Raw genomic sequence first — 54,472 nt, forward strand, 5'->3', positions numbered from 1 at the left:
TAGTGATTTGGTGTTGCCGAATATCACGACGGCGCCGGTGTCGATTCCTGGGTTTACGATCGATCCGATCGGGCTTAGTGATTTGGTCTTGCCGAATATCACGACGGCGCCGGTGTCGATTCCTGGGTTTACGATCGATCCGATCGGGCTCAGTGATCTGGTGTTGCCGAACCTCACCACAGTGGGTTTCACCACCCCAGCGCTCGACATCCCACCGTTCGGTCTGGCGGAATTCACCCTGCCGCCGCTGGTCATCCCGAGCATCCACCTACCCGCACAGGTCCTGGCCACTTTCCCCGTCCCCGGCGGCCCCGGTTACCTCAACACAACGATCAACCCGTCATCCGGCTTCTTCAACACCGGGATCGGTGGCAACTCAGGATTCGGCAACAACGGTGCGGGACTGTCGGGTTGGTACAACTCAAACGGTCCCGGGCTGCTGGGCGGCTCCGGCTACCAGAACTTCGGCGGCCTGATTTCGGGCTTCAACAACGTCGGCAGCGGCGTTTCCGGTCTTGCCAACGCCGGCGTTCTGGACCTGGCTCTGACCAGTCTCGTCTCCGGCATCGGCAACCTCGGCAACAACCTGTCGGGCCTGTTCTTCAGGGGCACCACATAACCAGGCCCGACCCCCGAATTAGTCAGTTCTCTTTAAGAATCAACTTTTTCAACGCCGCGCGGTCGGTGGTCAACAGCTCCTCGATGCGGGGCTTGTTGACCTCGGCGACGATGATCTCACCGACTTCCTGATAGACCTCGCTGAAGATGCCGTGCGACTTCATCTTCTCGGTCTGGTACTGGTTGTCCTCGGTCGGCGTCACGTAGTACACCGCGTCGGCCTTGAACCGATGCACCAGCCACAGATGGATCAGAGTCATCAGCCGCTTCTGACGCAGCTTTTCAGCGAAGGTGTTCTGGTCACGCACCTGCAGGATGCTGCGGCCGTGGCGGTCTTTGATGGGGTCGACCACGACGTTGGCCAGCTGCTCGTCACCGTCGCCGTAGATGCCCAGTTCCAGCACATCCGAGCCGGCGCGACGGGGCCGCAACGTGACCCGAAGCTTCTCGCCCAGCTGATAGTGCTCGCTCCAGATCGCCAGCCATTCCTCCAGCAGCTTCTTGGGCACCTCGGTCTGCACCAGATGCTGGTGTTGAGTGGACCCTTTGCCCATCGCCTTCGTGGTCGCCGTACGGCCGGAGACCGCCGCCAGGCCTGCGTCGCTGCGCGGCCCGCCAACCAGGGTTTGCGGTGTGCGATAAGGCGATTCGACCAGCCGCATCTTGCGCTGCAGGCGGGCCAGCGCCAGCATCCCGTCCTGGGTGAGGTTGGTAGCGAACTCTTCGGCAGCGACACCGTCGATCTGGTGTCCGCCGTAGGTGATGAAGTTGAAGACAAAGCCCATCTTGCCCAGTTCCGCTGGGAACTCCCGCATTTCCTCGTCGGTCATGCCGGTGGTGTCCCAGTTGAACGAGGGCGAGAGGTTGTAGGCCAGCATCTGGTCAGGGAACTTGGCGTGAATCGCTTCGGCGAACTGCCGCGCATCGGCCAGATCGGCAGTCTTGGTCTCCATCCACAGAATGTCGGCGAACGGCGCGGCGGCCAGGGACTTGGCGATCGCATACGGAATCCCGCCGCGGATCTGGTAGTAGCCCTCAGGGGTTTTCGCGAGCTCGCAGTCCCACCCCGGGTCGACACCCAACTCGGCGGCTTTCTGCCGGGCCTCGTAGAGCGACGCGGTCGCAGCGAACTCCCGCCATTCCTGGGAGCTCATGCCGCGCGGCTCGTCGTCGCTCTCACCGAATTCCAGGACCTCGGCCACGGCTTCGCCGTAGGTCAGCACCCCGGCGTCGTCCTCCCAGGCAGCCACGAAGCGGGATTCGACTTCGTCGTAGACGTCGTCGATCGAAGTCTCGCCGTTCTCCCGCCACGTCTTGACCGCCTCGGAGATCAGGTCGGCGATCCCCTGGCGCTCCAGCCATGCGTTGGCTCCCGCGTACTCGCCGTCGCTCAAGGCGTACAACAGATGGCCGTTGAGCTCCTCGACGCCCGAATCGTAGAAGCGTTTCATCATCGCCAGGAAGCAGGCCTTATAGGACGGAACCTTCAGGTTGGTGGCCCCGAGCAGGAAAGGCTGGTCGCGTTCGTCGCCGCGGCTGTCGAGCAGGTTGGCTGCCTCGGCGTCCGTACGGGCGACGATGATGCCCGGCACCCGCATGATGTCGAGTTGAAAGCGAGCGGCGTTGAGTCGCTTGATCTGCTCGTCGGACGGCACCAGAACCTTACCGCCCTGATGGCCGCACTTCTTGGTGCCCGGACGCTGGTCCTCGATGTGATAGCCCGGGACGCCGACCTCCACAAAACGCCGAATAAGGTTGCGCACGTGCGGATCTCCGCCGTGGCCGGTGTCGGCATCGGCGATGATGAATGGCCGGTAATCGTAGAACGTGGCGGTCGCCCGCTGCCGTTCGGTCATGTTCAGGCGCAGGTACTCCTGATTGCGGTCTGCGGTGAGCAGGGCGCGCACCAGGACCGCGGCGTCGTCAGGCACCTGGCTGAGCGGGTAGCTGGCCAGGTCTGGGCCCGGATCCTCGGTCGTGGACCCTTTGGCCGAGGTGGCCCAGCCGCCCAGGTAGATCCCTTCGATGCCCATCCGCTTCATGCTCACGGCCTGGCCGGGCGAGTACGGGCCAAATGTGGTGATGCTCTTCTTCTGCTCGAAGAGCTCACGCAGGCGCGGGTAGAAGGCGGCGGCCGCCTCGCGCGCCACGGTGTAGTCGACGGGAATCGTGCCGCGTTGCTCTACGACCTGGCGGGCCGTGTACAGGCGCGTGATGCCCGCGAACCGCGGACTGTCGAGGTAGCGCTGCGTGTCGGCGACCTCCTGCTCGAACTTCGATTGGACTGCATTGTCCGTTTCGGCGATGGCCATGGCCTTCCGCTCCTTCTCAGCGCCAATTCCCCTTGTCGCTGAAAGTCTATGCCCCTGGATAGTGAGCTGGGTCACCGGTCGACCCAGCCGCACGAGCCCGCAGCCAACCCTGTTGGCGCCGGATGAACGCCGCGTCGACGACACGGCCGTGCCCCGGGACGTAGCGGGCATCGGGGCCGCCCAGCGCCAGTAGCCGATCGAGGGTCGCGGGCCAGGCGGCCACGTCGGAGTCGCCGTCGATCGCGGGCGTTCCGGCCTCTTCGACGAGGTCGCCGGTGAAAACCACTGGCGGACCACCATCGCGGTCAGCCGCAACCAGCACGACCAAGTCCGAATGAGTATGGCCTGGACCGAGATAGGCGATGGTGACCGCGCGATCCCCGAGGTCCACCACGGCGTCGTGGATCCCGCGCGCAGGTGGTCGCAGCGCGGTGATGGCACGGTCGATCTCGGCGGCATCGGCTCCGTGGCGCAGCGCATCACTGCGCAACTGGTCGGTACCTGCCAGCAGGTATTCGACAACTCCCGGCGCGCAGTGGATTTCGGCCCCGGCGAACAGCGAGGATCCCAACACATGGTCGAAGTGCTTGTGCGTCAACACAATATCGGTCACGTCGCAGTCGGCGATCTCCCGGATGTCCGCCGCGATGGCGGCGGCCTCTGGCAACGTCGTCCCGGTGTCGACCAACAAGGCCCCGCGCGCGCCGTACACCAGGCCGACCGTGACATCGCAGAACGGCAGCCGACAGCGATGCACCCTGGCGCTCAACTGCTCCCAGTCGTGGTTCATCAGTCCCGGGAGTGTATTACGGAGAGGTGTTCGAGCAGGCCATCTCGGCGTGATCCCGATGCGAGCTGAACCGCCATTCGTCCCGAGCAAGGAGAAACACGATGCGCGCAGTCGTAATCACCAGACACGGTGGTCCCTCGGTGCTGCAGGTCCAGCAACGCCCTGACCCGCCGCGCCCGGGCCCGGGTCAGCTGCGCATCGAGGTCCGGGCGGCCGGCGTCAACTTCGCCGATCATCTCGCCCGCGTCGGCTTGTATCCCGACGCGCCCAAGCTCCCCGCCGTCGTCGGCTACGAGGTCGCCGGCACGGTGGTGGCTGTCGGCGACGGCGTCGACGGCGGCCGTGTCGGTGAAAGGGTCTTGGCCGGAACGCGATTCGGTGGGTACGCCGAAATCGTCAATGTCGCCGAGTCCGACTCGGTGCCGCTGCCTGAGTCGGTGAGCTTCGAGCAGGGCGCCGCGGTCCCGGTCAATTACGCCACTGCGTGGGCGGGGTTGCACGGCTACGGGTCGTTGCAGGCCGGCGAGCGGGTGCTCATTCATGCCGCGGCCGGCGGCGTGGGCATCGCGGCCGTTCAGTTCGCCAAGGCGGCAGGCGCCGAGATACACGGCACCGCATCGCCCGGCAAGCACCAGAAGCTGACCGAATTGGGCGTCGATCGCGCGATCGACTACCGCCGCGACGGCTGGTGGAAGGATCTGCCGCCCTACGACCTCGTGCTCGATGCGCTGGGCGGCACGTCGCTGCGGCGGTCCTACGGGCTGCTGCGTCCGGGTGGACGGTTGGTCGGCTATGGGATTTCGAACCTGCAGGAGGGCGAGAAGCGCGCACTGCGCAAGGCGGCCCCGCACGCGCTGGCGATGCTGCGCGGGTTCAATCTGATGGATCAGCTGTCGGAGTCCAAGACTGTCATCGGCCTGAACATGCTGCGGTTGTGGGACGATCGCGGCACCCTCGAACCCTGGATCACGCCGCTGCGCCGGGCACTCGGCGACGGCGTCGTCGCGCCCATCGTGCACGCCGCGGTGCCGTTCTCCCAAGCACCCGAAGCGCATCGGATCCTGGCTGCCCGAGAGAACATCGGCAAGGTCGTGCTGGTGCCCTGAGCTGGTTTAGCCGCCGCGGCGGTGGCAATGTATCTGCGCATGGCTGTCACCGAGTCCCGCGAAGTTGTCATCGACGCGACACCCGACGAGATCATGGAGGTGTTGTTCGATCTGGAATCGCTGCCCGAATGGTCGTCGGCTCATCGCGAAGCTGAGGTTCTGGAGCGCGACGAGGACGGCCATCCGACCAAATCCCGGCAAGTCGTCAAAGTCGTTGGCGTGAGCGACGAACAGGTGCTGGACTACACCGTGCACGACGACGGCGTCAGTTGGAAGCTGGTGAGCGCCAAAGCGCAGAAGGGGCAGCACGCGCGATACACGCTGACGCCCGAAGGGAATTCGACGAGGGTGCATTTCGAGCTCACCGTGGATCTCGGCGTGCCGGTGCCGGGCTTCCTGGTCAAGAAGGGCGCCAAGGGGCTGATGGAAACGGCGACGGACGGCCTGCGTAAGCGGGTACTGCAAGTCAAAAAAGGCTGATGCGCCATTTTTGTTGTGACCGTGCAGATTTCAGTCAGCGGCGCCGATCAGCGCCGCGAGCTGGGCGCGGTTCACCTTGCCGGTGGCGTTGTAGGGGATATCGTCGACGATGGTCAGCCGCTCGGGCAGCTTGAAGTAGGCGAGCACCGGCGCGCAGTGCGCACGTAATTCGGCGAGGGTCACCGGCCCGCGGGGCACCACGGCGACACCCACGCGCTGGCCCAACTCTTCGTCGTCGACACCGGCCACTGCGACGTCGTGCACCGCCGGGTGCGAACGCAGGGCCTCCTCCACCTCGATCGGACCGAATTTCTCTCCGCCCCGGTTGATGGTGTCGCGCAGTCGCCCGCTCGGATAGAGGTAGCCGTCGGCATCCTGGTGGCCCAGGTCCCCGGTGCGCAGCCACCCGCCCGCGGTGTTGAGCGGACTGCGCACCCACAGCTCGCCGACCGCGCCGGGTTCGACGTCGGCACCGGTGTCGGGGTCGACCACCCGCACCTCGACCCCGGGCAGGGGTCGTCCCACCGAGCCCGCCCGGGCCGGATCGTGGTGGTCCCCGGGCAGCAGGTTGGCGTACGTGCCCAAGGTCTCGGTCTGGCCGAACACGTTGGTGAAAGCGACGTGCGGGAGGGCCGCAATCACTCTGCGCATCAACGAGATCGGGGCAGCCGCCGCGCCGTAGGTGATCGCAGTGAGCGAGGACAGATCGGTGTCGGCGAAGTCGGGGTGTTCCAGGATCCGGTGCATCATCGTGGGCACCAGGAACATCCCGGTCACGCGGTGCTCTGACACCAGCCGCAGCCATTCGCCGGCGTTGAAACGGCGCTGCACCACCAGCGTGTTGCCCGAGTAGAGACTGGCGATCAAACCCAGTGACCCGCCGACATGAAAGTAAGGTACGCACATCATCACCGCGACGGGCGGGACGTCCGGCGCGAACGGCGCGGACGTCCTGTCCAGCCGCGCGGTCAACTGCCGGCTGCCGATCGGGACAGTCTTGGGCAGGCCGGTGGTGCCGCTGGTGAACAAGACCATCGCGGTCTGCTCGTCGACAACTGATTCGACTGGCGGGCAACGTCTTTCGCCGGTGAAGTCCACATCGGTCAACACCGTCGGCACCGCGGCGTCACGCAGCCGTCCAGCGTAGGACTCCCCGGCCACCGCCACCTCGGCGCAGCCCGCGTTGTCGAGCAGCGCCCGCAGCTCCGGCGGCGTCAGCGCCGGGTTCATCAGCGCTGCCGCAGCTCCGATGCGCGCCGCGCCGAGCAGCGCCGCGATCGACAGCAGACTGGCGGTGTCGACGACGGCGACCCGGTCACCGGCCGTCACACCGCGGGCGGCCAGCCCGTCGGCGCACGCGTGCACGGCCCTGTCGAGCTCGGCGTAACTGAAGGAGCGACCGTCAATGATCAGTGCGGTCCGCTGCGGATCGTGCGCCGCGGCGGCATCGATGATGGTCCCGAGATTCATCAGCTCAGTACAGCGGCGACCAGGTGGAGGTCCGCAACAACCTGCTGGTCCACTGGTCGCGCAGGTCCAACGCGTCGTGCAACCAGGTGCCGGGAGTCCGGTACTCGGCCGGGATGTGTGTGCGAAGCAGGTCGAGCAACGCTTCGGGACGGCTGATCCGTTGCATCAGAATCACTTCCCGACGCAAATGGCTGCCCAGAGCGGGCTGAAACGACGCGTGCATCTGCAACATCGACGACGGTTGTTCGAGACTTCGGGCGTACACCTCGCCGCAGCGCAGAATGTACTCCTCGAACTTGTCCTCGTAGGGCCACATGGTGTCTTCCATGTAGAGGCTCATCTCGTGTTCGCGACCGTCAGCCGGCACATCGTCGAATGACACATGCTGCATCGGCGACCACGGCAACGCCACCAACAGCTTGGCGTCGACCCCGTGGCGCAATTCGTCGGTGTGGTGCATCCAATCCCGCAGGTCCCCCTGCTGCACCCGCTTCGTCAGGCGCTCCCAGGCGGCGCCGTCGCGAACCGCGGTCACGGTGATGACGGTGTAAGCCGGCCCGCTGCCCTGCGCCTGGTTGGTGTACCACAGCAGTCGGGCCTCGTCCCCGGCGGCGAGCGTAGGCAACCAGCCGTCCCGGAAAGCGGCCTCGAACTCGTCCTCGGCGCGGCCACGCACCGTATGAACCTCATGCATGAACAGCAACGCCAAAGACCTCCATCCCGGCGCAGGTTATTGAACGCCTGCCCACTACTCGTTGGCACGGACGTTATCCGGCACGATTCCCGCTGTCCAAACCGGGTCGACGCGCGCGTCAATATGGGCGGTCGATTCTTTTCGGGCCCGTCGCGGTAATTTCTGAGCACGCGGAAGGGAGCTGAATGGACATCGCTTCGGTCGACGAATTGCTCAGCACCACCCGTGCGGTCCGGAAGCGTCTCGATCTGGACCGGCCGGTGGGTCGTGAGGTGATCCTGGACTGCATACGCCTGGCGATGCAGGCGCCCACCGCCAGTAACGCCCAGGACTGGCGCTGGATCGTCATCACCGACCCCGAGAAACGCGCGGCGATCGCCGACATCTACCGCAGCATCGGTGCGGAGTACCTGGCCAACGCCGCGGCCACCGCGTCCGATCCACAGACGCAGCGTGTCTACCGCAGCGCGGCGGGCCTGACCGAGACGTTGGCCAGGGTCCCGGTGCACGTCATCCCCTGCCTGCTGCAGCCCATCGAGGAGAGCAACCGGCTGGTGGCCGCCTCGGCCTGGGCGTCGATCATCCCGGCCGGCTGGAGTTTCCTGTTGGCTTTGCGGTCCCGCGGACTGGGGTCGGTGTGGACGACGATGCACCTGGCGAAGGAACGCGAAGTCGCCGAGCTGCTCGGGATACCGCCCTCGGTCACCCAGGCCGCCCTGTTCCCGGTGGCCTACACCATCGGCAGCGACTTCCGCCCCGCGGCAAGACCATCGGCAGAATCGATCACCTGCTGGGACACCTGGGACGAAAGCTGATGCAGTCCTACACCGTGCGTTTCCACGTCGAGGCGCCCCGGCGAAGGTATGGCGGGTGCTGCACCCACCGGTGCCGCCCGACGCGCCGCGGCCACGGGTGCTGACGTGGCCGACCGGCAGCATGGAAATCCTGAACGAGGGCGACGCGGCGGGTGAGGGGCTGGTCCGCACCTGTATCTTCCCGGTGCCCGATATCTGCTCTCCGGCGGCGTGGGGCGGTCCTGGGAGACCGTGACCGAAGCCAGGATCAACCAGGTGTCGCGGTATGTGGCGGTCGGCAAGCCGTTGTGGTCGCGGGCCGAGGGCTACCACCAACTCGACGAACAGCCCGACGGCAGCACGGTGCTCACGTTCCACGAGACCTATCACGCATACAACCCGGTGCTGCGCTTTCTGCTGGAGCGCCCGGTGCACGCGCGGATTTCGCGCGACAACCTCGCGACCTACGTGCACGCGCTGGGTTACGCCGGAAAGGTGCGCCGCCTGGACTGAGCGCGGCAGCGTGTGGCTGAGCTAACGGGATCGGCTCGGCGCCGAGACTCGAAATGCGCAGTTCAGCCAGGTAGGGTGCTTTGTTATGGGTTCTAAGCAAACGGCGCGGGTTGCCGCAGCGGCGCTGGTCGTCGCGGGCTGGGCCGGCTCGCTGGGGGTCGCCGCAGCTGATCCGGATCCGGCGCCATCTCCGGTCCCATCCCCGTCCCCGTCGGGAGCGCCGGCGGCAGCGGGCGCACCACGGACGACCATCGACCACGACGGTGTCTACACCGTCGGCAAGGACATCGCACCCGGGGTGTACAGCTCTGCGGGACCTGTCGGCAACGGCACCTGCTACTGGAAGCGGATGGGCAATCCCGACGGTGCGTTGATCGACAACGCGATCACCAAGCGCCCGCAGGTGGTCCAGATCGAAGCGACTGACAAGGCGTTCAAGACCAGCGGCTGCCAGCCGTGGCAGCCGACGAGCGAGGCGCCGCCCCCGACACTGTCAGGGCCTCAACTGCAAGGCACCCTGGGCATCCTCAACGGGCTGCTCGCTCCCCACGCGCCGCCACCACCGCCGGCACCGTAAACCGAGCGCGCTCAGACCGCCGGGGCCAACGCGGCTTCGACCGTGGCGTACATCGGCAGCAGGCGGCGCAGGCCACAGGCGGCGATGGTGCGGGCCACGATCGGCTGATTGCTGACCACTCGCAGACTCACCCCGCGCCGGCGGCACCGCACCGACTCCTGAGCCAGTACGGCATAGGCGCACGAACCCAGGAAATCGAGCTCGCGGACGTCGATCACGAACGGGCCCGGCGCGATCGCGATGGCGGCGCTTCGGTTCACCAGACGCTGCCAGATGGTCTCGTTGCTGGCGTCGATATCGCCGCCGACGTGAACGACCACGGCTGATCCCGAACATTCGGTGACAGCGCGCAGACCGTGCTGCGGATCGCTGACTGGCGAACTCAGCCGCGTGCGGGAAGGAGCCGGCGATGATTTGATCGCGACAGTCTTCATCGTTCGCAATGTCCCGTCGTATTGGTCGTTGGGAATGCCCTCGTCTCGGAAGGCGGCACGGTCGAAAGACAGCGTAAGTGCTGGCCGGTTTCGGGGAGTGGTCTTCGGGATTACGGGCTTAATAAGCATATGTGCAACAGCGGCGACGAGCTAGGGGTGCACAGCAGACTCGCGGGATCGCGGCCGGTACTGCACGATGCACACGTGACCCGACAGCGGCTGACCAGCGACCAGCGCAACTCGTTCATCGCGGCATTCCTGGGCTGGACGATGGACGCGTTCGACTACTTCATCGTCGTGCTGGTGTACGCCGACATCGCGGAGACGTTCCACCGCAGCAAGACCGAGGTCGCCTTCGTCACCACCGCGACCTTGGCGATGCGTCCGTTGGGCGCCTTGCTGTTCGGGCTGTGGGCCGACCGAGTCGGACGGCGACTGCCGCTGATGGTCGACGTGATCTTCTATTCCCTGGTGGGATTCCTGTGCGCGTTCGCGCCCAATTTCACCGTGCTGGTGATCCTGCGTCTGCTGTACGGCATCGGCATGGGCGGCGAGTGGGGTCTGGGTGCGGCGCTGGCCATGGAGAAGGTTCCGGCCGAGCGGCGCGGCTTCTTTTCCGGTTTGCTGCAGGAGGGTTACTCGTTCGGCTACCTGCTGGCCACGGTGGCCTCGCTGGTGGTGATGAACTGGCTGGACTTGTCGTGGCGCTGGCTGTTCGCGCTGAGCATCATCCCGGCCCTGGTCAGCCTGATCATCCGGTACCGCGTCGAGGAATCCGAGGTATGGGAGGCCGCACAGGATCGGATGCGGTTGACCAAGACCAGAGTCCGCGACGTGCTGCGCGAGGCGAAGGTCATCCGCCGGTTCTGCTATCTGGTGTTGTTGATGACGGCCTTCAACTGGATGAGTCACGGCACCCAGGACGTCTACCCCACGTTCCTGAAGGCGACCGCAGATGAGGGCGCGGGACTGTCCAGCGCAACGACCCGCTGGATTGTGGTGGCCTACAACGTCGGTGCCATCATCGGCGGCCTGGTCTTCGGCACCTTGTCGCAGCGATTCGGCCGGCGCTACACCATCGTGTTCTGCGCCGTGCTGGCCCTGCCGATCGTGCCGCTGTTCGCCTACTCGCGCACCGCAGCCATGTTGTGCCTGGGTTCGTTCCTGATGCAGCTGTGCGTGCAGGGCGCCTGGGGCGTGATCCCGGCGCACCTGACCGAGATGTCGCCGGACGCCATTCGCGGGCTGTACCCGGGGGTGACCTATCAGCTCGGCAACCTGCTGGCCGCGTTCAACCTGCCCATCCAGGAACACCTGGCCGAAACGCATGGCTACCCGTTCGCGCTGGCGGTGACCATCGTGCCGGTGCTGACGATGGTGGTGTTGCTGACGTTGATCGGCAAAGACGCCACCGGAATTCGCTTCGGCACCGCCGAAAGCGCCTTCCTGCCCGGGGAGGGCTAACCGCCCAGGGTGCGTAGCAGCATGTGCATCGCGACCGTGGTCGAGCGCTCCCGGACGTCGGAGCGGTTGCCGGGCAGCCGCAGGGTACGGGTGACCTGCCGGCCGTCTGCCAGCGCCAGGGTGAAACAGACTGTGCCCACCGGTTTTTCCTCGGTTCCGCCACCGGGACCGGCAATCCCGGTGATGGCGACGGCGGTGTCGGCTTCGAAACGTTTCAGGGCGCCGGCCGCCATCGCCTGCGCGACCGGTTCAGAGACCGCGCCGTGCGTCTCGATCAGCTCGGGGTCCACGCCGAGCAGCTGCGCCTTGGCTTCGTTGGAGTAGGACACCACGCCGCCGGCCACGTAGTCCGAGGATCCGGGGCGTTCGGTCAGCCGGGCCGCCAGCAGGCCCGCGGTGCAGGATTCCGCGGTGGCGATCCGCCGGCCGGCGAGCAGCCCCGCGACCAGATCGTCGACCTGCGAGCCGTCCTCGGAGAACACCTGCTCGCCGTGGCGGTCGCGCAGCAACCGGGTCAGCTGTGTGTACACCTGCGCTGCGTCCGGTTCGTAGCGCGTCACGATCTCCAGCTCGCCGCGCCGCAGGCAGGTGGTGATCTCGAGGGCTTCGAAGCCGGGCACGGCGGTCTCGGCCTCGCGTAGCGTCTCGGCCAGCCCCGACTCAGGGAGTCCGAACATCCGTACCATTTCCTGCCGGTAGACGGTGCGGCCGGCGATCGCCGCCTGCACCCCCGGTGTCTGGACAGCCTTGTGCCACATGGGTTGTAGCTCGCGCGGCGGTCCGGGAAGGACCAGCACCGCGGGCTTGCCGGGCACCACGACCCCCGGAGCCGTGCCGACCGGGTCGAGCACCTGTGCTCCGACCGGGATCATCGCTTGCTTGCGGTTGGCCGTTCGCACCGACTCGAACTTGCCCGGCTCCAGCAGCGCCGCGAAGGCGGGATTGCGCGCCATCAACGATTTGAGGATCTCGGCGATCCTGTTCTCCAGCGCCTCGTCGAGGACCAGATCACGGCCGCAGAATCGAGCCACCACCTCGACGGTCATATCGTCAGCGGTCGGGCCCAGGCCACCGCTGGTGATGATGAGGTCCACGCCCTGCTCTGCCATGAAACGCAGCTGCGCCTCGATGTCGGACGGACGGTCGCCGCAGATGGTGATGTGCGCGAGCTCGACGCCCAGTTCCAGCAGCCGGTCGGCGATCCAGGGACCGTTGCGGTCCTGGACGCGTCCGGTCAGAACCTCGGTTCCGGTGACGACGATGCCCGCGCGTGAACTCACCGTGATGACCCTACGCATCCACCGGCGGCGCGTTCCTAGGTGCTGGGGCTGCCCGGTTGGCCGGGGATGCCCGGGTCGGACAAGCCGCGCTCGCCGGAACTGCCGGGTTGACCGGGCTGGCCGGGCTGGCCGGGCTGGCCCGGTTCTCCGTCGCGGCCCGGCGCCCCGCCGTCGCCGCCGCGCCCGCCTGCGCCGCCCGCACCGCCGCGACCGCCGTCACCGCCGCGACCGCCGTCACCGCCGCGGCCGCCTGCGCCCCCGCGACCCCCGTCGCCACCCCGGCCCCCTCTGCCGCCTTGGCCCCCGGTGCCGCCTGGGCCGCCGTCAGGTGCGTCTTCGGTCATGGGCTGCGCCTCCTCGGGGACACGGGAAATCGGTCCGCCCCACGCTACGCCGGACCGGCCCGACCCTCGGCGAGGTACCGTTCGACCGATTCGACTTTGTGTGTCATCGCGTCGGCGACGCCGGTCCGCCAGTCCGCTTTGATCACCGTGCTCACCCGGGGTGCGCGGGCGGCGACGGCCTCCACCGCGCGCTGTACCACGGCCATCACCTCCGCCCAGCTGTCCCCTTCGATCACGGTGAACATCGCATCGGTCTTATTGGGCAGACCCGAATCACGCACCACACGAACAGCTTCGGCGACGATCTCGCCGACACCCTCCCCCACACCCAGTGGAGTGACGGAAAACGCCACCAGCACAGACATGCCACGAGGGTACCCACGCGCGGGGACCGCACATGGCAGCATCGACGCCCATGCGGGTTCTGGTGCAACGGGTCTCGTCAGCTTCGGTGACAGTGGATGGTCGCGTGGTCGGCGCCATCGAACCTCCCGGGCAGGGCCTGCTGGCGCTGGTCGGCGTCACCCACACCGACGGGCCCGGTCACGTTCAGCGGCTCGCCGAAAAGCTGTGGACGTTGCGCATCCTGTCCGGAGAGAAGTCCGCGTCCGATGTCAACGCACCGATCCTGGTGGTCAGCCAGTTCACCCTCTACGCCGACACCGCCAAGGGCCGACGCCCATCGTGGCACGCCGCCGCGCCTGGTGCGGTCGCTGAGCCGCTGGTCACGAGTTTCGTGACGGCATTACGCCGACTGGGTGCTGAGGTCGAAACCGGCATATTCGGCGCCCACATGCAGGTCGAGTCGGTCAATGACGGACCGGTGACCGTCCTGTTGGAGCTGTGACGAGTACGTTCGACAGCTATGACGCCTGAATTCGGATCGCTGCGTTCCGACGACGACGAATGGGACATCGTCAGCGGTGTCGGCTACACGGCGTTGATTGTGACCACCTGGCGTGCGCTGCATGCGATGAGTGAGCAACCGTTAGCGCGTGACGATTACGCCAGATTCTTCATCGAGGCCTCAGAGGATCCCTACCTGACCGGACTGCTGACCGAACCGGGAAGCTCCGAACATGAGAGCGCGTTCCCGCGCCTCTACGGCGTGCAGACGCGGTTCTTCGACGACTTCTTCACCTCCGCCGGTGATTCCGGTCTGCGGCAGGCGGTGATTGTGGCCGCCGGGCTCGACTCGCGCGCGTACCGTCTCGAATGGCCATCTGGCACTACAGTTTTCGAAATAGACCTGCCCAAGGTGCTGGAGTTCAAGGCGCAGGTGCTCGAGGCGCACCACAAGCAGCCCGCGGCGCAACGGCGTGAGGTGGCAGCCGACCTGCGTGCCGACTGGCCCGCTGCGCTGGCAGCGGCCGGGTTCGACCCGCACAGCCCCAGCGCCTGGTCGGTGGAGGGGATCCTGCCGTACCTGACCAGCTCAGCCCACGGGACGCTGTTTGCCGGTATCACTGAGTTCAGTGCCCCGGGCAGTCGGCTGGCCATCGGCGCCCTGGGGTCCCGCCTCGACCACGACCAACTGGCCGCGCTCGAGGAGGAGCACCCGGGGGTCAACATGGCGGGCGATATCGACTTCTCGTCGCTGACCTACGAGAACCCGATGGACCCGGTGACGTGGCTGGGATCCCACGGGTGGCGTGTCGAGCCGGTCCGCAGCAATCCGGAGTTGCAGGTCGGCTACGGGCTGACGCCACCGGAAGTGGACGTCAAGATCGACAGCTTCATGCATTCGCAGTACATCATCGCGGTCAAGGACTAAGGCCGCAGCAGGATCTTCACGACCTCGCCGGACCGCGATCCGGCCGTCGCATACGCTGCGGCGGCCTCGTCCAGCGGCAACGAGGTGGTGAAAATCCCGTCGACATCCAGCCGACCTGACTGCAGCAGCGGAATCAGCTCGGGCCAGGTGCGCTGCACCGGCGCGGTGGTCCATCGCACCGTGATGCTGCGGATCAGGCTCATCAGCGCCGGGAACGGGAACGGCTGCAGATCGTGCACACCCACCACCGACACGGTGCCGCCCGGCCGCACAGCGGCAAGCGCATCGGTCAGTGAGGCATCGGTGGCCACCGCGTCGATCACCGCGTCGGCGCCGCGGCCACCCGTGGCGGCGAGGATGGCTTCCACCGCCGGTGCCGTGATGGCTGTCGCGCCCCAGTCTGCCGCGCGTTGCAGCCGGCCCGGTACCCGGTCGATCGCGAAAACCGTTGCCGCGCCGCGGGCGAACGCGCTGCGCAGTGCACACAGGCCGACCGCGCCCAGCCCGATCACCGCGACCGTGCCGCCGTACGGGATGTCGGCGCGTTGCGCTGCGGCCCAGCCGGTGGCCAGGTTGTCGGTGAGCAGCAGTGCCTGTTCGGTGGAAATCCCGTCGGGAATCTTGCGGACCTGAAAGTCGGCGGCGTGCACTGCGAGCAGATCGGTCTGCGCCCCCGGCAGCACACCCCCGCCGAAGATGTTCAGACCCGAGTGGCACATGACCGGATCGTTCGTGGCGCACCCCGGACAGGCTCCGCAACCGGCCACCGATGACACCAGCACCTGATCGCCCACCTTGACGCTGCGCACCTCGCGGCCCGCGTCGACCACGGTGCCGACGGCTTCGTGCCCCAGCGCGATGGGTTCCACCAGCGGGTAGTCGCCTTCGTAGAAGTGCAGGTCGGAGCCGCAGATCCCGGCGGCACTCACCTCGACGATCACCCCATCCGGCCCGGTCAGGGCGGGATCGGGCCGGGTGTCGACCCGGATGCTCGCGGGTCCGTCGACGACCACCGTACGCATCGCGCTCACTTTCCTTGCCGGAGAATAAATTTGGACCAATCAGGTTGCCGGACCGCGGCCCAGTATGCATTGAGACGCCACGGGCTGACGGTGTGGATCTCCCCGTCGGCGTTCTTGAAGTAGGAATGTTTGACGGCCGGGTGCGACCAGACCATCTTCTTGATCTCGACCTGCGTGCGTCGGTGCCAGTCGGCGGCCGCCTCGGCGGTGGGCTCCATGGCGACGATGCGCTCCTCGGCCATGCGTTGCAGGCACAGGTTGACGTAGCGCATCTGCAGTTCGGACTGGAAGATCAAGCTGCCGCCGTGCGCCAGATGCGTGCCCGGCCCGTAGATCAGGAACAGGTTCGGAAAGCCCGGGACCGTGACGCCCAGATAGGCGTAGGGTCGGCTCCCCCACAGTTCATGCAGGTCGATTCCGTTGCGGCCGTTGAACTTCACCGGCCACAACACATCGGTGTGCCGGAAGCCGGTGGCGTAGACGATGACGTCGACGTCGTGACTGACACCGTCCTCGGTCTCGATGCCGTGCGGCGTGATGCGCCGGATCGGGGTGCGCACGAGGTCGACGTTGACGCGCTGCAAGGTCTGCAGCCAGCTGCCGTTGTCCTGCAGTGTCCGCTTCCCGGTGGCCGGGTAATCGGGCAGCACCTTGGCCAGCAGATCGTCCCCCTCGGGAATCTGACTGGTGATCCACTGGCTGAACATCATCCGGGCCGCGGCGTTCATCTCGCTGACAGCGTGCTCCTGATCGGGGTAGGTCGGGTCGCCCTTGGCCGCATCGAGACCCTTGTCGGCACCGGGCCACATCAGCAGGAAGCGGTACCACCGCCCGTAACACGGCAGGTGTTGCATCGCCCAGCGAACGCCGTCCCCGACCTCGTCGTGATACATCGGATTCGGGAACATCCATTGCGCGGTGCGCTGAAACACAGTCAGGTGCTCGACGTCGCCGGCGATGGCGGGCGCGATCTGAAATCCGCTGGCGCCGGCGCCCACCAGCGCGACCCGCTTTCCGGTGAGGTCGACGGAGTGGTCCCAGGCTGCGGAATGAAAGGACGGTCCCTCAAACGTGTCTGCGCCGGCGAACTCGGGAATGAGCGGCCGATTCAATTGGCCGACAGCCGTGATGATGGCCCGGGCCCGCGTGGTGCCGGTCTCGCCGTCGGCCGAGCGCAGCGAAACGGTCCACAGGGCCTCGGCGTCGTCCCATTCGGCGGCGAGCACTTCGGTGTTCCACTGCACCTGCTGCATCAGGTCGTGCTTGTGCATCACGTCGACGAAATAGTCGCGCAACTCCGGCTGTTCGGCGAAATAGTGGGTCCAGTCGTTGTTGGGTTCGAAGCTGTAGCAATAGAAGTGGTTTGCCACGTCCACTCGTGCGCCGGGATAGCTGTTCTCCCACCATGTTCCGCCCGGCCCGGCGTTCTTTTCGACGATCGTGAACGGAATGTTGGCCTGCTTCAGTCGAATTCCGGCCAGGATGCCTGATTCGCCGCACCCGATCACCAGGACCGGGAAGTCGGCCATGCCGGCCGCAGGCAGCGCGACCGGCCGGCGCGGGTCCACGCCCTCGAGATCCATCTCTTCGAGCGCCAGCGGTAGGTAGTCGTCGGGGACCGGCTCGCAGGCCGCCCAGTCCATCATTTCCCGGATGAGCTCATAGCTCAGTGGCGCGGGCTCGGGACATCCGCGATCGCGGTACTCGGTGAGCACCGGTAGCGCCTCGGCGCGGGCCCGGGCCTTGTCCTCCTCGGACATGAACCCCTGGACCTCGTTGAGGAACAGTCCCAGCTGTTTGAAATCACGGATGAACCGGGGATCGCCGGTGATGTGCACCAGGGAGAGGAGCAACGTGGGGATGCTGACGTCCTCGAGCGCAGCCGCGATCTCGGCGGTGGGCGTGGTGAAAGGTAACCCGGCGTACCTGCTGCGCATCGAAGCGGATTCCTTCCGGTGGCGGTGGCAATTACGCTACTCTACGTGTCGTAATTGCGGCATTACGCTACCCCGGGGCGTCGCACCGGATCAAGGTGCTCGCGGGACTACGACTTGTGCGACACGTCCTCGATCAATCCGCCGTCGACCACAAACTCCGCAGCGGTCGCATACGACGATTCGTCGCTGGCCAGGAACAGCACGAACGACGACACGTCCTGGGCTTCCCCCGCCCGGCCCAACGGGATGTTGAGCGCGTCCTGGGGAAGCTTTGCGGTCATCTCGGTGCGGATGAAGCCGGGATGTATCGAGTTGACACGAATGTTGTTGGGCGCCAATTCCAATGCCGCAGATTTGGTCAGTCCGCGCACCGCCCATTTCGACGTCACGTACCCGTGCACCCAGGCCGCGCCGCGCAGGCCCTCGATTGAGGAGATGTTGATGATGGAGCCGCCGCCGGCGGCCACCATCGGGTCGACGACGGCCTGGATGCCCAGCAGCGTGCCGGTGACATTGACGTCGAGCACCCGCTGCCATTTGGCCAGGTCGAAGTCTTTCAGCGCGCCGTAGTTGATGATCCCGGCGTTGTTGACCAGGACATCGAGCTTGCCGAACCCGTCCACCGCCGCCGCGACCGCGGCCGACCAGTCCGCAGGCCGGGTGACATCGAGGTGCACGTAGCGCGCGGCGGCGCCCAGGTCGTCGGCCAGTGCGCGTCCCTCGTCGTCGAGGATGTCGCCGAGCACCACGTGGGCGCCTTCGGCCACCAGCAACCGCGCATGCGAGGCGCCCATGCCGCGGGCGGCGCCGCTGATCAGTGCAACCTTGCTGTCGACGCGTCCCATGCCGGCTCACGCTACCGTTTCACGCTGACGGGCATTAGTCGGTACGCGCCAGACCTGGCTGGCCAAGCGGCAGACCCGCGTACTAAACTAGAACACGTTGCAGTTTTTCCGCTCGGTCAAGCTTCCTAGGAGCAGGCATGCACACCCCCTTGTGCGATCAACTCGGTATCGAGTTCCCGATCTTCGCTTTCACCCACTGCCGCGATGTCGTCGTCGCCGTCAGCAAAGCCGGCGGTTTTGGTGTGCTGGGTGCCGTCGGCTTCACCCCCGAGCAGCTGGAGATCGAGCTGAACTGGATCGACGAGAACATCGGCGACCATCCCTACGGCGTCGACATCGTCATCCCCAACAAGTACGAGGGCATGGACTCGCACCTGTCGGCCGAGGAACTCACCAACTCGCTGCGGTCGATGGTGCCGCAGGAGCACCTGGACTTCGGCAAGAAGATCCTGGCCGACCATGGAGTCCCGGTCGAGGACAGCGACGGTGACAGCCTGCAGCTGCTGGGCTGGACCGAGGCGACCGCCACCCCGCAGGTAGAGGTGGCGCTCAAGCACCCCAAAGTGACGATGATCGCCAATGCGCTGGGCACTCCCCCCGCCGACATGATCAAGCACATCCACGACGCGGGTCGCCAGGTGGCCGCGCTCTGCGGCTCGCCGTCGCAGGCCCGCAAGCACGCCGACGCCGGCGTCGACATCATCATCGCCCAGGGCGGTGAGGCCGGCGGTCACTGCGGCGAAGTCGGCTCAATTGTGTTGTGGCCGCAGGTCGTCAAAGAAGTGGCTCCGGTGCCCGTGCTCGGTGCCGGCGGCATCGGCAGCGGCCAGCAGATCGCCGCCGCGCTGGCGTTGGGCTGCCAGGGCGCGTGGACCGGATCGCAGTGGCTGATGGTCGAGGAGTCGTCCAACACCCCGGTGCAGCAGGCCGCATACATCAAGGCGGGCAGCCGGGACACCGTCCGCAGCCGGTCCTTCACCGGCAAGCCGGCCCGGATGCTGCGCAACGACTGGACTGAGGCCTGGGAACAGCCGGACAACCCGAAGCCGCTGGGCATGCCGCTGCAGTACATGGTGTCCGGCATGGCGGTAAGGGCCACCAATCGCTACCCGAACGAGTCCGTCGACGTGGCGTTCAACCCGGTCGGGCAGGTCGTCGGGCAGTTCCAGAAGGTGGAGAAGACCTCGACGGTGATCGAGCGCTGGGTGCAGGAGTACCTCGAGGCGACCTCGCGGCTCGACGAGCTCAACGAGGCCGCCGCGGTCTGATCGCCGCTAGTCGAGGATTTCGTCGTCCTTGCCGGTGAAGACCTCTTTGACCCGGTCAACGGCGTCGGTGGCGATGTCGACGCTGCTCTGAACGATGCCGCTGGCGCCGCCGGCGATGTCGCCGCGGATGATGGCAGTGACGTTCTCGACGATGTCCGAAGACTTCTCGACGGCATTGATCGCGATGTCCCTGACTGCGTCGACGGCGTCTCTGGGATCGAAGGCCATGTGCGTCTCCTGTTCGTTGGCGGCGTTATCTGACTGTAGAGCCTGGCGCAGGCGGCCGACGACCGAGGAAAGTTCAGTAGTCGACGAGGGTGCGCCAGTATTCTTCCGGTATTTCCCTGCCGGACCGCAACACTCGCGCGAGCCCGGCGGCCATCGCGATGCCGAGCAGACCGAGCCATAAGCCGGCCAGCCCGATCAGCCACCACAGCACCGTGGTCAGCAACGGCCACGGCGACAATACGGCGAGTGCCGGTGCGAAGAAGAACCCGGCCCCGATGTACCACGCCGAACCGGCGCGGTCAGAGGCCAGGACGAACCGCAGCCACCGTGGGATCGGGGACTCGAGGGCGGTGCTGCCCGGCATGGACGTGCCTCACTCGCTGAGGTCCGGCGGGAAGAAGCCGGCTCCGGTGAACCACCCCTCTTGCCAGCCCTGGGCGCCCAGACACAACATCGGCAGACCGGCCGGCGATTGCGCCGCGACCTTGGGGTTCGGGCACGGGGAGCCGATCTGCTGGACGCCGCGCAACGGGTAGGAGATGACCCAGTACCCGGTAGTGGCGGCGGGGAATTGGTTGGGCGGCGGGAAGTGGCACGCCTCGGCCTGGCCGCTGGGGCCACGTCCGAAGATGAAGCGCTCGTAGTTGTCGCACGGGGCGCCCAGCGAGGCGTCGTAGTTCATCCCCGGGACGTCGCCCTCCCAGCGGCCGTTGTCGGCACCGGCTACTGGGGCCAGCGCTATCGCCGCACCCGTGACCGCAGTGGCGGTGAGCATTTCGCGAATCATGGTGTTCCCTTCTTGGCGCCGGCGCGGCGCTGCAGCGGCATTCATCAAGAGCATAACGATTGCCACAGCAGCCACAAGGCCGAATCCGATACCGGTGTGCGCGTGCATGACCAGCGGATTTCCCACCGCCGCGCCACGGCGGCGCCGGCATTTTCTTTTCGGTTTCCGCCGATGCTTCCCAATGGGGGTGTAGCAATGAAGTATTGGCACGAGACGACCACCAGGACTCTCAAGGAGTGGGCCTTGTCAACTACGCACCCAGCCGCCGAACCGCAGGCCCAGCCGAACCTGCCGCCGGGATTCGATTTCACCGACCCCGACATCCACGCCGAGCGGCTGCCCGTCGAGGAGCTGGCCGAGCTGCGTCGAACCGCGCCGATCTGGTGGAACGAGCAGCCTTACGGGGCGGGTGGATTCGATGACGGCGGCTTCTGGGTGGTCACCAAACACAAAGACGTCAAGGAGATTTCGCGACGCAGCGATATCTTCTCCAGCCTCGCCAAGACCGCCTTGCCGCGTTACAAGGACGGCACCGTCGGCGAGCAGATCGAGCGCGGCAAGTTCGTCCTGCTCAATCAGGACGCCCCGCACCACACCCGGCTACGCAAGATCATCTCCCGCGGGTTCACCCCCCGGGCCGTCGAGCGGTTGCGCGACGATCTCAACCAGCGCGCCCGCCGGATCGTCGAGGTCGCCGCTGCCGAGGGCTCCGGCGACTTCGTCGAGCAGGTGTCGTGCGAGCTGCCGCTGCAGGCGATCGCCGGCCTGCTCGGCGTGCCCCAGGAAGATCGGATGAAACTGTTCCACTGGTCCAACCAGATGGTCGGAGACCAGGATCCCGAATTCGAGAGCAACGACGCCCTCTCGGCGTCGGTGGAACTGATCATGTACGCCATGCAGATGGCGGCGGACCGGGCCGAGAACCCCGGTGAAGACATCGTCACCAAACTGATCGAAGCCGACGTCGACGGCCACAAGCTCTCCGACGACGAATTCGGTTTCTTCGTCATCCTGCTCGCGGTCGCCGGCAACGAGACCACCCGCAACTCGATCACGCAGGGCATGATGGCCTTCACCGACTTCCCGGATCAGTGGGAGCTCTACAAGCGGGACCGCCCGGCCACCACGGCCGACGAGATCGTCCGGTGGGCCACACCGGTCACCTCGTTCCAGCGGACGGCGCTCCAGGATTACGAATTGTCCGGCGTGCAGATCAAACAGGGACAGCGGGTGGTGATGGTCTACCGGTCCGCCAACTTCGACGAAGACGTGTTCGACGATCCGTTCACCTTCAACATCCTGCGCGATCCCAACCCGCACGTCGGATTCGGCGGCACCGGTGCGCATTACTGCATCGGGGCGAATCTGGCGCGGATGACCATCGACCTGATGTTCAACGCGATCGCCGACGCGATGCCCGACCTGGAGCCGATCGGCGCCCCGGAGCGGCTCCGTTCAGGCTGGCTCAACGGCATCAAACACTGGCAAGTGAACTATCACGGTGAGGCGGCCGCCAAATGCCCAGTCTCGCACTGAGATCCGGTAGCTGAGCGGGTGGCGACACACAGAGCGGTCCAGGTACGGTCCGAGGGCGCGCCGTTGGAGTTCGCCGACGTCGAAACCGTCGCACCCGAGCGCGGCGAGGTGCGGATCGCCGTGACTGCATGCGGCATCTGCGGCACCGACGCCCACTTCGTCAACGGCCAATTCCCCGACATGTCCTGGCCGTTCACCCCCGGACACGAGATAGCCGGGACCATCGCCGAACTCGGCGCGGGTGTCGAAGGATTCGCGGCCGGGGACCGCGTCGCGGTGGGCTGGTTCGGCGGCAACTGCAACCACTGCGATCAGTGCCGCAAAGGCGCTCTGATGCACTGCGCGAACGCGAAGGTGCCCAGCTGGCAGTACCCCGGTGGCTACGCCGAATCCGTGACCGTACCCGCCACCGCGTTGGCCCGGATCCCGGACGGGCTCACCGACGTGGAAGCCGCACCGATGGGGTGCGCGGGCGTCACCACCTACAACGCCCTGCGTCACACCAAGGCCATGCCCGGTGACCGGGTGGCGATTCTCGGTGTCGGCGGGCTCGGTCATCTCGGAGTGCAGTGGGCGCGGGCAATGGGTTTCGAGACCATCGCCATTGCCCGAGGTACTGCGAAGAAAGAGGACGCCCGGAGTCTGGGCGCCCACCACTACATCGACTCCACCAGCAGCAACGTCTCCGAAGCGCTGCGGGCCCTGGGTGGTGCCGCGGTTGTCCTTGCCACAGCGGGCAATTCGCAGGCCATGGCCGACACCGTCGGCGGGCTGCTCCCCCGGGGCGAACTGGTCACCATCGGGGTGACCCCCGAACCACTGCCGATCAGCCCGGTGCAGTTGATCATTCCCGGTCTGAGCGTGATCGGCCATCCGGCCGGAACCGCGAAAGATGTCGAGGAAACCATGCATTTCGCGGTGGTGTCCGGTGTGCGGGCGTGGATTGAGCAGCTGCCGCTGGCGCAGGCGGCCGACGGCTACGCGGCATTGGAGGAAGGCCGGGCGCACTATCGCACCGTGTTGACCGTGTGAGTCCAAGTAGAGTTCGGCCGTGGCTTCGCAGGAACATACGGCGTGGACGCTGGGTCCCGACAACGGCGAACTGACCGTGCACACCGGGGTGGCCGGGCGCGCGGCGCGGATGGGCCATCGGCTCACCATCGCGGTCACCCGGTGGCGGGCTGGGGTGAATTGGGTTGGTGGCCAACCGGATACCGCTGAACTGGTGGTCGAGGTGGATTCGCTCGAGGTGACCGGCGGCGTCGGGGGCCTCAAGGGCCTGTCCGGGCCGGAGCAGGTGATAGCGCGCACCAATGCGCTGAAATCGTTGTCCGCCAACCGGTTTCCAGAAATACGCTTCGCCGCCGACACGATCGAGCAGACCGACGGTGGGTACCGTCTCGCCGGAACACTGTTCGTCCGCGGCAAGTCCCGCGAGCACGTGGTCGAGCTACGCGTGGAAGATCTCGGCGATACGTACCGACTCGGTGCCGAATCCAGGGTGCGTCAGACCGACTACGGCATCAAGCCCTACGCGATGTTCCTGGGGTCGCTGCAGGTCGCCGACGAGGTGACGGTGTCATTCCATGCGGTTCGGCAAAAACCCGAGTGATCTACTCCGGCGGGCTTCCGGGCTCGGCGAACGTGCCGGGAAGGCTCTCGATGGCCCTGCTCAACCGGAATGGCCCGCCGTCGGGGCCCGGTGCCGCCGGGGCGGCGCTCGGCGGGGCGCCTGGCGCGGATTCGTCGGGCTGCTCGTCGGCCGCGAGACGCACCGGCTCCTGCTGCGGCGGCGGAGGCTGCACCGCGGGCGGGGACGGCGGCGCCACGGCTTCGGCGACAGGGGGTTTGGTCACGACGTGCTGTCCGGCGTCCTTGCCGGGCGCCAGCTGCAGACCGATAGCCAAGGACGCCGACGCGACGAACGTGACGGCGGCCGCGGCCAACGCGCCGGCCGCCCCGGCATATCGCCGTGACTGTCCGGCAGCGACCCTGTCCGGTTCGACGGCGTCATCCACCAGGGCGACCAACTCCGCGTCGGTGAACTCGGTGCTCTGAGCCGCCGCCAGCGCTGCGCCGCGCGCGACCGTCACCTGGGCCATGGTCTGCGCGAACACCGGCACCGGCAGGACCTGCTCCAACCGCCAGGAGAAATCGCTCACGTCGCCCTCGGAGCCGACGACCACCACTCCGGCCGGCCGCCACGTGCTGCGATCGAACATCCCGGTCAGCCAGGACGTCAAGCCGTCGAAGCCGCCGCGGACGTGCTTGACGGCTGTCTGGGTCTGGCCGTCGTGCGTGTCGACCATGACCACGGTCGCCCATTCCCGCTCGAGGAGGCACACCGCGGTCTTCTCGTATCCGATGACGGGCGCGATGGCCTGCGCCAGGGTCTCGACGGCATCGAGCAGCCGGACCGGCACCACGTTGTCGAAGCCGGCGTCGGCGAGCGCCTCCTGCAGCAGCGCGGCCTGCGCTGCGGCGTCGTCGCTCCACGTCACGCCGACCACCCGCAGTCGGTGATCGCCGGCGGTGGCCGTGTCGCGCGCCCGCATGACCTCGTCGGCCACTTGTTCGGCGGTGTTCACCGCACGCACCGTGCGGCCGTCCTGAACGCTGTCCTGCAAACGCAATTCGTGGTGACCCAGGATCGCGCCGTCGGCGCCGTGCCCTTCGGCCAGCACCCACCCGACGGTGGTCGGTGTAACTGACAGCCCAAGTACCGTATCCAAGTTTTCGCACCTCAATCGTGTCCGGGCTCGTCGCACCTCAGCAGTGCCACCCGCTTCAGGGGCAGGTGCGTGGCGCGTGAATGCCGTCAACGCCCGGAATAGCGTCGTAAGTCGGCTTGCTCCGAGCGAGCCTACGCGGTCTGCGGTGCGCCGGCTGACCCGGTATGGAAACCGCCCGCCGGCCGGTGAAAGACCCGGCTAGCTCGGCAAATCCGGCGACTGACGGTGCAGTAAATAGATAAAACGTTGCTCCCCGATAGAGAAATCCGCGTTCTGGCTCCGGCCATTTGGGTCGGTGTGGCGCTGGGCATGGCGTCCGTCCCTGCCCGACTCAGCCCTATTCCAAGTGCATAACGCCTGCGTAACGGCGCGGCGTGGGTCAGCGTCGCGCGTGTCGGGCGCGGGCTATAACGAATGCGGTCGATCGGCGCGGTGCACTGTAAACACAGTTGCTGTAACCCGCGCCGGTAACCGATATGGAACTGAAATGTGTTTGCGTCCGAATCGACATTCGGCCTATTCACGCGGTAAGTTCTGCCGGGAGCAAGAGATATAAGGACAAAAAGGGGCACAGGTATGACAGACGTGACCGGGAAGATACGGGCCTGGGGTCGTCGACTCTTGGTCGGTGCGGCTGCGGCCGCGACCCTGCCGGGCCTGATCGGACTCGCCGGTGGCGCGCCGAGCGCGGGAGCGTTCTCCCGGCCCGGACTGCCCGTCGAGTACCTACAGGTGCCGTCGGCGGCGATGGGTCGCAACATCAAGGTGCAGTTCCAGAGCGGGGGCGACAACTCGCCTGCGGTGTACCTGCTCGACGGCCTGCGCGCCCAGGACGACTACAACGGCTGGGACATCAACACCCCGGCGTTCGAGTGGTACTACCAGTCGGGCCTGTCGGTGGTCATGCCGGTCGGCGGCCAGTCGAGCTTCTACAGCGACTGGTACAACCCCGCGTGCGGCAAGGCCGGTTGCAGCACCTACAAGTGGGAAACCTTCCTCACCAGCGAACTGCCCGCGTACCTGGCGAGCACCAAGTCGGTCAAGCCGACCGGCAGTGCCGCCGTCGGTATCTCGATGGCCGGCTCCTCGGCGATGATTCTCGCGGTCAACCACCCCGGGCAGTTCATCTATGCCGGTTCGCTGTCGGCCCTGTTGGACCCGTCCCAGGGCATGGGCCCCTCGCTGATCGGACTGGCCATGGGTGACGCCGGCGGTTACAAGGCTTCGGACATGTGGGGCCCGTCCAGTGACCCCGCGTGGGCGCGCAACGACCCGTCGTTGCACATCCCGGAGCTGGTCGCCAACAACACCCGGCTGTGGGTGTACTGCGGTAACGGCAAGCCGTCGGAACTGGGTGGTGCCAACATGCCGGCCGAGTTCCTGGAGAACTTCGTCCGCAGCAGCAACCTCAAGTTCCAGGACGCCTACACCGCCGCCGGCGGGCACAACGCGGTGTTCAACTTCCAGGCTGACGGCACACACAGCTGGGAGTACTGGGGCGCCCAACTGAACGCAATGAAGGGTGACCTGCAGGGCGCGCTCGGCGCTCGGCAAGGCTAGACCCACCGCACTACCGCTACTGCGCTTGACGGCCCCGGTCGTCAAGCGCAGTAGTGCGTTGTGGGTCTTTCAACCGGCCGGGCCGAACTCGCCGGTGACGTCGACCCAGCCGGTGGGATCGGCATGATGATCGGTCACGTTGCGGCATTCGCCGTACACGCGCAGGATGCCCAGATCCGGATTGTCGTCATGGCGGTAGATGCTCGCGGTGAGCTCGTCCTTGGTGAGCGTGCTGGCCAGCGCGTGGTTGCCGGGCGGTAGCCCCGGGGACCAGCCGCCGGCCAGCAGTTTGGCTACGACTTCCGGCAGGTAGGTGTCGGCGGCGGCGTCAGCCGGGATCGCGAAGGTCAGGTACACCGCTCCCCGATAGGGCGGGTTCTCGCGGTCCTTGCAGGACATCAACAGGTAGCCGGCCGTCGTCGTGCGCAGACCGGCGACCGTGACCACGTTCTGCGCGGCCCGGACGGCCTGAGCCCGGCTCTGCTGGTCGGTAGCCGCAGGTCCGGGGTGGTGCAAGGCGTCGGCGGGTACGGAGTGCAGTTGGTCCAGCGCCACGAAGGCGCCGCCCAGCACCAGCGAGGCGGACAGCGTCGCGGCGAGCACGAGCCTGGCCAGTCGCGTGCGCAACCAGTTGTCACTCATCTCGCCATTGTCGACGACGCCGGGTCGCTCGTGTTTGGCTGGATGGCATGCGCGGTAGGTGCGGCCCGGCAGTCCTGGCTTTGATCGCGGTGCTGGCCGCGCCGCCGGCGCAGGCCGATCACGCCGACTCGCTGGGCGCGCTGCTGGACGCCGCCGCCGAACGGCTGCAGGTTGCCGATCCGGTGGCTGCCTACAAGTGGGCCACGCACGGCGCAATCGAGGATCCCGACCGGGTCGAGCGCGAAATCGCCACGCTGCGCGAGGAAGCCGCCGCACAGAACGTCGACCCCGATTTTGTCGCGCGCATCTTCGGCGACCAGATCAGCGCCACCGAGGCCGTCGAGTACACCCGGTTCGCCGAATGGAAACTCGACCCCACCGGTGTGCCGCCGGCCCCGCCGGACCTGGCGGCGTCCAGGGCCGCGATCGACGCGCTGAACACTAAGATTTTGTCTCACATATCGCTTAACTGGAGTTTGCTGAACACTGCGGATTGCGGGCGCCTGGTGCAGCGTGCGCGGGCCGAGACGAGCCGCCGACGAAGTTTCGACGACCTGTACCAACGTGCGCTTACCACCGCAACCAGGTCGTACTGTCCGGCTTCCCGCGGGGCTTGAAGCATCCGCAGAATCGCCGTTTGCGCCAATCTCGAAGGGATGGATAAACGGTCTCATAATTTTCTCTAGTGGGTAACGCTACGGCTACGGTCCGCGAAATCCCGCACATGACGACCATCACAAAGCCCCTCATCAAGTCGGCCGTGGCCGGCGGTTTCCTGGCAGCTTCGATGTCGCTCTCCTCCGGTGTCGCCAACGCCGAGACCATGAACTGGGAAGCCGTCGCAGAATGCGAATCCGGCGGCAACTGGGCCGCCAACACCGGCAACGGCGCCTACGGCGGCTTGCAGTTCAAGCAAGCCACTTGGGAGGAGTACGGCGGTGTCGGGAACCCGGCAAAGGCCTCCAAACAGCAACAAATCGCCGTTGCGAACAAGGTTCTGGCCGGTCAGGGGCCAGGTGCGTGGCCAAAGTGCTCCCGTGCCGGGGGGCTGACGCCGACGTCTGGCGGTGCGACTCAACCGGGCCCACAGTGGCAGCAGACCATCAGCGCGATCATCGGGATGTTCACCCCCAAACAATGATTATCGGCGGTTCATCTCGTTTCGTTACACGGGACGTGCTTGGATCATGTTATGGAGGGTTCAGCAACGGTTCATATGGCCGCCCCGGCGGATAAAATCTGGGAATTAATCGCCGATATTCGCAATACCGGGCGGTTCTCTCCGGAGACTTTTGAAGCGGAATGGCTCGGCGATGCGACCGGTCCCGAGCTTGGTGCGCGGTTTCGCGGCCACGTGCGCCGCAACGAGATCGGGCCGGTCTACTGGACCACGTGCCAGGTGACGGCGTGCCGGCCCGGCCGTGAGTTCGGGTTTGCTGTGCTGGCCGGTGACCGGGCGATCAACAACTGGCACTACCGGTTGGAGCCGGCCGGGGACGGCACCGACGTGACTGAGTCGTTCCGGATGGCGCAGTCGCCGTTGACGAAGCTCTACCTGGTGTTCGGCGGGTTTCTGCGCAGACGTCGCAACATCCGGGACATGACGAAGACGCTGCACCGGATCAAAGAGGTGGCCGAGGCGGCATGAAGACCATTTTCATCACCGGTGCAGGCAGCGGCATGGGCCGCGAAGGCGTACGACTCTTCCATGGCAAAGGTTGGCGCGTAGGTGCGGTGGACCGCAACGACGACGGACTGGCCGCGCTGAACCTGGAGTTGGGTTCGCGCCTGTGGACCCGGACCGTCGACGTGACGGACAAGGCGGCACTGGATGCGGCACTGGCCGACTTCTGCGCCGGAAACCCCGGCGGCGGTCTCGACATGATGTGGAACAACGCCGGCATCGGCGAGGGCGGTTGGTTCGAAGACGTGCCCTACGAAGCCGCCATGCGCGTCGTAGACGTGAATTTCAAAGCGGTGCTGACCGGCGCGTACGGATCGCTGCCCTACCTGAAGAAGGCGCCGAACAGCTTGATGTTCTCCACCTCGTCGTCGTCGGGCACCTACGGCATGCCGCGCATCGCCGTGTACTCGGCGACCAAGCACGCGGTCAAGGGGCTCACCGAGGCGCTGAGCGTGGAGTGGCACCGCCACGGGGTGCGGGTGGCCGACGTGCTGCCGGGGCTGATCGACACCGCGATCCTTACCACGACACCGCAGCACGCCGGCGCCGACGAAGGCTCTGGCGACGCCCCGGCCAGGGTGACGCAGGAGGAGTTGCGCGCGGCCGCGCCGAAGCGGGGCATGTTCCGGCTGATGCCCGCCGCCAGCGTGGCCGAGGCGGCGTGGCAGGCCTACCACAACCCCAGGCGGCTGCACTGGTATGTGCCGGCCAGCATCGGCTGGATCGACCGGCTCAAGGGGGTCAGTCCCGAGCTGGTCCGAACTCTGGTCAGAAAAGCACTGCCCCGGCTGGACCTGAAACGGCAATAATGACTCCGGCGCAACGCGCAGGTCTGATACGGAGGTGGCTGGTGCAGAACCGGATGGTTGCGGTTGCCGGAATCGCAGTGGCCGTCGCCGGCGCCGTCGCCGGCTGCGGTGAGGCCATGACCGTGCCCCGCAAAGCCGCGCACCTGACGCTCGACGGCCACTCGATCACCACCCGGCCGCCGTCCTGCAGCCAGATCGAGGGCTACCGCACCATCGACATCCGCGAACACGACGGATCGGTGCAGGCGGTGGTGTTGATGAGCGGGGATCGGGTGTTGCCGCAGTTCGTCAAGATCCGCGACATCGGCGGCTTCACCGGCAGCTATTACGAAGGGGGCGTCGGCGACGCCCACGTCGACCTGGTCAAGAACACCTACACGATCACCGGCAGTGCCTCCGGCATCAACACCACCAACCCCAACAAAGTCGTGACCACCGATTTCAAGCTGACCGCTGAATGCTGACCGGCGCCTACGCTCGCGGGCGATGGTGAAAGACAGACTGCACTGGTTGGCCATGCACGGCGTCGTCCGCGGACTCGCGAGCTTCGCCGTCCGGCGGGGTGATCTCGGAGCGCGATTGATCGCCGACCCAGCGGTGGCCGCCGACCCGGCGCCCTACTACGACGAGATCCGCCAACACGGCCCACTGGTGCGCAACCGCGCGAACCACCTGACCGTGGACCACCGGCTGGCGCACGACATTCTGCGGTCGGACGACTTCCACGTCGTCTCCTTCGGGGACAGCCTGCCGGGGCCGTTGGGTCGGCTGGAACGGCGAACCCGCGACAATCTGCTGCACCCGATCCGTCCCCCGTCGCTGCTGGCCGTCGAGCCGCCGGATCACACCCGGTACCGCAAGACCGTCTCGGCGGTGTTCACCGCGCGCGCCGTTACCGGTCTGCTGGACCGGGTCGAGCAGGCTGCGACGAGCCTGCTGGACCAGCTCGGCGACCAGCCCGTGGTCGACGTCGTCGCACGGTATTGCTCGCAGCTTCCGATCACCGTGATCAGCGACATCCTGGGGGTGCCGGAGTACGACCGGCGCCGGATCCTCGAATTCGGCGAGTTGGTCGCCCCCAGTCTGGATGTCGGCGTGACCTGGCAGCAGTACCGGCGGATTCAGCGAGGGTTGGCCGGATTCCAAGCGTGGCTGGTCCAGCATCTACGGCAGCTGCGCAGTGCCCCGGGCGACGACCTGATGAGCCAACTGATCCGCATCACCGAAAGTGGCGACGCCGAGCGCCACCTTGACGAGACCGAACTGCAGGCGGTCGCCGGACTGGTCCTGGTCGCCGGTTTCGAGACCACGGTGAACCTGCTGGGCAACGGGATCCGCTTGCTGCTGGACCATCCGGACCAATTGCGCACGCTGCAGCAGCAGCCCCAGTTGTGGCCGAACGCCGTCGAGGAGATTTTGCGGCTGGACTCTCCGGTGCAGCTCACCGCGCGAGTGGCCCGCACCGACGTCGAGCTGGCCGGCCGGCGCATCGAGCGGGGCGAGGTGGTGGTGGTCTACCTCGCCGCCGCAAACCGCGACCCGTCAGTGTTCGCCGATCCGCACGCCTTCGACGTCCAACGCCCCAATGCGGGAAAGCATCTCGCGTTTTCCACCGGACGGCACTTCTGTCTGGGCGCCGCGCTGGCACGGGCCGAAGGCGAGGTCGGGTTGCGCACATTCTTCGAACGCTTCCCCGATGCGACGGCCGCGGGCGCTGGGGTCCGGCGTGATACCCGGGTGCTGCACGGCTGGTCGACGCTGCCGGTCAGACCTCGATGCGCGCACCCATGACCACGGTGCGGTTCAGGGGCAGACCGAAGTATTGCGCGGCATCGGCGGTGGTGTAGGAGGTCGCGATGAACAGTCGTTTGCGCCACGACGCCATCGTCGGTGCCGATCCTTTGACCAGTTCGAGTTTGGACAAGAAGTACGAGGCGGCCTCGATGTCGATCGCACCCTCGGTCTGCTCGGGGTCCAGCAGACGCAGCACGGCAGGGACATTCGGCGTCTCCATGTAGCCGAAGTTGGCGGTCAGGTGGACGATGCCGTCACCGGTATGCACCAGGTGGTCGACTTCGGTCCGCTCGGCGTCGGGAATCCGCGGTACCGGCAGCGTCTGAATCGCCATGATCACCACGTGCTCGTGCAGCACCCGGTTGTGTTCGACGTTGGCCCGCATCGCCAGCGGCGCGGTCTCTTTGCCGCGATCGAGGAAGATGGCCGTGCCGGGAACGCGCGCGCACGGCGGTTGGCGCTCGGCCAGCTCATCGATGAATTCCTGCAGCGGTCCCTCCGCTTCCTGCCTTGCGCGCGTGACGATGTCGCGTCCGCGCTGCCAGGTGGTCATCACCGTGAAGGCGACCAGCGCGATCAGCAGCGGCAGCCAGGCGCCGTGCACCAGTTTGGTCAGGTTGGCCGCCAGGAACATCAGGTCGACCAGGAGCAGCACGCCGCCGCCGGTCAGCACCAGCCACAGCGGGGTGCGCCACGTGGTGCGCGCGTAATAGAGGAACAGGGTGGTGGTGATGGTGATCGTGCCGGTGACGGCCATGCCGAAGGCGAACGCGAGCGCCGCCGAACTGCGGAAAGCGAACACCAGGGTGAGCACCGATACCAGCAACAGACCGTTGATCCACGGCACGTAGATCTGACCGATGGTCGACTCCGAGGTGTGCGCGATCCGCAGTCGCGGTAAATAGCCGAGCTGCGCGGCCTGGGACGCTACCGAAAACGCGCCCGTGATCACGGCCTGCGACGCGATCACCGTCGCGGCGGTGGCCAGCAGCACCAGCGGCAGCCGCGCCCAGCCGGGGGTGAGCAGGAAGAACGGCGCACTGACGGCACCGGTGTCCGCCAGGATCAGCGCCCCCTGACCGAAATAGCTGAGCACGCAGCCGGGCAGCACCAGCAGCAGCCACCCCGAGGCGATCGCCCGTCGTCCGAAGTGACCCATGTCGGCGTACAGCGCCTCCGCGCCGGTGATGGACAGCACCACTGCGGCGAGCGAAAAGAACGCGAAGTGGAAGTGCCCGACCATGAACTTCGCTGCGTAGAACGGCGAGAGCGCCTTGAGGATCTCCGGGTGATCGGCGATGGCGACCACGCCGAAGCCGCCGATCGTGGTGAACCACGCGATCATCACCGGACCGAACAGCCGCCCGACGGCTGCCGTGCCGTGCCGTTGCACCGCGAACAGCACCACGATGATCACCGCGGTGATCGGCACGACCCAGGTGTCGAAGTGCGGCTGGATCACCTTGACACCCTCGACGGCCGACAGCACCGAGATCGCCGGGGTGATCATGCTGTCGCCGAAGAACAACGCGGCCCCGAAGATCCCCAGCGCGCCCAGCGCGACGACCGTGCGCCTTCTCGCCCCGCTGCTGCCCTGGTGCCGCTTCCCGACCAGGGTGATGAGCGCCATGATGCCGCCCTCGCCGTGGTTGTCGGCCCGCATCACCAGGCTGACGTAGGTGAACGTCACGACGGTCATCACCGACCAGAAGATCAGCGAGACCACGCCGTACACATTGTCGGTGCTGATCGGCACCGGGTGCGGATCGCCGGGGTTGAAGACGGTTTGAATGGTGTAGATCGGGCTGGTGCCGATGTCACCGAAAACCACACCGAGCGCGCCGACGACGGCGGCTGGGCGTAGGCGGGCGCCGTGGGTAGGTGCCTGGGATACGGATTCGGTCTGCACGGCAGATGGGCCCCCGGGGTGGGTGGTAGCGATGCGGCGGATCGATCCTACGGCGCGGACCGTGCAGCGAGGTTGACACTCCGCGGCAGCCCGAGTTAATTGACCTGCATGACAGATGTTGCACCGAACTCCCCGGCCGATGTCGTGACCGGGATGTGGCAGGCGCTTTCGCGGCGGGACTGGGATGCGGTCAAGACCTTCCTGGCCGAGGACTGTCTCTATGTCGACATGCCGGTACCCGCGGTGTCGGCCCGCGGCCCGGCCGACATCGTGACTCGGCTCAAGATCGGGCTGGCGGACCTGGCGGCGTACGAGAACCACGACGGCGTGCTGGTGTCCAACGGTTCCGATGTGATCTACGAGCACTCCGAGACCTGGACGTTCCAGAGCGGTGAGCAGGGCACCCTGAGATTCGCCACCGTGCACAAGGTGCAGGACGGCAAAATCACTGTCTGGAAAGACTATTGGGACATGAACAGTCTGGTCGCGTTCGCGCCGCCCAATCACTTCGAGAAGCTCGCCGGCGGCGACACATCCTGGATTTTCGACGCCAGCGCCCTGGTCTAGCCCGCCGAAAAGCCGCTGGCGAGCCGGTAGATGCGCGCGGCGTTGAGGTGACTGATCAGGTCGACCACCCGGATGGCCTCCGCCTCGCCCCAGTCCCCGGCCTGCACGAATTCATCCAGCACTCGGTGAATGCCGTTGCGCCACAACGCAGCACCGAGGAAATGCAGTTCGGCGGGACCGAACCCGTCCGATGAGTACAGGATCTTGCGGAACGGCGCCAGCTCCAGCAGTCGGGCGATGAACGCGGGCGCCCGGGCGCCCAGCTGGTTGATGCTCAAGCCGCCGTCGACGTAGACGTTGTTGAACGCCTGGGCCAGGTAGCCGGCTTCGCGTTCGTAGGGATAGCAGTGCAGCAACACGATCGGCGTCGTCGTCCCCGAATCCCGCAGGAAGTCCAACAGGTACAGCGGATTGGACTTGTGCAGGTCGCAGTCTCGGTCACCGAGCCCGACGTGCAACTGCAGCGGCTTGCCCAGCCGCAGCGCTTGGTGCAGGCCGAAACGCAGCAGCACCGGATCGCTCACCCGGGTGCCGCCGACGTCGCGCCAGCGCCGAGCCGCCTCGGCTACCTGCGCGGCCGGTGGATCGCTCAGGTCGCGGTCGAATCCGCCCCGGTAGGCCAGGATGGACTTGGTGCCCACCGCGCCGGCAACACGCTGGTGCAGGATCTCCTCGAACGCCGCCGCATAGTCGCCGGCGGCCTGCGCTGCCTGTTCGGCGACCTGCTCCAGGCGCACCACCTCGTAGGCGCGCCGCCCCGACCATTGGCTCAGTTGGGAGACGTCCGTCACGTCGCTGCCGCCGAAACCGGTGTCCACCAGCCAGCTGCGCACGCCCGCCGCGGGCAGGAACAGCCGGGCCAGTTCGTCTTCGCGGAGTTGGCTGCGGCTGCGCCAGTATTGCTCGGCGTCAACGTGTCTGGGCAGGCCGAGGATGGGGGCGCAATGGTTACGCACGGCGAAGCCCAGCTGGGTGTCGAAGCCGGAGTCGAAGTCGGCCAACGGTTCGGTGTTGGCTTCGTTGAGGGCGTTCTCGAACCGCCGCCGGTCCCCGGTGGTCAGCCAGCAGCCGTGCACATGCTGATCGATCAGTGCGACCTCGCTGATGTGGTGCGCCAGTGCGGAATCCGACGGTGTGGTCACAGGCTCCACGCCATCCGGAACCTGTCGGCCAGCGTCGCCGGGTCCAGGCCGCCGTATCGGTGGTGCTCCATTCGGCGGACCGCGACCACCGCATCGATCACCGGATCGCCCAGAATTCGCCGCAGCAGGGCCGAATCATCAAGGGCGGTAATTGCTTCGGGCTGCGTGTCCGGCAGCAGCAGGATGCCGGCCGCCGTCCGGTCGGATTCGGACAACGCCGCCGGGTCCACCGTGGTTTCCGGCGGCAACGGCGCACCGGTGTCCAGGCCGTCGAGCGCGAGCCCGAGGATCGCGGCACAGGCCAGATACGGGTTGGCCGACGGGTCGACGATCTTCACTTCCACGTTGCCGCCATCGGGGTCGGCGGGGCTGGATTGGATGAATCGCACTGCAGCTTCCCGGTTCTCGATGCCCCAACAGACATAGGCACCGGCCCAGTTGCCGCGGCGCAGGCGCTGCCCGGACACGATCGATCCGCACAGAATGCCCTGCGCCTGCGGCAGCCCACGCAACACCCCGGCCACCGCGGCCTGCCCGGGCGCCGTCATGCCGCCGGTGCCGTCGGAGAACAGCGGACCTTCCGAGGTGCGCAACGAGAAGTGTTGGTGGGCGCCCGATCCCACACTGCCCGCGAACGGTACCGGCGAAAGGCTGACCCGCAGCCCGTGCCGGCGCGCGGCACGGCTGACGACGATGCGCAACAACACCAGTTGGTCGGCGGCGGTCACCGGCGACTGCGGCGCCAATGAGATCTCGAACTGGTTGGCGCCGTATTCCGGGTGGAATTGCTCGATGACGACGCCGGCCAGGTTGGCCGCAGCGGTGACGTCGCGCACGAAAGCCTCGTGCTCGAGGACCCCGGCCAGGCCGTACTGGGCCCACAGCGTGGCCGGCAGCCGACCGCCGTCGCTGTCGACCAGCAGGAACTCGAGTTCATGACCCACCGTCGCCTCGACGCCGGCTGCGCTGAGTGCGGCCTCGATGCGTTGCAGCGTGCCGCGCGCGCACTGCGCTACGGGGGTGCCGTCCTGTTCGAAGAAGCCGGCCGGGGCCCACGCCAAACCGTCGCCGAGGATGCGCAGAGCGGACAGGTCGATGCGCAGTCGCTGGTCCCCGACCACGCCGACGGCGTCGGTGAACGCAATGCCGGTCTGGTCGATGGCGAAGGCGTGCCAGGACGGCCCGGCGCCCAGGCCCGGATCGGCGAATGTGTTGGTACGCCTGATCGGAACGGTCTTGGCATGGGTGAGCCCGGCGGGGTTGACCACCGTGCCGATGACCGTGTCCACGCCCTCTGCCTCGAGTTGGGCGATCGCCGCGGCGGCCAGCGGGGTGGCCTCGGAAGGTGGCGGAGACGTGATCAGGCCCTGCTGGGCAGGGTCAGCCGGCACGCCTGACCGATGTCCAGGGTCCGCAGCACCCGTCCCATGCCTACCCACAGCGCGCACGAGATGGCCAGATCGGCCAGCAACTCCGCACTGAAGTGGTCCTCGGCCCGGTTCCAGAAATCTTCGTCGTCGCGCAGCGCGGTGTGATCGGTGGAGAAGCGGTGCGCGAACTCGGCCGCCAACCGCTCCTGCGCGCTGTAGCCGGGCCAGGTGCGCCACTCGGCGGCATGGTCGTAGAGCGCTTCGTCCACACCCGCTGCGGGGCCGTCGGCGTCGCGGGTGTTGGCGCACACCGTGCACTCGTTGTTGGCGGCGATCACCGCGCGCGCGATTTCGCGGGTGCGCAGCGGCAGCCTGTTGGCGGTGTAGACCGCGTGGCTGAAGTTGGCCATTGCGCCGCCGAGTTCCGGGGATTTCTGAATCCAGCCGGCCACGTCGTCGTCAGCGAAAGTTCCGATTCGGCTCATGGCGAGATGGTACGCCGGGCGGACCGGCTGCTCACGTTGCGGCCCGCGGCATCGCCACCGTGGGTGCGTCGGCATGCCAATCACGCTGTGCGATAACGCGATAGGCGATGCGACTCAACGCGGCTTCCACCTCGCGGCGGTCGGGGCGGCCGGCGAATCCGGCCGATCGGGACAGTTTGTCGACGATCCAGGCCAGCAGCAGTGAGTAGACGTAATCGACCTGCTGTACGCCGGCCGGAGTCAGGCTGAGCCGGTCGCCGTCGCGCACCACGTAACCGCCGGCGGCCAGCCGCGCGAAGGTGGGTTCGAGGACTTCGAACGGAATGTTCAGCGTCTCGCCCATGTCGGTGAGCCGGGCCGCGCCGAAGAACTGTTGGTAACGGTTGATGCGCAACACCGCCCACAACCCGGCGACGTCGAGGCGGCAGTCGGGCCGCATCGCGATACTGCGCAGCCGCATGCCCGATTCGCCGCGCAGCACGCGGGCCACTGCGTTCTCCAACAGCTGTTCGGGTGTCTCGGAGGTGGGCATGGCGAAGCCGTCGCCGAGATCGGCCGCGCTGGTGTGGATGTCACGCAACGGGACTTCGCGCAGGAACAGCGCCAGCACGAAACCCGCCGCGGCCACCGGCGCCGCGCAGAGGAACACCTGAGACAGCGACTCCGCGTAGGCATGCACGATCGGCGCCATCACCGCAGCAGACTGGCGATGCAGGGCCGCCGGTGAACTGACCTCGTCCGGCGAGATCCCGCCGGCCGCGGTGGCCGGCCCCAGTCGGGCGTTGAGGAAGTTGACGAACAGCGAGCCGAAGATGGCTGCCCCGAACGAGCTTCCGATGGTGCGGAAGAAGCTCACCCCCGAGGTGGCCACGCCGAGGTCCTCGAAGTTCGAGGTGTTCTGCACCACCAGCACCAGCACCTGCATGGACAGGCCGATGCCGGCGCCCAGGATCAGCAGGTACACCGACTGCAGCACCGCCGGGGTGGCACCGTCCATCGTCGACATCAGCAGGAACGCGATCGTCATCAGCGCGGTGCCGACGACCGGGAAGATCTTGTACCGACCGGTGCGGCCCACCAGCGTTCCGCTGCCGGTGGAGGTGATCAGCATGCCGACCACCATCGGCAGGGTGCGCAGCCCCGACGTGGTCGCCGAGACGCCGTTGACGTACTGCATGAACGTCGGCAGGAACGTCATCGCACCCAGCATCGCGAACCCGACGACGAAGGACAGCGCGCAGCAGACGCTGAAGACGGGGCTGGCGAACAGCCGCAACGGCAGAATCGGTTGGGGTGCGCGGCTTTCCACCCACGCGAAAACACCCAGGGCCAGCACCGCGCCGACGAACAGCCCGATCACCGGCGCCGATCTCCACGGGTAGACGGTGCCGCCCCAGCTGGTGGCCAGGGTCAGCGCGGCCGCGCCCACACCGATGAACACGATCCCGGCGTAGTCGACGACGGGCCGCGTCGCGGCGGCCAGCGCCGGGATGGCCGCAGCCGCCACGCAGATCACCACCACCGACACCGGCAGGTTGATCCAGAACGCCCAGCGCCAGCTCAGATAGTCGGTGAAGTAGCCGCCCAGCAGCGGGCCGACGACTGTGGTCACCCCGAAAACGGCCCCCAAGATGCCCTGGTACCGGCCCCGGTCGCGCAGTGGGACCACTTCCCCGATCAGGGCGCTGGCGGTGACGGTGATAGCGCCGCCCCCGATGCCCTGCAGCGCCCGTGCGCCGACCAGCATGGTCATCGAGTGCGCCAGTCCGCACAGCACCGACCCGGCCACGAAGAACAGCACCGCGACGACGAAGACCCGCTTGCGGCCGAACAGGTCACCGAGCTTGCCTACCAGCGCGGTGACGATGGTCGAGGCGAGCAGGTAACTGGTGACCACCCACGACTGCCGGCCGGCGTCCCCGAGGTCGGCGACGATGGTCGGCAGCGCCGTCGCGACGATGGTCTGATCCAGGGCGGCAAGCAGCATGCCGAGCAGAACCGCCAGGAAGATGAAGTTGCGCCGCCGCGCGGTGAGCAGCGGGCCGCTGGGGGCGAAATCGGTCGACGGGTCCGTGACCGCTGCGCGCGGGGTTGTCATGACCACCTTCCGGTCCCGGTCTGTGACCGCCGATCACCCCGCGGCGTGTCGAGCCGGCGTCAGCTGGGCGGACGGGAGACGCACTGGGCGGAGTACAGCTCCTCGCCGAGCTTGTCCATCAGCTCCAGCTGAGTCTCCAGGTAATCGACGTGCGATTCCTCGTCAGCCACGATTCCTTCCAGCAGGGCCGCACTGGTGCTGTCCTGCTTCTCGCGGCACATGATGATGCCCGGTTTGAGCCGGTTCAACACCTCGTACTCGATGGCGAGGTCGGCTTCGAACTGCTCGCGCAGCGTCTGGCCGATCCGCAACGAGAAAATGCGCTGATAGTTCGGCAGGCCGTCCAGCAGCAGAATGCGGTCGGTGATCGCCTCGGCGTGCCGCATTTCGTCGAACGATTCCGCGCGGGTGTGCTTAGCCAGCTCGGTGAAGCCCCAGTTGTCCTGCATCTTGGAATGCAGGAAGTACTGGTTGATGGCGGTGAGTTCGCTGGTCAACTGTTCGTTGAGCAGCCGCAGAACGTCGGGATCGCCTTGCATGCTCACTCCTCAGGGGTGAAGTCGGTCATGTCGGCCGCAGGCGGCTGGGCTGGAGCGCGCCATACGGGGTCAGCAGCAGCTTTGCGTGCCGACCTCGAATCTAGTGCAATAACCGCAAGTCAGGACACCCTTCGTCGCTCCCGCGGCGTGGCGGCCAAGCCGAAAATCGGCGAGCTTAACCTAAGTTAGGTTAGACTTCACTAACCACCTTAGGTTAGACTGTGCTAATTATGCGGCTCAATTCTCCGGCGCTGTCTGCGGCAACCTTGCGGGTTTGCTGATGTACGTCTGCCTGTGCGTCGGAGCCACCAATCAGACCATTTGTGACGTCGTCGCGCGGGGTGCGTCGACGTCGAAGGAAATCGCCGCAGCATGTGGGGCGGGCGGGGATTGTGGCCGCTGCCGGCGGACCCTGCGGGCGATCCTGGCCGCGGCCACCACGCTCGATCCGGCCGCGGCCGTCGGTTAGCTCCGCTTCCGGTCGCTGAAATCGGCCAGCGCCGCGGCGTTCGCCTGCTGCCCCATCAACTCTGCGAAATGCGCGTTCTCCCGCGCCGTCGCCGCAGCGATCTCGGCGCGTAGCGGTTCGACCATGGTGTGCTTGACCGCCATCAGGCTGGAGATCGGCCGGGCGGCAAGCACCTCAGCGTGCCGCCGGGCCTCGGCCAGCAGGTCGTCGGGCGCGCAGACCCGCCAGACCAGCCCCATCCGCAACGCCTCCGCGGCATCGACCCACTCCGACGACATCAACAACCAGGCCGCGTTCTGCCGGCCGACGAGTTGCGGCAGCAGGTAGGACGAGGCCGCCTCGGGCGCCACGCCCAGGCTGGTGAACGGGCACTTGAGCCGGGCTGTGGACGCCATGAAGGCCAGGTCGGCATAGCCCAGGATGGTGGTGCCGATGCCCAACCCGACGCCGTTCACCGCGCAGATCAGCGGTTTGGGAAACGCGGTGAGCGCCTCGATCAGGCCGCGGAAACCGTAGGTGCCCTCCTGGAACTCCGGATCGGTGATGCGCGCCTGCATCTCGGCCAGGTCGGTGCCGGCGCTGAAGCCGCGACCCGCGCCGGTCAGCAGGACCACTGCCACCTCGGGATCCTCGGCGGCGTCGATCAGCGCCTGGGCGGTGGCGTCGTAAAGCGCTTCGTTGAACGCGTTGAGTGCTTCGGGCCGGTTCAACGTGAGAGTGCGGACGCGGTTCTGATCATCGATGAGCAGCACGGCGCCACCCTAACCGTTGCCGTAGACGCGGGTCGGTCCGATCAGCACCACCGCGCGCCGCTCCCGTGCCATGGTCGCGTCGTATTCTGCCCAGTTGTCGTGGGTACCGCCCGCCGCGGCGAACACGTCGCGCAACAACGACGCCAGCAGCTGCTCGGTCAGCCACGGCTGCGGGTCGTCGGGGCCGGCCAGTTCAGCGCGGCCTTCGACCGTGGCCCACCGCCAGCCGTCGCGGAAGGTGACGGCCAGCTGCGGACGGACCCGCAGGTTGGCCAGTTTGACCTTGCCGTAGGTGGTGAAGCCCAGCACCGGCTCGCCGCCGGTGGGATGTGGCAGCAGGCCCACGTTGACCAGCGAGGCCTGCACGGTGCCGTCGGCGCGGCCGGTTGAGATCACTGCCAGCCCGCGTTCGACCGTGGCCAGCGCCACCGCCTCCTCGAGTGTCGTCATGCGTGCTCGTCCTTCCGGAATGGCGACTTCATCACGTAGCGGCTGGTGGGCACGGTGTCGATGTTCTGGTTGGCGCCGAATGCGGCTGTGCTGGCGACCATTCGGCCTAACCGATGCTGCAGATCCGCGTCGTCGGCAGCACCGAAGAACGCCTTGAGGTCGGAGACGGCCTCGGCCGGGAACAACTCCTCGACGATGGCGGCGATGTCCGGCGCGTCCGGGGTGATTGCGCGGACCACCCAGTTCTGGGTGTAGCCGAAGGTCGACTGGGTCTCGATGGCGACCGGGGTGTGGTCGAGTTGCCAGCGGTCCAGCCACGTGGCCACCTCCAGTTCGGCGGGCCGGCGCAGCAGTGCGATGTTGGCCAAACCTGTTGTCCGAGCGCCGGGTTGGTGAACGGGGCCGGGCAGCGGAACCGACTCGGTGACCAGGTAGGCCGCCAGCCGGTCGCATTCGCCGCCCAGCACCCGCAGGGCCGCGGTCACCTGCTCGCCGTAGCACTGCTGGGTCCAGAGGCTCACCACCGCGGCGACCGGCGGATCCAGCGTGGTGAGCGTCATCAGCGAGTCGCGCACTGCGCTGTCGCGCACATTGATCGACAACCCCGGCACACCGAGCCGCAACAGTTGGTCGGCGACCGGCCCGCGCTGCCGCGCGCACCACTGGTCGTCGGCTTCGGCGCGCATCAGGACAACGATGACCTTCTCCATAACGGACGAACCTACAAGCGCGGGTCCACCAGCCGTACCTGGTGTTCGCTGTCGACCAATGCGCCGATGACTGCGGCCAGCCGCCGGTAGGACTGTTCGCCGCCGCGGGTGGCACGAAACACCAGGCCGATGCGCCGACCAGGGCGCGGCGGCGCGAAGTGGGCCAGGCCGAGCCGGTTGCGGGCGGCTTCGACCGGTGCGGCGGTCTGCGGGATCAGCGTCACCCCCAGTCCCCCGGTCACACACTGCACCGCCGTCGCCAGCGACGCCGCACGGGTGTCGGCGAACTCGGTCTGTGCTCCCGCCTGCCGGCAGGCCTCGAGGGTCTGGTCCCGCAGGCAGTGGCCCTCGTCCAGCAGCAGCAGCGGCAGCTCGGCGAGGGTGGCCGCGGGCACCCGCCGCTTGCCGGCCAGGCGGTGCCCGGGCGGCAGCGCCAGGACGAAATCCTCGTCGTAGATCGGGATCTCGATGAGGCCGGCGGCTTCGGCGGGCAGTGCGATCAGCGCGGCGTCCAGCGTGGCATCGCGGAGCAACGTCAGCAACCGGTCGGTCTGGTCCTCAACCACCTGCAGGGTCAAGTCCGGCAGTTCGCGGGGCAGGCCCGCGAAGATGGTCGGCAGCACGTAGGGCGCGACGGTGGGGATCAGGCCCAGGCGAAGGCGGCCCCGCAGCAGATCCGACGTGCCTGCGGCTGCATTGCCGAACGCGTCTGCCGCATCGACCACGGCCTGCGCGTACGGCAACAGTGTGGTGCCCTCTGCGGTCAGGAAAACGCGTCGGGTGGAACGCTCCACCAGGCGGACGTTCAACCCGGCCTCCAGCGCCGCCAAGGCCTGCGACAAGGTGGACTGACTCACCCCGAGAAGCGTTGCCGCACTGCTGAAATGCTGCTTTCCGGCCACCGCGGTGAAGGCCCGTAACCCGGCCAGGGTGGGCTGGAAACTCTTATCGGTCATGCCTATCAATGTAGTGCGACATATCACCTTTACTTCACACAGAACTCCAGGCACCATGAGGGAGACGGATAATCTTGATTGAGTCCAAAAAGGAGTGCACGCATGTCCCTGTTGACCATCGGCGACCAATTCCCCAGCTACCAGCTGACCGCGTTGGTCGGCGGCGATCTGTCCGAGGTCGACGCCAAGCAGCCCGGCGACTACTTCACCACCGTGTCCAGCGACGACTACCCGGGCAAGTGGCGGGTCGTCTTCTTCTGGCCCAAGGACTTCACCTTCGTATGCCCGACGGAGATCGCGGCATTCGGCAAGTTGAACGACGAGTTCGCCGATCGCGACACGCAGGTACTCGGCGTCTCGGTGGACAGCGAGTTCGTGCACTTCCAGTGGCGAGCTCAGCACGAGGACCTGAAGAAACTGCCGTTCCCGATGCTCTCGGACATCAAGCGCGAGCTCGTCGAAGCCACCGGCGCGCTCAATGCCGACGGCGTCGCGGACCGGGTGACGTTCATCGTGGACCCCAACAACGAGATCCAATTCGTCTCGGTCACCGCCGGATCGGTCGGCCGCAACGTCGACGAGGTGCTGCGGGTGCTTGACGCGCTGCAGTCCGACGAACTGTGTGCCTGCAACTGGCGCAAGGGCGACCCGACGCTGGACGCCGGCGAACTGCTCAAGGCCTCGGCATGAGCATCGAAAACCTCAAAACCGCCCTGCCGGAGTACGCGAAGGATCTCAAGCTCAACCTGGGTTCCATCGCGCGCAGCACCGTCCTGGACGGCGAGCGACTCTGGGGTACTTTGCTGGCCAGCGCGGCGGCAACGCGAAACGCCCAGGTGCTGGCCGAGATCGGCGCCGAAGCGCGCGAACAGCTCTCCGCCGAGGCCTACCAGGCCGCGCTGGGCGCCGCGTCGATCATGGGCATGAACAATGTGTTCTACCGGGGGCGCGGATTCCTCGACGGCCAGTACGACGACCTGCGGCCCGGCCTGCGGATGAACATCATCGGCAATCCCGGGGTGGCCAAGGCGAACTTCGAACTGTGGTCGTTCGCGGTGTCCTCGATCAACGGGTGTCCGCACTGCGTGGTCGCTCATGAGCACACCTTGCGCGAGACCGGGGTGGGCCGCGAGGAAATCCTGGAGGCGTTGAAGGTGGCCGCGATCGTGGCCGGCGTGGCGCAGGCACTCGACACGGCAGCCACCCTGGCCGCCGTCGGGTGACCGTAGTGTCGTAGGCATGCCCTCCTGGACCGAGCACGTGATCTGGTGGCAGGTCTACCCGCTGGGCTTCGTCGGAGCGTTTCCCGCTGACCAGCCGCCGGACCCGGCCGAGCACCGGCTGCGGCGGCTGGTCGACTGGTTCGATCACGCCATTGAACTCGGCGCCTCCGGGGTCGCGTTGGGTCCGGTATTCGCTTCGCGCACACACGGTTACGACACCACCGACCATTACCGCATCGACCCCCGGCTCGGTGACGACGCCGACTTCGACCACCTCGTCGCCGAGGCTCACCGCCGCGGTCTGCGGGTGCTGCTCGACGGCGTGTTCAACCACGTCGGCGCCGACTTCGTCGGCCCCGCCGGCTGGTTGAGCGGCGGCACGTTCGAAGGCCACTCCGAGCTCGTCGCGTTCGACCACAGCAATCCCGAGGTTGCCGATTACGTGGTCGAGGTGCTGGCGCACTGGCTGCAACGCGGTGCCGACGGCTGGCGGTTGGACGCGGCTTACGCCGTACCGCAAGACTTCTGGGCACGTGTGTTGCCCAGGGTGCGGGACCGCCACCCGGACGCATGGTTCGTCGGCGAGCTCATTCACGGTGACTATGCGGCGGTGGTCGAGGCGGCCCGGTTCGATTCGGCCACCCAGTACGAGCTGTGGAAAGCGATCTGGAGCAGCCTGAACGACGGTAACTTCTTCGAACTGGACCATGCGCTGCAGCGGCACAACGTGTTTGGAGAGACTTTCGCGCCGTTGACGTTCGTCGGCAACCACGACGTGACCCGGATAGCCAGCCGGCTCGAGCGTCCCGAACACCTGGCGCAGGCGCTGGCGATCCTGTTGATGATCGGCGGGGTGCCCAGCATCTACGCCGGCGACGAGTTGGGCTTGCGCGGCGTCAAAGAGGAGCGCCGTGGCGGCGATGACGCCGTGCGCCCAGAATTCCCCGCTCCCCCAATGACATTGGCTGAACCGGACGTTCGGATCTGGGAGTTGCACCGATATCTGATCGGGCTGCGCAGGCGCCACCCTTGGCTGCATTCCGCGACGACCACCGCGGTGCAGCTGGCCAACCGGCATTACGTGTTCCAGACCCGCCGCGGCGATGACGCCCTGCTGGTCGCACTCAACATCGACGACGAACCACTCGAGCTCGCGCTGCCGGACCTGGGTGCCGCACAGGCGCAGGTGATCGCGGGCTCCACGGCACCCGAGGACCACGTCACCCAGCAGTTGGTGGTCGAGGCCCACGGCTGGCGGATCCTGCGGCCGTTCTAACCCAGCCGGACCACCGTCTGCTCGTCCTCGTCGCCGCCGTAATACTTCTCGAGCAGCGAGCGGAAGTCTTCGTTGTCGTCAGTGGCACGGGCGAACAACGTCATCGACGATTTGAGCTTGAGATCGTCGGGCCGGCCGAAGATCTGCACGGCCGACCGGTCCGGCACCTGGTTGACCAGTCGCACACATTCGCGCAGCCGGGGACCCAGCAATTCGTGTGCCAGGTAGGCCCGGGCCTCGGCCAGCGAGACGATGCCGTAGTGCTGGGCCATCGGACTGCTGCCCAGCCCGCGCAACTGCGGGAACACGAACCACATCCAGTGACTGCGTTTGCGACCCGCACGCAACTCGTCGACGACCTTGTCGTACACGCCGGCCTGCGCGTCCACGAACCGCTGTAGATCGAACGCCATGACTTCACCCTGATTGAATGACCTGATGGCGGTCAAGCGGCAAGTCCCCAAGATCCGCGACCTGGCGCCCCTGGTGCAATTCAAGCGGCCCCAGTTCGACCGCACCAAGCGGCGTCTGGACGCCGCCCTGACCATCGAGGATCTGCGGCGCATCGCCCAACGAAGAACCCCGAAGGCGGCGTTCGACTACACCGACGGTGCGGCCGAGGAGGAAGTGTCGCTGCGCCGGGCTCGGCAGGCGTTCCGTGACATCGAGTTTCACCCCACGATCCTGCGCGACGTCAGCAACGTGACCGCTGGCTGGAACGTGCTGGGCGGACCCACGGCACTCCCGTTCGGGATCGCGCCGACCGGATTCACCCGGCTGATGCACACCGAGGGGGAAGTCGCCGGAGCGCGCGCGGCGGCCGCGGCCGGCATCCCGTTCGCCATGTCGACCCTGGCCACCTGTTCGATCGAAGACGTCGTTGCCGCTGTTCCACAGGGCCGCAAATGGTTTCAGCTGTACATGTGGAAGGACCGGGAACGTTCGGTTGCCCTGGTCCGGCGGGCCGCCGACGCGGGTTTCGACACCATGCTGGTCACCGTGGACGTTCCGGTCGCCGGGGCGCGGCTGCGCGATGTCCGCAACGGCATGTCGATCCCGCCCGCGCTGACGTTGCGCACCGTGCTCGACGCGGTGCCGCATCCGCATTGGTGGTTCGACCTGCTCACCACCGAGCCGTTGTCATTCGCCTCCCTGGATCGTTGGCCGGGCACCGTGGGCGACTATCTGAACTCCATGTTCGATCCCAGCGTGACGTTCGACGATCTGGACTGGATCACGTCGACCTGGCCGGGAAAACTCGTCGTCAAGGGGATCCAGACCCTCGAAGACGCGCGCGCGGTGGTCGACCGCGGGGTGGACGGCATCGTGTTGTCCAATCATGGTGGCCGCCAACTCGATCGGGCCCCGGTGCCGTTCCAGCTGTTGCCGACGGTGGCGCGCGAGTTGGGCCGGGACACCGAGATCCTGCTGGACACCGGGATCATGTCCGGCGCCGACATCGTCGCCGCGGTCGCACTCGGGGCGCGCTGCACCCTGATCGGTCGGGCGTACCTGTACGGGTTGATGGCCGGCGGTGAGGCCGGTGTGCGGCGCGCCATCGAGATCCTGGAAAGCGGTGTGCTGCGGACCATGGCGCTGCTGGGCGCCACCTGCCTCGAGGAGCTTTCCCCCACGCATGTGACGCAGCTCTACCGCTAGCGCGCGCGGCCGGGGGAACAAACACCGGCCGGTCAAGGTTGAGCCGAACAGACTTAACCTTTGGAGGAATGGATGTCTGAATCCAAGTCAATCCCGGTGCTGTTCGTGACCGACCCGATCGTGCTGCCCGGGATGGTGGTGCCGATTGCGTTGGACGACGCCGCACGCACCGCTGTCGACGCCGCCCAGGCCGGCGACGCGCGTGAGCTGCTGATCGCGCCGCGGCTGGCCGACCGCTACCCGTCCCACGGCGTGGTCGCGAAGATCCTGCAGGTCGGCCGCGTTCCCGGGGGCGGCACTGCGGCCGTGGTGCGCGGTGAACGCCGCGCGCACATCGGCGCCGGAACCACCGGTTCGGGTGCCGCGCTGTGGGTCGAGGTGAGCGAGGTGCCCGATGCGGAGGTGACCGACGAGGTCAGGGAACTGGCCGCGGAATACAAGAAGCTGCTGCTGGCCATGCTGCAGCGACGCGACGCCTGGCAGATCGTCGACTACGTGAACAGCCTCACCGACCCGTCGGCGCTGGCCGACACTTCCGGCTACGCGTCCTACCTGTCCGACGTGCAGAAACGCCAGTTGCTGGAAACCGTGGACGTGGCCGAACGACTGCGCGTGCTGATCGACTGGACCAGCGAACACCTGGCCGAAGTCGAGGTCAACGACAAGATCGCCGAGGACGTGCGCGACGGCATGGAGAAGACGCAGAAGGAGTTCCTGCTGCGTCAGCAACTGGCCGCCATCCGCAAGGAACTGGGCGAGGGTGAACCGGACGGATCCGAGGACTACCGGGCCCGCGTCGAGGCCGCCGACCTGCCCGAGAAGGTGCGGGAAGCCGCTCTGCGCGAGGTCGGCAAGCTGGAGCGGTCCAGCGACCAGAGCCCGGAAAGCGGCTGGATCCGCACCTGGCTGGACACCGTGCTGGAGCTGCCGTGGAACGACCGCACCGAGGACTGCACCGACCTGGCGGCTGCCCGGGAGATCCTGGATGCCGACCACCACGGGCTGGACGACGTCAAGGACCGCATCGTCGAATATCTGGCGGTGCGCACCCGCCGTGCCCAGCGCGGACTGCAGGTAGTGGGCGGCCGCGGCTCCGGTGCGGTGATGGTGCTGGCCGGTCCCCCCGGGGTCGGCAAGACGTCGCTGGGCGAGAGCGTCGCGCGGGCGCTGGGCCGCAGGTTCGTGCGCGTCGCCCTGGGCGGAGTGCGCGACGAGGCCGAGATCCGCGGGCACCGGCGCACCTATGTGGGTGCGCTGCCGGGCCGCATCGTGCGGGCCATCGGTGAGGCGGGATCGATGAATCCCGTTGTGCTGCTTGACGAAATCGACAAGGTGGGCTCCGACTACCGCGGCGACCCGAGTGCGGCGCTGCTGGAGGTGCTGGACCCCGCGCAGAACCACACCTTCCGCGACCACTACCTGGATTTGGATCTGGACCTGTCCGACGTGGTCTTCCTGGCGACCGCCAACGTGATCGAGAACATCCCGTCGGCGCTGCTGGACCGGATGGAGCTGGTGCAGATCGACGGCTACACCGAGGACGATAAGGTCGCGATCGCCCGCGACTACCTGCTGCCCCGGCAGCGGGACCGGGCGGCACTGACCGAGGACGAGGTCGTGGTCACCGACGCTGCACTGCGCAAGATCGCCGCCGACTACACCCGCGAACCGGGCGTGCGGCAGTTCGAACGGCTGCTGGCCAAGGCGCTGCGCAAGGTCACCACCAAGCTGGCCGAGGATTCGTCGGCGATCACCGTCGACGAGCCCGATCTGGTTGGCTACCTGGGCCGTCCGCGGTTCACGCCGGAGTCGGCCGAACGCACCGCGGTGCCCGGCGTGGCGACCGGCCTGGCGGTCACCGGGCTGGGCGGCGATGTGCTCTACATCGAAGCCGGGGCCACCGACGGTGAACCCGGATTGCAGTTGACGGGTCAGCTGGGTGAAGTGATGAAGGAATCGGCGCAGATCGCGTTGTCCTACGTGCGTTCGCACGCAGCAGAACTCGGTGTCGACCCCGCGGTGCTCGACGGCCGCATCCACGTACACGTGCCGGCCGGTGCGGTGCCCAAGGACGGCCCGTCCGCCGGGGTCACCATGGTGACGGCGCTGGTGTCGATGGCCACCGGGCGGCAGGTCCGCTCCGACGTCGGCATGACCGGCGAGGTCACGCTGAACGGCCGGGTGTTGCCCATCGGCGGTGTCAAGCAGAAGCTGCTGGCCGCCCAACGTGCCGGTTTGTCAACCGTTTTCATCCCGGTGCGCAACGAGCCGGACCTGGATGACGTGCCGGCCGAAGTGCTCGAGACGCTGACTGTGCTGCCGATGACCGACGTGGCCGACATCGTCGCCGCGGCGCTGGAACCGGCGCGGACGGAGGCGGCAGCGGCCTAGTGCCGCTAGTGTGCACGGATGGCTGCGTTGCTTCGCAAGATGTTCAGGATCGGCAAACTGCCCGCTGACCTGCGGGCAGAGGTCGAAACCGAGAACATCATCCACCTGGCCGAGTTCGTCCCGGTCACCCTGCGGTTCACCGGATCGGTGCCCGGCAAGGTGTCCAAGGGCAACGTCCGTAGCTACGCCGGTGCGGTGGCGATCACTTCCCAGCGGGTGCTGGGCACGCTGTCTACGGTGCCTAAGCTGGCTGGGCGCGCCATCGACCTCCGCTGGGACGCCCCCACCGGAGGTCCGGTGCAGGCCGAGATCTGCGCAGCCGGACTGCTGCTCGACGTCGACGTCAGCCACGTCGATCCTGCGTTCTCCGGCAGGTTGTCGCTCAACTACAAGACCGCGATTCCCGAAGCGGTGCTGACCACCATTCCGCGCCGGTCGCTGTCGTTCAGCGTCCCCCGGGAATGGGTGCTGCGGGTGATCGGCGTCCCCGTTCCGCGACCGGTGTGACCCCGTGGCCTACGACACGCACCTCGCGGACCGGGTCCGCGAACTGGTGGCCACAGAGCCCGCAGTCGACGAAAAACAGATGTTCGGCGGACTGGCGTTCCTGGTCGGCGGGAACATGTCCGTCTGCGTCAGCGGGCAGGGTGGTCTGATGGTGCGGGTGCCTCGGGAGGACACCGACACGTTGCTGGCGCGAGACCACGTCAGCCCGATGGTGATGGCGGGCCGGGAAACGCGCGGTTGGGTGCTGGTGTCACCCGATGGCGTGAAAACCAAACGCCAACTACAGAATTGGGTTGTCCGCGGGGTGAAATACGCTCGCAGCCTGCCGCGCAGGTAACCGGGTCGGTTTGCCCGGTGTCGGTGCGGGTACGCCCCGCCCATGGACGACCCCGCGCCACAGGTACGACGGCTGCTCAGGGTCGCCGGGATCACCTTTGCGGCGGAGGCGGGCGTCCGGCTCCGGGACCAGCCCATGCCGTTGTTCCAGTTGCTGGTGCTGTGCATGCTGGCCAGCAAACCCATCGACGCCGCGATCGCGATGCGGGCCGGTCGCGAATTGTTTGACGCCGGTTTGCGCACCCCGAAGGCCGTGCTGGCAGCCGACCGCAGGACGATGATCAGGGCCTTCGGTCGCGCCCGCTACGTCCGGTACGACGAGAGTTCGGCCACCAGGCTCACCGCCATCGCCGAGCGGGTGCGCGACGAATTCGGCGGCGATCTGCGTGACCTGGCTGTCCGCAGCGCCGAGAACCCGGTCGAAGCTGCACGAATGCTGAAGCAGTTCAAAGGAATCGGCGACACCGGTGCCGACATCTTCTTGCGCGAGGTGCAGGACGTGTGGACCTGGGTACGACCGCATTTCGATGCCCGGGCCCTGGCTGCGGCAGAGGCGTTGAACCTGCCCACCGATCCGGTGAAACTTTCCGCGCTGGCGCCGCGCAGCAACGCCAACCTGGCGGCGGCGCTGGTGCGGGTGTCGCTGGACGACGACGTGCGCCACCAGGCGGCCGGTTGACGGTACGGATCGGCACCTCCGGGTGGTCCTATGACCACTGGACCGACGTGCTCTACCCACCCCGGTTACCGGCCGCGCGTCGATTGGCTCGGTATACCGAGGTCTTCGACACCGTCGAGTTGAACGCCAGTTTCTACCGCTGGCCCAAGGATTCGACGTTCGCCGGGTGGCGTGAGAGGTTGCCCGACGGCTTCACCATGACGGTCAAAGCCCATCGTGGACTGACCCACTACCGGCGGCTCGCCTCGCCGGAACCGTGGATCGAACGCTTCGAACGCTGCTGGCAGCTACTGGGTGATCGGCGTGGGGTGCTGCTGGTCCAACTCCATCCCGAGCAGCAGCGTGACGATGCTCGACTGGACTCATTCCTGCACCTGGTGCCCACACCGGTCCGGGTGGCCGTCGAATTGCGTCACCCCTCCTGGGCCGCCCCCGAGGTGTATGCGCTGCTGGAACGGCACCACGCCGCCTACGTGGTCATGAGCGGCGCCGGGCTGGCAAGTGTCCGGCGCGCCACCACCGACTTCGTCTATATCCGCTTGCACGGGCCCGAACCGGCCTCGATGTACACCGGTTCCTACACCGCGGCCGATCTGCGCGACTGGGCCGGCCGCATTCGCGCCTGGGACGGCGAAGGCCGCGATGTGTGGGTGTATTTCAACAACGACCTCGGTGGTCACGCCGTCCGAAACGCGTTGTCCTTGCGCGAGTTACTGAGCTGATCCGTCGATGACATCGGGCGGGTGTTGCGACTGCAGACGTTCACGCTCGGCGCGGCGGCGCTTGACCCGCAGTCGCGCGTCGGCGGGCAGCGTGACCAGTTCGTCGCAGAGCAAGTAGTGCGCGTCGTCGACGGTGTCGATCACATCTGCCGCCACTCGCCGAGATGCCAACTCGTGCACTGCCATGCGGAACTCATGGGTGAACCGCATGGTGGTGTCGTGGGCAAGTTCCCGCGAAGTGCGGGCGCTGTCGGCCACCCGCTGGGACACCGATGCGGGCGGGTCGACGGCCGCAGCGGTGGCGTCGGCGGCCGCAGCCGCCGCAGTCAGCAACAGTCCCGGGTCGTCGCCGAACGTCGGGCAGGCCAGTTCGGCTTCGCCGGGGCCCCGGTGCTCCAGGTGGGCGACCAGGCTATCAAGGGCGGCGGCCGCTGTCGGCGACAACGCCCGGATGCTGCCGACGTTGCCCTGACGGGCCAGCGCGCACAACGGCGGGTCGGCCCGCAACAGCGCCGCCAGTGCGGCGGTCTCGGCCGCCACGCGGCCACTCTCGACGATCATCCCGATGCCGGACACGCGCGAAGCTGCCCGGGTGTGCTCGAGCGTGGCCGCGGTGACGCCGGAGTCGATGACCCACAGTCCGGTCAGGATCCAGCCCTGGTGAATGCGGTCGCGCAGCAGCCGCAACCGGACTTCCAGGGCGGCGTCACTCAGCGCAGCCAGTTCCGCCGGTCCGGCGTGCTCGGTCGCTGCGGCGGCGACGTAGGCCTGGGTGTCGGCCCGCAGGTGGCGCAGCAGGGCGACCGAGCGCGCGGTCGCCACCGCCTTGCCGACGGGCCCGGCTGAGGGCGGGTCTGCGCCCGGCAGCAGATCGGCGGCCCGGTCACCGAGGGCACGCTGGGCGATGGCGCGCTCGTCCCAGCCGGGCAGCTGAGTGGCGGCGACGATGTTGGCCGATACCCCGATGTAGGGGCGGTGGCCGAACACCGCTATCGCCCGGTTGGACCACTCCTCGGCGAACTCCTCGCCCAGTGCCAGCGCCCGGCCCATGGCCTGCGCGGCGCCGCGTAGGCCGGCTAGCTGCACGTCCAGCGTGAGCGGGGTGAGCGGTCCGGGCAGTGCCTCGGCCAGGTCGGTCGCGCTGAAGATCGGAAACCGAGGATCGATGCGGTCGTCGAACTCCCCTTCCAGCCCGTCGGGCATTACCGCGCGGCTGTCCTGGGCCGGACGCGGCCGCGGCGGCGTCTCGACCGGCAGCGCCAGTGAGGGCGAGGCGCACACGGCGCCGTCGGGGTCGAGTCTGCGACCGGTCAGGCCCCGGCCGGTGTCCAGCACCGCGTCGTTAGCCCGCCAGCCGTATTCGAAATCCCAATCCTCCTGCACCGTGGCGATATTCAGCTCGGGAAGCAGGTCGTCCCAACCCGGCACCCCGTGCAGCCGCAGCCGCGGGTTGACGGATCTGATCGCCCGCCACGCGGTGATCACGTTGGTGGTGTCCGGAGTGGCCAGATCGACCACCCCGGTGCGGTCGGTGCCGACCGCCAGCACCAGGAATCGGACCAGGTCGTCGAGGTGCAGCACCCGCATCGGACGGGCCGAAACCTTGCTGCGCATCAGGGTGGCCACTGTCCGGCACACCATCCAGTCCAATTGGCGGCCAACCGGTGGGGCGATGCGGACGACGAGGCTCGGTGCCCAGCCGGTGGATACCAGCTGCTCAGCCGGGCGGTACAGCTCAGACCGCCCGGCGGCCTGTGACACCAACAGCAACCGCGCCCCCGCCTGGGCCGCGGCATGCGCCACATGTGCGACGCCGGTGAGGCCGGCGGCGCCCGGCGCGCTGGGGTCGACCGGGGCGAGATGGATCACGACGTCGGCTTCAGCTGCCAACTCCGCCAGCACCGGGTGACGCAGCGGCGCGCGAACGAATTCGACGTCAGGCTCCAGGGCGGGGTGTGCGCGGGTGGCGATGCCGCTGACGGTATGTCCGGCGGCCAGGAGCTGGCGTGCGACCAACCGCCCTACTGTGCCGACTGCGTCGGTAAGCAGTACGTGCACGTGGCGTCACCTCCCCCAGCGTGTATCTAACGACAATAAGCACGTCAACCATGGTTGCGCAGAATTGAGTCACTAACGTGACCGCGGTGGGTCAACGCAGCGTCGCCGTGCCGTCGGCAGCGACGATGACCTTGGCTCCCGCAATGTCGTCGCGCACGGTCGCCGCGGCGGTGTCCGGATCGGTGATGACCGCCAGCACCCGCGCCTGGTCGGGCGTGCGTACCGCCAGAAAGGCCCGCTCGGGTCGTCCGTCCCGATCGAACGGCGTGGTCCACGCTTCCAGGGTGCCGGCACCCTCCCACTCGACCGGCCCCACCGTGGTGGGCTCCCGGTCCACCGCCGGTTGCACGTCCTCGTAGCGAAACTCCGTCGGTGGTTCGGTGCCGTAGACGCCGAAGCTGTGCTTGGTCAGGTAGCCGCCGTTGGCGGTGATCAGTCCGCGTCGACCGGGGTTCGCTGTCAGCAGCTCGGCCATGGTCGCAATCGAATGAGTGACGTAATTGCTCCATGGTCCGCCGGCGAACGTCAGACCGCCGGTGACCGTGAGCGGCCGGGCGGGATCGTCGGTGGCCAGCCCCAACTCGTTCGCCGCGACCTGTACCGCGGACGGGAAGCACGAGTACAGATCGACGTAATCGAGGTCGTCGATGCCCAGCCCGGCCAGCTCCAGCGCGCTGGCA

56 protein-coding genes and 4 pseudogenes (1 of these 60 cut by a window edge) are annotated in these 54,472 nt (G+C 67.2%); 31 read left to right on the plus strand and 29 right to left on the minus strand.

Annotated elements, in window-relative coordinates; genetic code table 11:
* Nucleotides 1-619, plus strand: a pseudogene (locus AC5Y6Y_RS24035) (PPE family protein); the annotation flags it as partial.
* A gap of 22 nt (nt 620-641) precedes the next feature.
* Here the strand turns inward: AC5Y6Y_RS24035 and aceA are convergent.
* A complete protein-coding gene (aceA, locus tag AC5Y6Y_RS24040; protein ID WP_463824250.1) occupies nt 642-2,930 on the minus strand; it encodes an isocitrate lyase ICL2 in 2,289 nt (762 codons plus the stop codon).
* Nucleotides 2,931-2,976: 46 nt separating this feature from the next.
* The gene (locus AC5Y6Y_RS24045) at nt 2,977-3,720 is read right to left on the minus strand and encodes an MBL fold metallo-hydrolase (protein WP_499919429.1); all 744 of its coding nucleotides are present in this window, start codon (nt 3,718-3,720) and stop codon (nt 2,977-2,979) included.
* Between the two features lie 101 nt (nt 3,721-3,821).
* Here AC5Y6Y_RS24045 and AC5Y6Y_RS24050 point away from each other — a divergent pair, with 101 nt between their 5' ends.
* On the plus strand, nt 3,822-4,826 hold the full coding sequence (locus AC5Y6Y_RS24050) for a zinc-binding dehydrogenase (RefSeq protein WP_499919430.1): 1,005 nt from the start codon (nt 3,822-3,824) through the stop codon (nt 4,824-4,826).
* A gap of 39 nt (nt 4,827-4,865) precedes the next feature.
* Nucleotides 4,866-5,306, plus strand: a complete 441-nt coding sequence (locus AC5Y6Y_RS24055) for an SRPBCC family protein (RefSeq protein WP_499919432.1) — start codon at nt 4,866-4,868, stop codon at nt 5,304-5,306.
* A 30-nt stretch (nt 5,307-5,336) separates the two neighbouring features.
* On the opposite strand, the gene AC5Y6Y_RS24060 is transcribed toward AC5Y6Y_RS24055, so the two are convergent.
* Nucleotides 5,337-6,776 carry a class I adenylate-forming enzyme family protein gene (locus AC5Y6Y_RS24060; protein WP_499919433.1) on the minus strand — a complete coding sequence of 480 codons (1,440 nt, stop codon included), beginning with the start codon at nt 6,774-6,776 and terminating at the stop codon, nt 5,337-5,339.
* Between the two features lie 4 nt (nt 6,777-6,780).
* Nucleotides 6,781-7,470 carry a hypothetical protein gene (locus AC5Y6Y_RS24065; protein WP_463824245.1) on the minus strand — a complete coding sequence of 230 codons (690 nt, stop codon included), beginning with the start codon at nt 7,468-7,470 and terminating at the stop codon, nt 6,781-6,783.
* 185 nt (nt 7,471-7,655) lie between these two features.
* On the opposite strand from AC5Y6Y_RS24065, the gene AC5Y6Y_RS24070 reads away from it, so the two are divergent.
* The 3 genes and pseudogenes from AC5Y6Y_RS24070 (at nt 7,656) to AC5Y6Y_RS24080 (ending at nt 9,354) form a co-directional block, all read left to right on the plus strand.
* Nucleotides 7,656-8,285, plus strand: coding sequence for a nitroreductase family protein (locus AC5Y6Y_RS24070; protein WP_463824244.1), 630 nt, complete (start codon nt 7,656-7,658; stop codon nt 8,283-8,285).
* Nucleotides 8,285-8,777 (plus strand): annotated as a pseudogene (locus AC5Y6Y_RS24075) (SRPBCC family protein). Before AC5Y6Y_RS24070 ends, AC5Y6Y_RS24075 begins: the two are co-directional and overlap by 1 nt.
* A gap of 85 nt (nt 8,778-8,862) precedes the next feature.
* Nucleotides 8,863-9,354: an Rv1352/Rv1906c domain-containing protein gene (locus AC5Y6Y_RS24080; protein WP_463824242.1), complete on the plus strand. Its 492-nt coding sequence runs from the start codon at nt 8,863-8,865 to the stop codon at nt 9,352-9,354.
* Nucleotides 9,355-9,365: 11 nt separating this feature from the next.
* On the opposite strand, the gene AC5Y6Y_RS24085 is transcribed toward AC5Y6Y_RS24080, so the two are convergent.
* Nucleotides 9,366-9,788, minus strand: coding sequence for an anti-sigma factor antagonist (locus AC5Y6Y_RS24085; RefSeq protein WP_463824241.1), 423 nt, complete (start codon nt 9,786-9,788; stop codon nt 9,366-9,368).
* 204 nt (nt 9,789-9,992) lie between these two features.
* Between AC5Y6Y_RS24085 and AC5Y6Y_RS24090 the strand changes: the two genes are divergently transcribed.
* Nucleotides 9,993-11,252, plus strand: coding sequence for a sialate:H+ symport family MFS transporter (locus tag AC5Y6Y_RS24090; RefSeq protein WP_499919435.1), 1,260 nt, complete (start codon nt 9,993-9,995; stop codon nt 11,250-11,252).
* On the opposite strand, the gene AC5Y6Y_RS24095 is transcribed toward AC5Y6Y_RS24090, so the two are convergent.
* From AC5Y6Y_RS24095 to AC5Y6Y_RS24105, 3 genes are read right to left on the minus strand one after another with little or no spacing between them, the layout of a single operon-like run.
* Nucleotides 11,249-12,532 (minus strand): competence/damage-inducible protein A, encoded by a 1,284-nt coding sequence (locus AC5Y6Y_RS24095; RefSeq protein ID WP_499919436.1) that lies wholly within the window; start codon nt 12,530-12,532, stop codon nt 11,249-11,251. The genes AC5Y6Y_RS24090 and AC5Y6Y_RS24095 overlap by 4 nt on opposite strands.
* Nucleotides 12,533-12,567: 35 nt before the next feature.
* Nucleotides 12,568-12,876, minus strand: a complete 309-nt coding sequence (locus AC5Y6Y_RS24100; protein WP_499919437.1) for a hypothetical protein — start codon at nt 12,874-12,876, stop codon at nt 12,568-12,570.
* A gap of 44 nt (nt 12,877-12,920) precedes the next feature.
* Nucleotides 12,921-13,241 (minus strand): MTH1187 family thiamine-binding protein, encoded by a 321-nt coding sequence (locus tag AC5Y6Y_RS24105; RefSeq protein WP_499919438.1) that lies wholly within the window; start codon nt 13,239-13,241, stop codon nt 12,921-12,923.
* A gap of 50 nt (nt 13,242-13,291) precedes the next feature.
* Here AC5Y6Y_RS24105 and dtd point away from each other — a divergent pair, with 50 nt between their 5' ends.
* Together dtd and AC5Y6Y_RS24115 are read left to right on the plus strand one after the other, a co-directional pair.
* The gene (gene dtd, locus AC5Y6Y_RS24110) at nt 13,292-13,723 is read left to right on the plus strand and encodes a D-aminoacyl-tRNA deacylase (protein WP_463824236.1); all 432 of its coding nucleotides are present in this window, start codon (nt 13,292-13,294) and stop codon (nt 13,721-13,723) included.
* Between the two features lie 126 nt (nt 13,724-13,849).
* Nucleotides 13,850-14,515, plus strand: a pseudogene (locus tag AC5Y6Y_RS24115) (SAM-dependent methyltransferase); the annotation flags it as partial.
* Nucleotides 14,516-14,524: 9 nt separating this feature from the next.
* On the opposite strand, the pseudogene AC5Y6Y_RS24120 reads toward AC5Y6Y_RS24115, so the two are convergent.
* From AC5Y6Y_RS24120 to AC5Y6Y_RS24130, 3 genes and pseudogenes are all read right to left on the minus strand, one after another.
* Nucleotides 14,525-15,672: pseudogene (locus tag AC5Y6Y_RS24120) on the minus strand (zinc-binding dehydrogenase); the annotation flags it as partial.
* Nucleotides 15,673-15,677: 5 nt separating this feature from the next.
* Entirely contained in the window at nt 15,678-17,609 is a 1,932-nt protein-coding gene (locus tag AC5Y6Y_RS24125) for a flavin-containing monooxygenase (protein ID WP_499919439.1), read from the minus strand.
* Nucleotides 17,610-17,716: 107 nt separating this feature from the next.
* Nucleotides 17,717-18,454, minus strand: coding sequence for a glucose 1-dehydrogenase (locus AC5Y6Y_RS24130; protein WP_463824235.1), 738 nt, complete (start codon nt 18,452-18,454; stop codon nt 17,717-17,719).
* Nucleotides 18,455-18,591: 137 nt separating this feature from the next.
* Between AC5Y6Y_RS24130 and AC5Y6Y_RS24135 the strand changes: the two genes are divergently transcribed.
* The gene (locus AC5Y6Y_RS24135; protein ID WP_463824234.1) at nt 18,592-19,722 is read left to right on the plus strand and encodes a nitronate monooxygenase; all 1,131 of its coding nucleotides are present in this window, start codon (nt 18,592-18,594) and stop codon (nt 19,720-19,722) included.
* Between the two features lie 6 nt (nt 19,723-19,728).
* Here the strand turns inward: AC5Y6Y_RS24135 and AC5Y6Y_RS24140 are convergent, their stop codons facing one another.
* The 3 genes from AC5Y6Y_RS24140 to AC5Y6Y_RS24150 all read right to left on the minus strand — a co-directional run bounded on the left by AC5Y6Y_RS24140 (nt 19,729) and on the right by AC5Y6Y_RS24150 (nt 20,737).
* Entirely contained in the window at nt 19,729-19,950 is a 222-nt protein-coding gene (locus AC5Y6Y_RS24140) for an Rv1893 family protein (RefSeq protein ID WP_463824233.1), read from the minus strand.
* Between the two features lie 73 nt (nt 19,951-20,023).
* Nucleotides 20,024-20,314, minus strand: coding sequence for a hypothetical protein (locus tag AC5Y6Y_RS24145; protein ID WP_463824232.1), 291 nt, complete (start codon nt 20,312-20,314; stop codon nt 20,024-20,026).
* Between the two features lie 9 nt (nt 20,315-20,323).
* Complete coding sequence (locus AC5Y6Y_RS24150) at nt 20,324-20,737, minus strand: hypothetical protein (protein ID WP_463824902.1); 414 nt, start codon at nt 20,735-20,737, stop codon at nt 20,324-20,326.
* Nucleotides 20,738-20,980: 243 nt separating this feature from the next.
* On the opposite strand from AC5Y6Y_RS24150, the gene AC5Y6Y_RS24155 reads away from it, so the two are divergent.
* From AC5Y6Y_RS24155 to AC5Y6Y_RS24165, 3 genes are read left to right on the plus strand one after another with little or no spacing between them, the layout of a single operon-like run.
* A complete protein-coding gene (locus AC5Y6Y_RS24155; RefSeq protein ID WP_499919441.1) occupies nt 20,981-22,273 on the plus strand; it encodes a cytochrome P450 in 1,293 nt (430 codons plus the stop codon).
* An 18-nt stretch (nt 22,274-22,291) separates the two neighbouring features.
* Nucleotides 22,292-23,305 carry an alcohol dehydrogenase catalytic domain-containing protein gene (locus tag AC5Y6Y_RS24160; protein WP_463824230.1) on the plus strand — a complete coding sequence of 338 codons (1,014 nt, stop codon included), beginning with the start codon at nt 22,292-22,294 and terminating at the stop codon, nt 23,303-23,305.
* Nucleotides 23,306-23,324: 19 nt separating this feature from the next.
* Nucleotides 23,325-23,885, plus strand: a complete 561-nt coding sequence (locus AC5Y6Y_RS24165; RefSeq protein ID WP_463824229.1) for a YceI family protein — start codon at nt 23,325-23,327, stop codon at nt 23,883-23,885.
* A gap of 1 nt (nt 23,886) precedes the next feature.
* Here the strand turns inward: AC5Y6Y_RS24165 and AC5Y6Y_RS24170 are convergent, their stop codons facing one another.
* Nucleotides 23,887-25,005, minus strand: a complete 1,119-nt coding sequence (locus tag AC5Y6Y_RS24170; protein WP_499919443.1) for a DUF7159 family protein — start codon at nt 25,003-25,005, stop codon at nt 23,887-23,889.
* 576 nt (nt 25,006-25,581) lie between these two features.
* On the opposite strand from AC5Y6Y_RS24170, the gene ag85B reads away from it, so the two are divergent.
* Nucleotides 25,582-26,565, plus strand: coding sequence for a diacylglycerol acyltransferase/mycolyltransferase Ag85B (gene ag85B, locus AC5Y6Y_RS24175; protein WP_463824227.1), 984 nt, complete (start codon nt 25,582-25,584; stop codon nt 26,563-26,565).
* Between the two features lie 69 nt (nt 26,566-26,634).
* On the opposite strand, the gene AC5Y6Y_RS24180 is transcribed toward ag85B, so the two are convergent.
* Complete coding sequence (locus AC5Y6Y_RS24180) at nt 26,635-27,207, minus strand: lipoprotein LppJ family protein (protein ID WP_463824226.1); 573 nt, start codon at nt 27,205-27,207, stop codon at nt 26,635-26,637.
* 47 nt (nt 27,208-27,254) lie between these two features.
* Here AC5Y6Y_RS24180 and AC5Y6Y_RS24185 point away from each other — a divergent pair, with 47 nt between their 5' ends.
* The 6 genes from AC5Y6Y_RS24185 (at nt 27,255) to AC5Y6Y_RS24210 (ending at nt 31,491) form a co-directional block, all read left to right on the plus strand.
* On the plus strand, nt 27,255-27,824 hold the full coding sequence (locus AC5Y6Y_RS24185; protein ID WP_499919445.1) for a chorismate mutase: 570 nt from the start codon (nt 27,255-27,257) through the stop codon (nt 27,822-27,824).
* A 107-nt stretch (nt 27,825-27,931) separates the two neighbouring features.
* A complete protein-coding gene (locus AC5Y6Y_RS24190) occupies nt 27,932-28,348 on the plus strand; it encodes a transglycosylase family protein (RefSeq protein ID WP_463824224.1) in 417 nt (138 codons plus the stop codon).
* A 51-nt stretch (nt 28,349-28,399) separates the two neighbouring features.
* Nucleotides 28,400-28,855, plus strand: coding sequence for an SRPBCC family protein (locus AC5Y6Y_RS24195; RefSeq protein ID WP_463824223.1), 456 nt, complete (start codon nt 28,400-28,402; stop codon nt 28,853-28,855).
* Entirely contained in the window at nt 28,852-29,700 is an 849-nt protein-coding gene (locus AC5Y6Y_RS24200) for an SDR family oxidoreductase (RefSeq protein ID WP_463824222.1), read from the plus strand. Before AC5Y6Y_RS24195 ends, AC5Y6Y_RS24200 begins: the two co-directional genes overlap by 4 nt.
* 53 nt (nt 29,701-29,753) lie before the next feature.
* Nucleotides 29,754-30,164, plus strand: a complete 411-nt coding sequence (locus tag AC5Y6Y_RS24205) for a lipoprotein LpqH (protein ID WP_499919469.1) — start codon at nt 29,754-29,756, stop codon at nt 30,162-30,164.
* 25 nt (nt 30,165-30,189) lie between these two features.
* A complete protein-coding gene (locus AC5Y6Y_RS24210) occupies nt 30,190-31,491 on the plus strand; it encodes a cytochrome P450 (protein WP_499919471.1) in 1,302 nt (433 codons plus the stop codon).
* Here AC5Y6Y_RS24210 and AC5Y6Y_RS24215 read toward each other — a convergent pair.
* Nucleotides 31,466-33,403, minus strand: coding sequence for a potassium transporter Kup (locus AC5Y6Y_RS24215; protein WP_499919447.1), 1,938 nt, complete (start codon nt 33,401-33,403; stop codon nt 31,466-31,468). The genes AC5Y6Y_RS24210 and AC5Y6Y_RS24215 overlap by 26 nt on opposite strands.
* Before the next feature lie 108 nt (nt 33,404-33,511).
* Between AC5Y6Y_RS24215 and AC5Y6Y_RS24220 the strand changes: the two genes are divergently transcribed.
* Complete coding sequence (locus tag AC5Y6Y_RS24220) at nt 33,512-33,970, plus strand: limonene-1,2-epoxide hydrolase family protein (RefSeq protein WP_463824220.1); 459 nt, start codon at nt 33,512-33,514, stop codon at nt 33,968-33,970.
* Here AC5Y6Y_RS24220 and AC5Y6Y_RS24225 read toward each other — a convergent pair.
* From AC5Y6Y_RS24225 to bfr, 5 genes are read right to left on the minus strand one after another with little or no spacing between them, the layout of a single operon-like run.
* Complete coding sequence (locus AC5Y6Y_RS24225) at nt 33,967-35,112, minus strand: amidohydrolase family protein (RefSeq protein ID WP_499919449.1); 1,146 nt, start codon at nt 35,110-35,112, stop codon at nt 33,967-33,969. The two genes, AC5Y6Y_RS24220 and AC5Y6Y_RS24225, sit on opposite strands and share 4 nt — an antisense overlap.
* On the minus strand, nt 35,109-36,473 hold the full coding sequence (locus tag AC5Y6Y_RS24230) for a type I glutamate--ammonia ligase (protein WP_499919472.1): 1,365 nt from the start codon (nt 36,471-36,473) through the stop codon (nt 35,109-35,111). Before AC5Y6Y_RS24230 ends, AC5Y6Y_RS24225 begins: the two co-directional genes overlap by 4 nt.
* On the minus strand, nt 36,473-36,967 hold the full coding sequence (locus AC5Y6Y_RS24235) for a carboxymuconolactone decarboxylase family protein (protein ID WP_463824218.1): 495 nt from the start codon (nt 36,965-36,967) through the stop codon (nt 36,473-36,475). Before AC5Y6Y_RS24235 ends, AC5Y6Y_RS24230 begins: the two co-directional genes overlap by 1 nt.
* Before the next feature lie 31 nt (nt 36,968-36,998).
* Nucleotides 36,999-39,065: an MDR family MFS transporter gene (locus AC5Y6Y_RS24240; protein WP_463824217.1), complete on the minus strand. Its 2,067-nt coding sequence runs from the start codon at nt 39,063-39,065 to the stop codon at nt 36,999-37,001.
* 59 nt (nt 39,066-39,124) lie between these two features.
* A complete protein-coding gene (gene bfr / locus AC5Y6Y_RS24245; protein ID WP_463824216.1) occupies nt 39,125-39,604 on the minus strand; it encodes a bacterioferritin in 480 nt (159 codons plus the stop codon).
* Between the two features lie 280 nt (nt 39,605-39,884).
* Between bfr and AC5Y6Y_RS24250 the strand changes: the two genes are divergently transcribed.
* Nucleotides 39,885-40,073 carry a (2Fe-2S)-binding protein gene (locus AC5Y6Y_RS24250; protein WP_463824897.1) on the plus strand — a complete coding sequence of 63 codons (189 nt, stop codon included), beginning with the start codon at nt 39,885-39,887 and terminating at the stop codon, nt 40,071-40,073.
* Here the strand turns inward: AC5Y6Y_RS24250 and AC5Y6Y_RS24255 are convergent.
* Genes AC5Y6Y_RS24255 through AC5Y6Y_RS24270 form a run of 4 tightly spaced genes read right to left on the minus strand, consistent with a single transcriptional unit; the run spans nt 40,070 to nt 42,941 of the window.
* Nucleotides 40,070-40,825: an enoyl-CoA hydratase/isomerase family protein gene (locus AC5Y6Y_RS24255; protein ID WP_463824215.1), complete on the minus strand. Its 756-nt coding sequence runs from the start codon at nt 40,823-40,825 to the stop codon at nt 40,070-40,072. The genes AC5Y6Y_RS24250 and AC5Y6Y_RS24255 overlap by 4 nt on opposite strands.
* Before the next feature lie 9 nt (nt 40,826-40,834).
* Nucleotides 40,835-41,275: a TIGR03618 family F420-dependent PPOX class oxidoreductase gene (locus AC5Y6Y_RS24260; protein ID WP_463824214.1), complete on the minus strand. Its 441-nt coding sequence runs from the start codon at nt 41,273-41,275 to the stop codon at nt 40,835-40,837.
* Complete coding sequence (locus AC5Y6Y_RS24265; protein ID WP_499919452.1) at nt 41,272-41,985, minus strand: EthD domain-containing protein; 714 nt, start codon at nt 41,983-41,985, stop codon at nt 41,272-41,274. Before AC5Y6Y_RS24265 ends, AC5Y6Y_RS24260 begins: the two co-directional genes overlap by 4 nt.
* Before the next feature lie 11 nt (nt 41,986-41,996).
* On the minus strand, nt 41,997-42,941 hold the full coding sequence (locus AC5Y6Y_RS24270) for a hydrogen peroxide-inducible genes activator (RefSeq protein ID WP_499919454.1): 945 nt from the start codon (nt 42,939-42,941) through the stop codon (nt 41,997-41,999).
* Between the two features lie 102 nt (nt 42,942-43,043).
* On the opposite strand from AC5Y6Y_RS24270, the gene AC5Y6Y_RS24275 reads away from it, so the two are divergent.
* The 3 genes from AC5Y6Y_RS24275 to AC5Y6Y_RS24285 are packed head-to-tail and all read left to right on the plus strand — an operon-like array spanning nt 43,044 to nt 45,440.
* Nucleotides 43,044-43,631, plus strand: a complete 588-nt coding sequence (locus AC5Y6Y_RS24275) for a peroxiredoxin (protein WP_463824211.1) — start codon at nt 43,044-43,046, stop codon at nt 43,629-43,631.
* Nucleotides 43,628-44,164 (plus strand): alkyl hydroperoxide reductase, encoded by a 537-nt coding sequence (locus tag AC5Y6Y_RS24280; protein ID WP_463824210.1) that lies wholly within the window; start codon nt 43,628-43,630, stop codon nt 44,162-44,164. The genes AC5Y6Y_RS24275 and AC5Y6Y_RS24280 overlap by 4 nt, the downstream gene beginning before the upstream one ends.
* Nucleotides 44,165-44,180: 16 nt before the next feature.
* Nucleotides 44,181-45,440 carry an alpha-amylase family protein gene (locus AC5Y6Y_RS24285; protein WP_499919455.1) on the plus strand — a complete coding sequence of 420 codons (1,260 nt, stop codon included), beginning with the start codon at nt 44,181-44,183 and terminating at the stop codon, nt 45,438-45,440.
* Here the strand turns inward: AC5Y6Y_RS24285 and AC5Y6Y_RS24290 are convergent.
* Complete coding sequence (locus AC5Y6Y_RS24290) at nt 45,437-45,853, minus strand: DUF1810 domain-containing protein (protein WP_463824208.1); 417 nt, start codon at nt 45,851-45,853, stop codon at nt 45,437-45,439. The two genes, AC5Y6Y_RS24285 and AC5Y6Y_RS24290, sit on opposite strands and share 4 nt — an antisense overlap.
* Before the next feature lie 25 nt (nt 45,854-45,878).
* Here AC5Y6Y_RS24290 and AC5Y6Y_RS24295 point away from each other — a divergent pair, with 25 nt between their 5' ends.
* From AC5Y6Y_RS24295 to AC5Y6Y_RS24320, 6 genes are all read left to right on the plus strand, one after another.
* Complete coding sequence (locus AC5Y6Y_RS24295) at nt 45,879-47,099, plus strand: alpha-hydroxy acid oxidase (protein WP_499919457.1); 1,221 nt, start codon at nt 45,879-45,881, stop codon at nt 47,097-47,099.
* 72 nt (nt 47,100-47,171) lie between these two features.
* A complete protein-coding gene (lon, locus tag AC5Y6Y_RS24300; protein WP_499919458.1) occupies nt 47,172-49,490 on the plus strand; it encodes an endopeptidase La in 2,319 nt (772 codons plus the stop codon).
* A gap of 18 nt (nt 49,491-49,508) precedes the next feature.
* Nucleotides 49,509-49,997, plus strand: a complete 489-nt coding sequence (locus tag AC5Y6Y_RS24305) for a hypothetical protein (RefSeq protein ID WP_499919460.1) — start codon at nt 49,509-49,511, stop codon at nt 49,995-49,997.
* Between the two features lie 4 nt (nt 49,998-50,001).
* Nucleotides 50,002-50,334 carry a TfoX/Sxy family protein gene (locus tag AC5Y6Y_RS24310; RefSeq protein ID WP_463824204.1) on the plus strand — a complete coding sequence of 111 codons (333 nt, stop codon included), beginning with the start codon at nt 50,002-50,004 and terminating at the stop codon, nt 50,332-50,334.
* Between the two features lie 42 nt (nt 50,335-50,376).
* Nucleotides 50,377-51,012, plus strand: coding sequence for an HhH-GDP family DNA glycosylase (locus AC5Y6Y_RS24315; protein ID WP_499919461.1), 636 nt, complete (start codon nt 50,377-50,379; stop codon nt 51,010-51,012).
* Nucleotides 51,009-51,734 carry a DUF72 domain-containing protein gene (locus AC5Y6Y_RS24320; protein WP_499919465.1) on the plus strand — a complete coding sequence of 242 codons (726 nt, stop codon included), beginning with the start codon at nt 51,009-51,011 and terminating at the stop codon, nt 51,732-51,734. The genes AC5Y6Y_RS24315 and AC5Y6Y_RS24320 overlap by 4 nt, the downstream gene beginning before the upstream one ends.
* Here the strand turns inward: AC5Y6Y_RS24320 and AC5Y6Y_RS24325 are convergent.
* Nucleotides 51,723-53,792, minus strand: a complete 2,070-nt coding sequence (locus tag AC5Y6Y_RS24325; RefSeq protein ID WP_463824201.1) for an NAD-dependent epimerase/dehydratase family protein — start codon at nt 53,790-53,792, stop codon at nt 51,723-51,725. The genes AC5Y6Y_RS24320 and AC5Y6Y_RS24325 overlap by 12 nt on opposite strands.
* Before the next feature lie 91 nt (nt 53,793-53,883).
* On the minus strand, nt 53,884-54,472 hold the end of the coding sequence (locus AC5Y6Y_RS24330) for an acetyl-CoA acetyltransferase (RefSeq protein ID WP_499918984.1). 896 nt of this gene lie beyond the right edge of the window; the window shows 589 of its 1,485 coding nt (coding positions 897-1,485); its start codon lies off the right edge, out of view; it ends in the stop codon at nt 53,884-53,886.

This window comes from Mycobacterium sp. NGS24, assembly GCF_059813065.1.

Excerpts from the sequence above, each read along its gene's own strand:
- aceA (WP_463824250.1), bottom strand. The coding sequence starts at position 2,930 with ATGGCCATCGCCGAAACGGACAATGCAGTCCAATCGAAGTTCGAGCAG.
- AC5Y6Y_RS24045 (WP_499919429.1), bottom strand. The coding sequence starts at position 3,720 with ATGAACCACGACTGGGAGCAGTTGAGCGCCAGGGTGCATCGCTGTCGG.
- AC5Y6Y_RS24050 (WP_499919430.1), top strand. The coding sequence starts at position 3,822 with ATGCGCGCAGTCGTAATCACCAGACACGGTGGTCCCTCGGTGCTGCAG.
- AC5Y6Y_RS24055 (WP_499919432.1), top strand. The coding sequence starts at position 4,866 with ATGGCTGTCACCGAGTCCCGCGAAGTTGTCATCGACGCGACACCCGAC.
- AC5Y6Y_RS24060 (WP_499919433.1), bottom strand. The coding sequence starts at position 6,776 with ATGAATCTCGGGACCATCATCGATGCCGCCGCGGCGCACGATCCGCAG.
- AC5Y6Y_RS24065 (WP_463824245.1), bottom strand. The coding sequence starts at position 7,470 with ATGCATGAGGTTCATACGGTGCGTGGCCGCGCCGAGGACGAGTTCGAG.
- AC5Y6Y_RS24070 (WP_463824244.1), top strand. The coding sequence starts at position 7,656 with ATGGACATCGCTTCGGTCGACGAATTGCTCAGCACCACCCGTGCGGTC.
- AC5Y6Y_RS24080 (WP_463824242.1), top strand. The coding sequence starts at position 8,863 with ATGGGTTCTAAGCAAACGGCGCGGGTTGCCGCAGCGGCGCTGGTCGTC.
- AC5Y6Y_RS24085 (WP_463824241.1), bottom strand. The coding sequence starts at position 9,788 with ATGAAGACTGTCGCGATCAAATCATCGCCGGCTCCTTCCCGCACGCGG.
- AC5Y6Y_RS24100 (WP_499919437.1), bottom strand. The coding sequence starts at position 12,876 with ATGACCGAAGACGCACCTGACGGCGGCCCAGGCGGCACCGGGGGCCAA.
- AC5Y6Y_RS24105 (WP_499919438.1), bottom strand. The coding sequence starts at position 13,241 with ATGTCTGTGCTGGTGGCGTTTTCCGTCACTCCACTGGGTGTGGGGGAG.
- dtd (WP_463824236.1), top strand. The coding sequence starts at position 13,292 with ATGCGGGTTCTGGTGCAACGGGTCTCGTCAGCTTCGGTGACAGTGGAT.
- AC5Y6Y_RS24125 (WP_499919439.1), bottom strand. The coding sequence starts at position 17,609 with ATGCGCAGCAGGTACGCCGGGTTACCTTTCACCACGCCCACCGCCGAG.
- AC5Y6Y_RS24130 (WP_463824235.1), bottom strand. The coding sequence starts at position 18,454 with ATGGGACGCGTCGACAGCAAGGTTGCACTGATCAGCGGCGCCGCCCGC.
- AC5Y6Y_RS24135 (WP_463824234.1), top strand. The coding sequence starts at position 18,592 with ATGCACACCCCCTTGTGCGATCAACTCGGTATCGAGTTCCCGATCTTC.
- AC5Y6Y_RS24140 (WP_463824233.1), bottom strand. The coding sequence starts at position 19,950 with ATGGCCTTCGATCCCAGAGACGCCGTCGACGCAGTCAGGGACATCGCG.
- AC5Y6Y_RS24145 (WP_463824232.1), bottom strand. The coding sequence starts at position 20,314 with ATGCCGGGCAGCACCGCCCTCGAGTCCCCGATCCCACGGTGGCTGCGG.
- AC5Y6Y_RS24150 (WP_463824902.1), bottom strand. The coding sequence starts at position 20,737 with ATGATTCGCGAAATGCTCACCGCCACTGCGGTCACGGGTGCGGCGATA.
- ag85B (WP_463824227.1), top strand. The coding sequence starts at position 25,582 with ATGACAGACGTGACCGGGAAGATACGGGCCTGGGGTCGTCGACTCTTG.
- AC5Y6Y_RS24180 (WP_463824226.1), bottom strand. The coding sequence starts at position 27,207 with ATGAGTGACAACTGGTTGCGCACGCGACTGGCCAGGCTCGTGCTCGCC.
- AC5Y6Y_RS24185 (WP_499919445.1), top strand. The coding sequence starts at position 27,255 with ATGCGCGGTAGGTGCGGCCCGGCAGTCCTGGCTTTGATCGCGGTGCTG.
- AC5Y6Y_RS24190 (WP_463824224.1), top strand. The coding sequence starts at position 27,932 with ATGACGACCATCACAAAGCCCCTCATCAAGTCGGCCGTGGCCGGCGGT.
- AC5Y6Y_RS24195 (WP_463824223.1), top strand. The coding sequence starts at position 28,400 with ATGGAGGGTTCAGCAACGGTTCATATGGCCGCCCCGGCGGATAAAATC.
- AC5Y6Y_RS24200 (WP_463824222.1), top strand. The coding sequence starts at position 28,852 with ATGAAGACCATTTTCATCACCGGTGCAGGCAGCGGCATGGGCCGCGAA.
- AC5Y6Y_RS24205 (WP_499919469.1), top strand. The coding sequence starts at position 29,754 with ATGGTTGCGGTTGCCGGAATCGCAGTGGCCGTCGCCGGCGCCGTCGCC.
- AC5Y6Y_RS24220 (WP_463824220.1), top strand. The coding sequence starts at position 33,512 with ATGACAGATGTTGCACCGAACTCCCCGGCCGATGTCGTGACCGGGATG.
- AC5Y6Y_RS24235 (WP_463824218.1), bottom strand. The coding sequence starts at position 36,967 with ATGAGCCGAATCGGAACTTTCGCTGACGACGACGTGGCCGGCTGGATT.
- AC5Y6Y_RS24240 (WP_463824217.1), bottom strand. The coding sequence starts at position 39,065 with ATGACAACCCCGCGCGCAGCGGTCACGGACCCGTCGACCGATTTCGCC.
- bfr (WP_463824216.1), bottom strand. The coding sequence starts at position 39,604 with ATGCAAGGCGATCCCGACGTTCTGCGGCTGCTCAACGAACAGTTGACC.
- AC5Y6Y_RS24250 (WP_463824897.1), top strand. The coding sequence starts at position 39,885 with ATGTACGTCTGCCTGTGCGTCGGAGCCACCAATCAGACCATTTGTGAC.
- AC5Y6Y_RS24260 (WP_463824214.1), bottom strand. The coding sequence starts at position 41,275 with ATGACGACACTCGAGGAGGCGGTGGCGCTGGCCACGGTCGAACGCGGG.
- AC5Y6Y_RS24265 (WP_499919452.1), bottom strand. The coding sequence starts at position 41,985 with ATGGAGAAGGTCATCGTTGTCCTGATGCGCGCCGAAGCCGACGACCAG.
- AC5Y6Y_RS24270 (WP_499919454.1), bottom strand. The coding sequence starts at position 42,941 with ATGACCGATAAGAGTTTCCAGCCCACCCTGGCCGGGTTACGGGCCTTC.
- AC5Y6Y_RS24275 (WP_463824211.1), top strand. The coding sequence starts at position 43,044 with ATGTCCCTGTTGACCATCGGCGACCAATTCCCCAGCTACCAGCTGACC.
- AC5Y6Y_RS24280 (WP_463824210.1), top strand. The coding sequence starts at position 43,628 with ATGAGCATCGAAAACCTCAAAACCGCCCTGCCGGAGTACGCGAAGGAT.
- AC5Y6Y_RS24285 (WP_499919455.1), top strand. The coding sequence starts at position 44,181 with ATGCCCTCCTGGACCGAGCACGTGATCTGGTGGCAGGTCTACCCGCTG.
- AC5Y6Y_RS24290 (WP_463824208.1), bottom strand. The coding sequence starts at position 45,853 with ATGGCGTTCGATCTACAGCGGTTCGTGGACGCGCAGGCCGGCGTGTAC.
- AC5Y6Y_RS24295 (WP_499919457.1), top strand. The coding sequence starts at position 45,879 with ATGGCGGTCAAGCGGCAAGTCCCCAAGATCCGCGACCTGGCGCCCCTG.
- lon (WP_499919458.1), top strand. The coding sequence starts at position 47,172 with ATGTCTGAATCCAAGTCAATCCCGGTGCTGTTCGTGACCGACCCGATC.
- AC5Y6Y_RS24305 (WP_499919460.1), top strand. The coding sequence starts at position 49,509 with ATGGCTGCGTTGCTTCGCAAGATGTTCAGGATCGGCAAACTGCCCGCT.
- AC5Y6Y_RS24315 (WP_499919461.1), top strand. The coding sequence starts at position 50,377 with ATGGACGACCCCGCGCCACAGGTACGACGGCTGCTCAGGGTCGCCGGG.